This window comes from Sinorhizobium sp. BJ1 (genome assembly GCF_002531555.1).
Classification (GTDB): Bacteria; Pseudomonadota; Alphaproteobacteria; order Rhizobiales; family Rhizobiaceae; genus Sinorhizobium; species Sinorhizobium fredii_B.
In genome coordinates this window covers 230,686-285,911 of the sequence record NZ_NWTH01000006.1, presented here as the reverse complement: position 1 = coordinate 285,911, position 55,226 = coordinate 230,686, and the positions used below count along the sequence as shown (strand labels likewise).

At 63.3% G+C, this 55,226-nt stretch carries 55 protein-coding genes and 1 pseudogene (2 of these 56 only partly in view); 33 read left to right on the top strand and 23 right to left on the bottom strand.

Annotated features, from left to right (window positions below; translation table 11 throughout):
• The 7 genes in view from ehuC to doeB are tightly spaced (at most 33 nt apart) and all read left to right on the top strand, a layout consistent with a single transcriptional unit that may run on beyond the window.
• Nucleotides 1-117 carry the 3' portion of an ectoine/hydroxyectoine ABC transporter permease subunit EhuC gene (gene ehuC, locus CO676_RS11905; RefSeq protein ID WP_097521226.1) on the top strand. 543 nt of this gene lie to the left of the window's left edge, so only the last 117 of its 660 coding nucleotides appear in the window; its start codon lies beyond the left edge, outside the window; its stop codon occupies nucleotides 115-117.
• Nucleotides 118-119: 2 nt separating this feature from the next.
• Entirely contained in the window at nucleotides 120-782 is a 663-nt protein-coding gene (gene ehuD / locus CO676_RS11900) for an ectoine/hydroxyectoine ABC transporter permease subunit EhuD (protein WP_097521225.1), read from the top strand.
• Nucleotides 782-1,567: an ectoine utilization protein EutA gene (gene eutA / locus CO676_RS11895; RefSeq protein ID WP_097521224.1), complete on the top strand. Its 786-nt coding sequence runs from the start codon at nucleotides 782-784 to the stop codon at nucleotides 1,565-1,567. Before ehuD ends, eutA begins: the two co-directional genes overlap by 1 nt.
• A complete protein-coding gene (eutB, locus tag CO676_RS11890) occupies nucleotides 1,564-2,568 on the top strand; it encodes a hydroxyectoine utilization dehydratase EutB (protein ID WP_097521251.1) in 1,005 nt (334 codons plus the stop codon). Before eutA ends, eutB begins: the two co-directional genes overlap by 4 nt.
• Nucleotides 2,565-3,554, top strand: a complete 990-nt coding sequence (eutC, locus tag CO676_RS11885; RefSeq protein WP_097521223.1) for an ectoine utilization protein EutC — start codon at nucleotides 2,565-2,567, stop codon at nucleotides 3,552-3,554. Before eutB ends, eutC begins: the two co-directional genes overlap by 4 nt.
• A 33-nt stretch (nucleotides 3,555-3,587) precedes the next feature.
• Complete coding sequence (doeA, locus tag CO676_RS11880; RefSeq protein ID WP_097521222.1) at nucleotides 3,588-4,769, top strand: ectoine hydrolase DoeA; 1,182 nt, start codon at nucleotides 3,588-3,590, stop codon at nucleotides 4,767-4,769.
• Between the two features lie 3 nt (nucleotides 4,770-4,772).
• On the top strand, nucleotides 4,773-5,777 hold the full coding sequence (doeB, locus tag CO676_RS11875) for a N(2)-acetyl-L-2,4-diaminobutanoate deacetylase DoeB (protein WP_097521221.1): 1,005 nt from the start codon (nucleotides 4,773-4,775) through the stop codon (nucleotides 5,775-5,777).
• A 527-nt stretch (nucleotides 5,778-6,304) separates the two neighbouring features.
• Here the strand turns inward: doeB and lpdA are convergent.
• The 3 genes from lpdA to CO676_RS11855 are packed head-to-tail and all read right to left on the bottom strand — an operon-like array spanning nucleotide 6,305 to nucleotide 11,012.
• Nucleotides 6,305-7,705 (bottom strand): dihydrolipoyl dehydrogenase, encoded by a 1,401-nt coding sequence (lpdA, locus tag CO676_RS11865; protein ID WP_097521220.1) that lies wholly within the window; start codon nucleotides 7,703-7,705, stop codon nucleotides 6,305-6,307.
• Nucleotides 7,702-8,931 (bottom strand): 2-oxo acid dehydrogenase subunit E2, encoded by a 1,230-nt coding sequence (locus CO676_RS11860; protein WP_097521219.1) that lies wholly within the window; start codon nucleotides 8,929-8,931, stop codon nucleotides 7,702-7,704. The genes lpdA and CO676_RS11860 overlap by 4 nt, the downstream gene beginning before the upstream one ends.
• Before the next feature lie 2 nt (nucleotides 8,932-8,933).
• The gene (locus CO676_RS11855; protein WP_097521218.1) at nucleotides 8,934-11,012 is read right to left on the bottom strand and encodes a transketolase C-terminal domain-containing protein; all 2,079 of its coding nucleotides are present in this window, start codon (nucleotides 11,010-11,012) and stop codon (nucleotides 8,934-8,936) included.
• Between the two features lie 122 nt (nucleotides 11,013-11,134).
• On the opposite strand from CO676_RS11855, the gene CO676_RS11850 reads away from it, so the two are divergent.
• Complete coding sequence (locus CO676_RS11850) at nucleotides 11,135-11,602, top strand: Lrp/AsnC family transcriptional regulator (protein WP_179875465.1); 468 nt, start codon at nucleotides 11,135-11,137, stop codon at nucleotides 11,600-11,602.
• Nucleotides 11,603-11,623: 21 nt separating this feature from the next.
• Here CO676_RS11850 and paaX read toward each other — a convergent pair whose 3' ends face one another.
• The 6 genes from paaX to CO676_RS11820 all read right to left on the bottom strand — a co-directional run bounded on the left by paaX (nucleotide 11,624) and on the right by CO676_RS11820 (nucleotide 16,285).
• Nucleotides 11,624-12,511, bottom strand: a complete 888-nt coding sequence (gene paaX, locus CO676_RS11845; protein ID WP_097521216.1) for a phenylacetic acid degradation operon negative regulatory protein PaaX — start codon at nucleotides 12,509-12,511, stop codon at nucleotides 11,624-11,626.
• A 123-nt stretch (nucleotides 12,512-12,634) separates the two neighbouring features.
• Nucleotides 12,635-13,363 (bottom strand): TfuA-like protein, encoded by a 729-nt coding sequence (locus CO676_RS11840; protein WP_097521215.1) that lies wholly within the window; start codon nucleotides 13,361-13,363, stop codon nucleotides 12,635-12,637.
• Nucleotides 13,364-13,462: 99 nt separating this feature from the next.
• Nucleotides 13,463-13,915 (bottom strand): helix-turn-helix transcriptional regulator, encoded by a 453-nt coding sequence (locus CO676_RS11835; protein WP_097521214.1) that lies wholly within the window; start codon nucleotides 13,913-13,915, stop codon nucleotides 13,463-13,465.
• Between the two features lie 151 nt (nucleotides 13,916-14,066).
• Nucleotides 14,067-14,696, bottom strand: a complete 630-nt coding sequence (locus CO676_RS11830) for a LysE family transporter (RefSeq protein WP_179875464.1) — start codon at nucleotides 14,694-14,696, stop codon at nucleotides 14,067-14,069.
• Complete coding sequence (locus CO676_RS11825) at nucleotides 14,696-15,166, bottom strand: Lrp/AsnC family transcriptional regulator (protein ID WP_179875463.1); 471 nt, start codon at nucleotides 15,164-15,166, stop codon at nucleotides 14,696-14,698. The genes CO676_RS11830 and CO676_RS11825 overlap by 1 nt, the downstream gene beginning before the upstream one ends.
• 42 nt (nucleotides 15,167-15,208) lie before the next feature.
• Complete coding sequence (locus tag CO676_RS11820; protein WP_097521209.1) at nucleotides 15,209-16,285, bottom strand: LacI family DNA-binding transcriptional regulator; 1,077 nt, start codon at nucleotides 16,283-16,285, stop codon at nucleotides 15,209-15,211.
• A 240-nt stretch (nucleotides 16,286-16,525) separates the two neighbouring features.
• On the opposite strand from CO676_RS11820, the gene CO676_RS11815 reads away from it, so the two are divergent.
• From CO676_RS11815 to CO676_RS11785, 7 genes are all read left to right on the top strand, one after another.
• Nucleotides 16,526-17,518: an autoinducer 2 ABC transporter substrate-binding protein gene (locus CO676_RS11815; RefSeq protein WP_097521207.1), complete on the top strand. Its 993-nt coding sequence runs from the start codon at nucleotides 16,526-16,528 to the stop codon at nucleotides 17,516-17,518.
• A gap of 225 nt (nucleotides 17,519-17,743) precedes the next feature.
• Nucleotides 17,744-19,258, top strand: a complete 1,515-nt coding sequence (locus CO676_RS11810; RefSeq protein WP_041414262.1) for a sugar ABC transporter ATP-binding protein — start codon at nucleotides 17,744-17,746, stop codon at nucleotides 19,256-19,258.
• Complete coding sequence (locus tag CO676_RS11805) at nucleotides 19,251-20,249, top strand: ABC transporter permease (protein ID WP_097521205.1); 999 nt, start codon at nucleotides 19,251-19,253, stop codon at nucleotides 20,247-20,249. The genes CO676_RS11810 and CO676_RS11805 overlap by 8 nt, the downstream gene beginning before the upstream one ends.
• Nucleotides 20,246-21,244 carry an ABC transporter permease gene (locus CO676_RS11800; protein ID WP_097521203.1) on the top strand — a complete coding sequence of 333 codons (999 nt, stop codon included), beginning with the start codon at nucleotides 20,246-20,248 and terminating at the stop codon, nucleotides 21,242-21,244. The genes CO676_RS11805 and CO676_RS11800 overlap by 4 nt, the downstream gene beginning before the upstream one ends.
• Nucleotides 21,245-21,246: 2 nt before the next feature.
• Nucleotides 21,247-22,095, top strand: coding sequence for a sugar phosphate isomerase/epimerase (locus tag CO676_RS11795; protein WP_041415304.1), 849 nt, complete (start codon nucleotides 21,247-21,249; stop codon nucleotides 22,093-22,095).
• A 77-nt stretch (nucleotides 22,096-22,172) separates the two neighbouring features.
• Entirely contained in the window at nucleotides 22,173-23,645 is a 1,473-nt protein-coding gene (locus tag CO676_RS11790) for an FGGY-family carbohydrate kinase (RefSeq protein ID WP_179875462.1), read from the top strand.
• On the top strand, nucleotides 23,638-24,342 hold the full coding sequence (locus tag CO676_RS11785; RefSeq protein ID WP_097521199.1) for a class II aldolase/adducin family protein: 705 nt from the start codon (nucleotides 23,638-23,640) through the stop codon (nucleotides 24,340-24,342). The genes CO676_RS11790 and CO676_RS11785 overlap by 8 nt, the downstream gene beginning before the upstream one ends.
• Nucleotides 24,343-24,495: 153 nt before the next feature.
• Here the strand turns inward: CO676_RS11785 and CO676_RS11780 are convergent, their stop codons facing one another.
• Complete coding sequence (locus tag CO676_RS11780) at nucleotides 24,496-24,726, bottom strand: hypothetical protein (protein WP_097521197.1); 231 nt, start codon at nucleotides 24,724-24,726, stop codon at nucleotides 24,496-24,498.
• Between the two features lie 555 nt (nucleotides 24,727-25,281).
• Between CO676_RS11780 and CO676_RS11775 the strand changes: the two genes are divergently transcribed.
• The 8 genes from CO676_RS11775 to CO676_RS11740 all read left to right on the top strand — a co-directional run bounded on the left by CO676_RS11775 (nucleotide 25,282) and on the right by CO676_RS11740 (nucleotide 33,169).
• Nucleotides 25,282-26,445 carry an isovaleryl-CoA dehydrogenase gene (locus tag CO676_RS11775; protein ID WP_097521195.1) on the top strand — a complete coding sequence of 388 codons (1,164 nt, stop codon included), beginning with the start codon at nucleotides 25,282-25,284 and terminating at the stop codon, nucleotides 26,443-26,445.
• Nucleotides 26,446-26,495: 50 nt separating this feature from the next.
• The gene (locus CO676_RS11770) at nucleotides 26,496-28,103 is read left to right on the top strand and encodes a carboxyl transferase domain-containing protein (protein WP_097521192.1); all 1,608 of its coding nucleotides are present in this window, start codon (nucleotides 26,496-26,498) and stop codon (nucleotides 28,101-28,103) included.
• 16 nt (nucleotides 28,104-28,119) lie between these two features.
• A complete protein-coding gene (locus tag CO676_RS11765; RefSeq protein ID WP_014763892.1) occupies nucleotides 28,120-28,503 on the top strand; it encodes a RidA family protein in 384 nt (127 codons plus the stop codon).
• A gap of 17 nt (nucleotides 28,504-28,520) precedes the next feature.
• The gene (locus CO676_RS11760; RefSeq protein ID WP_097521190.1) at nucleotides 28,521-30,509 is read left to right on the top strand and encodes an acetyl/propionyl/methylcrotonyl-CoA carboxylase subunit alpha; all 1,989 of its coding nucleotides are present in this window, start codon (nucleotides 28,521-28,523) and stop codon (nucleotides 30,507-30,509) included.
• Nucleotides 30,506-31,375: a hydroxymethylglutaryl-CoA lyase gene (locus tag CO676_RS11755; protein WP_097521187.1), complete on the top strand. Its 870-nt coding sequence runs from the start codon at nucleotides 30,506-30,508 to the stop codon at nucleotides 31,373-31,375. The genes CO676_RS11760 and CO676_RS11755 overlap by 4 nt, the downstream gene beginning before the upstream one ends.
• Nucleotides 31,372-32,157, top strand: coding sequence for a crotonase/enoyl-CoA hydratase family protein (locus tag CO676_RS11750; RefSeq protein ID WP_097521186.1), 786 nt, complete (start codon nucleotides 31,372-31,374; stop codon nucleotides 32,155-32,157). The genes CO676_RS11755 and CO676_RS11750 overlap by 4 nt, the downstream gene beginning before the upstream one ends.
• A 93-nt stretch (nucleotides 32,158-32,250) precedes the next feature.
• On the top strand, nucleotides 32,251-32,622 hold the full coding sequence (locus tag CO676_RS11745; RefSeq protein ID WP_097521184.1) for a DUF2384 domain-containing protein: 372 nt from the start codon (nucleotides 32,251-32,253) through the stop codon (nucleotides 32,620-32,622).
• A gap of 52 nt (nucleotides 32,623-32,674) precedes the next feature.
• Nucleotides 32,675-33,169 (top strand): RES domain-containing protein, encoded by a 495-nt coding sequence (locus CO676_RS11740; RefSeq protein WP_097521249.1) that lies wholly within the window; start codon nucleotides 32,675-32,677, stop codon nucleotides 33,167-33,169.
• A gap of 4 nt (nucleotides 33,170-33,173) precedes the next feature.
• Here the strand turns inward: CO676_RS11740 and CO676_RS36020 are convergent, their stop codons facing one another.
• The 7 genes and pseudogenes from CO676_RS36020 to CO676_RS11710 all read right to left on the bottom strand — a co-directional run bounded on the left by CO676_RS36020 (nucleotide 33,174) and on the right by CO676_RS11710 (nucleotide 39,451).
• Nucleotides 33,174-33,494, bottom strand: a complete 321-nt coding sequence (locus CO676_RS36020; RefSeq protein WP_245424301.1) for an FAD-linked oxidase C-terminal domain-containing protein — start codon at nucleotides 33,492-33,494, stop codon at nucleotides 33,174-33,176.
• 103 nt (nucleotides 33,495-33,597) lie between these two features.
• Nucleotides 33,598-34,032 (bottom strand): annotated as a pseudogene (locus tag CO676_RS36015) (FAD-binding oxidoreductase); the annotation flags it as partial.
• 169 nt (nucleotides 34,033-34,201) lie between these two features.
• On the bottom strand, nucleotides 34,202-35,311 hold the full coding sequence (locus CO676_RS11730) for a sulfate/molybdate ABC transporter ATP-binding protein (RefSeq protein ID WP_097521182.1): 1,110 nt from the start codon (nucleotides 35,309-35,311) through the stop codon (nucleotides 34,202-34,204).
• A gap of 15 nt (nucleotides 35,312-35,326) precedes the next feature.
• Nucleotides 35,327-36,214 carry a sulfate ABC transporter permease subunit CysW gene (cysW, locus tag CO676_RS11725; protein WP_097521180.1) on the bottom strand — a complete coding sequence of 296 codons (888 nt, stop codon included), beginning with the start codon at nucleotides 36,212-36,214 and terminating at the stop codon, nucleotides 35,327-35,329.
• Nucleotides 36,204-37,061, bottom strand: coding sequence for a sulfate ABC transporter permease subunit CysT (gene cysT, locus CO676_RS11720; protein WP_097521178.1), 858 nt, complete (start codon nucleotides 37,059-37,061; stop codon nucleotides 36,204-36,206). The genes cysW and cysT overlap by 11 nt, the downstream gene beginning before the upstream one ends.
• A gap of 5 nt (nucleotides 37,062-37,066) precedes the next feature.
• A complete protein-coding gene (locus CO676_RS11715) occupies nucleotides 37,067-38,092 on the bottom strand; it encodes a sulfate ABC transporter substrate-binding protein (RefSeq protein WP_097521248.1) in 1,026 nt (341 codons plus the stop codon).
• 300 nt (nucleotides 38,093-38,392) lie between these two features.
• Nucleotides 38,393-39,451 (bottom strand): D-TA family PLP-dependent enzyme, encoded by a 1,059-nt coding sequence (locus CO676_RS11710; RefSeq protein ID WP_097521176.1) that lies wholly within the window; start codon nucleotides 39,449-39,451, stop codon nucleotides 38,393-38,395.
• 156 nt (nucleotides 39,452-39,607) lie between these two features.
• On the opposite strand from CO676_RS11710, the gene CO676_RS11705 reads away from it, so the two are divergent.
• From CO676_RS11705 to CO676_RS11680, 6 genes are all read left to right on the top strand, one after another.
• Nucleotides 39,608-40,450, top strand: a complete 843-nt coding sequence (locus CO676_RS11705; protein WP_014763905.1) for a transporter substrate-binding domain-containing protein — start codon at nucleotides 39,608-39,610, stop codon at nucleotides 40,448-40,450.
• A 66-nt stretch (nucleotides 40,451-40,516) separates the two neighbouring features.
• Nucleotides 40,517-41,179 carry an amino acid ABC transporter permease gene (locus CO676_RS11700; protein ID WP_179875460.1) on the top strand — a complete coding sequence of 221 codons (663 nt, stop codon included), beginning with the start codon at nucleotides 40,517-40,519 and terminating at the stop codon, nucleotides 41,177-41,179.
• 4 nt (nucleotides 41,180-41,183) lie between these two features.
• The gene (locus CO676_RS11695) at nucleotides 41,184-41,843 is read left to right on the top strand and encodes an amino acid ABC transporter permease (RefSeq protein WP_097521170.1); all 660 of its coding nucleotides are present in this window, start codon (nucleotides 41,184-41,186) and stop codon (nucleotides 41,841-41,843) included.
• A 15-nt stretch (nucleotides 41,844-41,858) separates the two neighbouring features.
• Entirely contained in the window at nucleotides 41,859-42,626 is a 768-nt protein-coding gene (locus CO676_RS11690; RefSeq protein ID WP_097521168.1) for an amino acid ABC transporter ATP-binding protein, read from the top strand.
• 34 nt (nucleotides 42,627-42,660) lie between these two features.
• On the top strand, nucleotides 42,661-43,044 hold the full coding sequence (locus CO676_RS11685; RefSeq protein WP_097521166.1) for a RidA family protein: 384 nt from the start codon (nucleotides 42,661-42,663) through the stop codon (nucleotides 43,042-43,044).
• 56 nt (nucleotides 43,045-43,100) lie between these two features.
• Nucleotides 43,101-43,913, top strand: coding sequence for an IclR family transcriptional regulator (locus CO676_RS11680; protein WP_097521164.1), 813 nt, complete (start codon nucleotides 43,101-43,103; stop codon nucleotides 43,911-43,913).
• 30 nt (nucleotides 43,914-43,943) lie between these two features.
• Here the strand turns inward: CO676_RS11680 and CO676_RS11675 are convergent, their stop codons facing one another.
• From CO676_RS11675 to CO676_RS11650, 6 genes are all read right to left on the bottom strand, one after another.
• Nucleotides 43,944-45,029, bottom strand: coding sequence for an ABC transporter ATP-binding protein (locus CO676_RS11675; protein WP_097521162.1), 1,086 nt, complete (start codon nucleotides 45,027-45,029; stop codon nucleotides 43,944-43,946).
• The gene (locus tag CO676_RS11670) at nucleotides 45,026-45,961 is read right to left on the bottom strand and encodes a PfkB family carbohydrate kinase (RefSeq protein WP_097521160.1); all 936 of its coding nucleotides are present in this window, start codon (nucleotides 45,959-45,961) and stop codon (nucleotides 45,026-45,028) included. Before CO676_RS11670 ends, CO676_RS11675 begins: the two co-directional genes overlap by 4 nt.
• A gap of 4 nt (nucleotides 45,962-45,965) precedes the next feature.
• The gene (locus tag CO676_RS11665) at nucleotides 45,966-46,991 is read right to left on the bottom strand and encodes an aminotransferase (RefSeq protein ID WP_179875459.1); all 1,026 of its coding nucleotides are present in this window, start codon (nucleotides 46,989-46,991) and stop codon (nucleotides 45,966-45,968) included.
• Nucleotides 46,988-47,833, bottom strand: coding sequence for a carbohydrate ABC transporter permease (locus tag CO676_RS11660; protein WP_097521158.1), 846 nt, complete (start codon nucleotides 47,831-47,833; stop codon nucleotides 46,988-46,990). Before CO676_RS11660 ends, CO676_RS11665 begins: the two co-directional genes overlap by 4 nt.
• Complete coding sequence (locus tag CO676_RS11655) at nucleotides 47,833-48,714, bottom strand: sugar ABC transporter permease (RefSeq protein ID WP_097521156.1); 882 nt, start codon at nucleotides 48,712-48,714, stop codon at nucleotides 47,833-47,835. The genes CO676_RS11660 and CO676_RS11655 overlap by 1 nt, the downstream gene beginning before the upstream one ends.
• A 91-nt stretch (nucleotides 48,715-48,805) precedes the next feature.
• A complete protein-coding gene (locus tag CO676_RS11650; protein ID WP_014763916.1) occupies nucleotides 48,806-50,044 on the bottom strand; it encodes an extracellular solute-binding protein in 1,239 nt (412 codons plus the stop codon).
• Nucleotides 50,045-50,271: 227 nt separating this feature from the next.
• Between CO676_RS11650 and CO676_RS11645 the strand changes: the two genes are divergently transcribed.
• From CO676_RS11645 to cysQ, 4 genes are all read left to right on the top strand, one after another.
• Nucleotides 50,272-51,501 carry an ROK family transcriptional regulator gene (locus CO676_RS11645; RefSeq protein ID WP_179875458.1) on the top strand — a complete coding sequence of 410 codons (1,230 nt, stop codon included), beginning with the start codon at nucleotides 50,272-50,274 and terminating at the stop codon, nucleotides 51,499-51,501.
• Nucleotides 51,502-51,689: 188 nt separating this feature from the next.
• A complete protein-coding gene (gene cysD / locus CO676_RS11640) occupies nucleotides 51,690-52,589 on the top strand; it encodes a sulfate adenylyltransferase subunit CysD (RefSeq protein ID WP_097521154.1) in 900 nt (299 codons plus the stop codon).
• Nucleotides 52,589-54,490 (top strand): sulfate adenylyltransferase subunit CysN, encoded by a 1,902-nt coding sequence (gene cysN, locus CO676_RS11635; protein WP_097521152.1) that lies wholly within the window; start codon nucleotides 52,589-52,591, stop codon nucleotides 54,488-54,490. Before cysD ends, cysN begins: the two co-directional genes overlap by 1 nt.
• Nucleotides 54,487-55,226: the 5' portion of a 3'(2'),5'-bisphosphate nucleotidase CysQ gene (gene cysQ / locus CO676_RS11630; protein ID WP_097521150.1), read on the top strand. The gene runs 67 nt beyond the window's last position; the window shows 740 of its 807 coding nt (coding positions 1-740); its start codon is at nucleotides 54,487-54,489; its stop codon lies off the right edge, out of view. The genes cysN and cysQ overlap by 4 nt, the downstream gene beginning before the upstream one ends.

Genomic DNA, 55,226 nt, shown 5'->3' with positions numbered 1-55,226 from the left:
CTGATCCCCTTCGCGACGATACTGTTGCTCTACTTCGTCATGGCCTGGCTCATCTCGCTCGGCATGCGCTGGCTGGAGCGGCGCGTCAGCCGTGGCCTCGACGGCGTGAGGATTTGACCATGGAATGGGATTGGGAATTCGTCCGCCAGATCATGCCGACCCTCATCGAGGGGCTGAAGATCACCATTCTGGCCACCATCCTCGGCGCTGCTGTCGCTGCCGTCATGGGCCTTGTCTTTGCCATCCTGCGTATGGTGGCGCCGGCGCCGGTCGCGCGCGCCACGAGCTTTGCCGTCGAGTTCATCCGCGGCACGCCCTTGCTGGTGCAGCTCTACTTCATCTTCTACGTGCTGCCGGACATCGGCATCCGTCTGCCGGCTCTCGTCGCCGGCGTCATCGGTCTCGGCATCCATTACGGCACCTATACGGCCGAGGTCTATCGCGCCGGCATCGAGAACGTTCCGCGCGGCCAGTGGGAGGCGGCCAAGGCGACGAATCTCACCGCACGCCAGGCCTGGATCCACGTGATCCTGCCCCAGGCGATCCGGCCGATGATCCCGGCGCTCGCCAACTACCTGATCGCCATGTTCAAGGAGACGCCGCTGCTTTCTGCAATCACGGTGCTCGAACTCATGAACCAGGCAAAAAGCATCGCCAACAGCAACTACCGCTATATCGAGCCGATGACGCTGGTCGGCGTGTTCTTCCTGATCATGAGCCTGATCTCGGTCTTCTTCCTGCGCTGGCTGGAAGAGCGCTACGCACGGGTGGACGAGCGCTGATGGAAGAACCTGTCGCCCTTTCCCTGGCGCGGCGCGCCCCGCGCCTCGACGATCGGCCGCTCGCCAAACGCATCGGTCTCGTCATTCTCGCCACCGACCATACGACGGAAGTGGACTTCCAGCGCCTCGTGGCATCCGACGAGATCGGAGTCTATGTCGCACGCATTCCCTACGCCAATCCGGTGACCCCGGAGAATCTCCGGGCGATGCAGCCTTCGCTGACCGCGGCGGCGGCATTGATCCTGCCCGGCGAGACGCTCGACGTCGTCATGTATTCCTGCACCTCGGCCTCCGTCGTCATCGGCGACGAGGAGGTAACGGCAGCGATCAAGGCAGCGAAGCCGGAGGTGGCCGTGGTGACCCCGACGGCTGCCTCGGTCAAAGGCTTGCGTGCCTTGGGCGCGAAGAGAATTTCGGTTCTTACCCCCTATACGATCGAGACCAGCCGGCCAATGGCGGACTATTTCGCCGAACTCGGCTTCGGGATCGACCGGTTCACCTGCCTGGGGCTGACCGACGACCGGGAGATGGCGCGGATCGCGCCTGCGGAGATCGTCGCCTTTGCAAAGGAGGCAATGGCGCCCGAATCCGACGCGCTGTTCATCTCCTGCACAGCGGTGCGCGCGGCCGGCGTGATCGCCGAGATCGAAGCTGCGATCGGCAAGCCCGTCGTCAGCAGCAATTACGCTACGGCCTGGGCCTGTCTTCGCCTCTGCGGCGACAACTCGGCGCGGCTGGAACTCGGACAGCTGATGGCGCTGCCGCTCGAGGGGGAATGGCCATGAGCGCTTCTCCCCCGGTGACGATCGAGGACATCGAGGCGGCGGCGCGGCGCATCTCCGGCCGGGTGCAGCGCACTCCACTCGTTGCCTCGGCATCGCTCGGCGAGCTCTGCGGCGTCCCCGTTTGCCTGAAACTCGAGCACCACCAGACGACCGGCAGCTTCAAGCTGCGCGGCGCGACCAATGCGGTGCTGTCGCTTTCAAACGAAGAGCGGGCACGCGGCGTCATCGCCGCCTCGACCGGCAATCACGGCCGGGCGCTCGCCCATGCGGCAATGACGGAAGGTGCGGTCGCGACGATCTGCATGTCGCGGCTGGTGCCGGAGAACAAGGTCTCCGAGATCCGCCGCCTTGGCGCCGACGTGCGGATCGTCGGCAAATCCCAGGACGAGGCGCAGGAAGAAGTCGAGCGTCTCGTCATGGAAAAAGGCCTCGTCATGATTCCGCCCTTCGACCATCCGTCGGTCGTGGCAGGGCAGGGTACGTTGGGCCTCGAGATCGTCGAGCAGATGCCCGGGGTCGCCACGGTGTTGGTTCCGGTTTCGGGCGGCGGGCTCGCCGCCGGGGTGGCTGCAGCGATCAAGGCGCGTAAGCCGGCGACGCGGGTGATCGGACTCACGATGGAGCGCGGCGCGGCCATGAAGGCGAGTCTTGCCGCCGGCAGGCCCGTGCTCGTCGAGGAATATCCGAGCCTGGCGGATTCGCTCGGCGGCGGCATCGGGCTCGACAATCACCTGACGTTCCGCATGTGCCGCGAGCTCCTCGACGACATGGTCCTGCTGACGGAGGAGGAAATCGCCGCCGGCATGCGCCACGCCTACACGCAAGAGCGCGAAGTGGTGGAAGGGGCCGGCGCCGTCGGCATCGCGGCGCTTCTTGCCGGCAAGGTCAAAGACATCGACGGCCCGATCGCGGTCATTCTGTCCGGCCGCAATGTCGACATGGGGCTGCATCTGCGGGTGATGAACGGCGAAACGGACCCGTTTCGGGAGGAAGTGGCATGACACGGATGACGATTCTCACGGAAGCGGAACTGCGCCGGATCGTGCCGCTCGATCGCGAGGCGGTTACCTGCGTCGAGGATGCGTTCCATGCGCTCGCCACCAAGGCGGTGGCGATGCCGCCGATCCTGAGGCTCGATATTCCCGCGCATCGCGGCGAAGTCGACGTGAAGACTGCCTATGTGCCGGGTCTCGATGGCTTTGCCATCAAGATCAGCCCAGGCTTCTTCGACAATCCGAAGATCGGCTTGCCGAGCACCAACGGCATGATGGTGCTCCTGTCGAGCAAAACCGGGCTGGTGCAGGCGCTGCTGCTCGACAACGGCTATCTCACCGACGTGCGGACCGCGGCGGCCGGTGCGGTGGCGGCCAAGCATCTGTCGCGGGAAGACGCTTCCGTCGCCGCGATCTTCGGCGCCGGCATGCAAGCGACGCTGCAGCTCGAAGCACTCGCTCTCGTCCGGCCGATCCGCGAGGCGCGCCTGTGGGCCCGCGACGCGGCCAAGGCCGAGACGACGGCGAGCGCGCTTGCAGGAAAGCTCGGCTTCCCGGTGAAGGCGACAACCGACCCGAAGGCGGCAGTCGCGGGCGCCGACATCGTTGTCACCACCACGCCGTCGGAGGCGCCGATCCTCAAGGCCAGTTGGCTGCAGTCGGGGCAGCATGTCACCGCCATGGGCTCCGACGCCGAACATAAGAACGAACTCGACCCGCAGGCGATTGCTCGCGCCACTTATTTTGCCGACAGCCTGAAGCAGACGCGCCGGCTCGGTGAACTGCATCACGCGATTGCCGCGGAGCTCATCACGCCGGACGCCGAATTTGCGGAACTGGGCCAGGTAATTGCCGGGCAGAAGACCGGACGGAGGCGGGCGGACGAGATCACGATCGCCGATCTGACCGGCACCGGCATCCAGGACACCGCTATCGCAACGCTCGCCTATGCCCGGGCCAACGCGATGAATGCCGGAACCACTTTCGAGAGCTGAAGCCGGCACGGCCGGAAGAACGAGGGAAGAGATATGACCCAACCCAACCTCAAATTCTCCCTTGGGGAATACGAAACGCGCCTCAGGAAAACGCGGCAGGCGATGGAAGCCAAGGGCGTCGAGCTCCTGATCGTCAGCGACCCTTCCAACATGGCCTGGCTCACCGGCTATGACGGCTGGTCCTTCTATGTGCACCAGGCGGTGATCGTTCCGCCTTCCGGCGAGCCGATCTGGTTCGGCCGCGGCCAGGACGCCAACGGCGCCAAGCTTACCGCCTATCTCGAGCACGAGAACATCGTCGGCTATCCGGACCATTACGTGCAGTCGACCGAGCGCCACCCGATGGACTATCTCTCGGGAATCCTCACCGGCCGTGGCTGGGGGGCGCTCAGGATCGGCGTCGAGATGGATAATTACTGGTTCTCCGCGGCCGCTTTCGCCTCGCTGCAGAAGCATCTGCCGAACGCGCGCTTCATCGACGCAACGGCACTCGTCAACTGGCAGCGTGCCGTCAAGAGCGAGACGGAAATCAAATATATGCGCAACGCCGCGCGTATCGTCGAGGCCATGCATCAGCGGATCTTCGACAAGATCGAAGTCGGCATGCGCAAATGCGACCTGGTCGCCGAGATCTACGATGCCGGGACACGCGGCGTCGACGGCATCGGTGGCGATTATCCAGCGATCGTGCCGCTTCTTCCGTCCGGCGTCGAGGCATCCGCTCCGCATCTGACCTGGGACGATCGGCCAATGAAGAAGGGGGAGGGCACCTTCTTCGAGATCGCCGGCTGCTTCAACCGCTATCATCTGCCGCTGTCGCGCACGGTATTTCTCGGCAAGCCGACGCAAGCATTTGTCGACGCCGAGAAGGCAACGCTCGAAGGTATGGAGGCGGGCCTCGCGGTGGCCAGGCCTGGAAACACCTGTGAGGACATCGCCAATGCCTTCTTCGCGGTCTTGAAGAAATACGGCATCGTCAAGGACAACCGCACCGGCTATCCGATCGGTCTCTCCTATCCGCCGGATTGGGGCGAACGCACCATGAGCCTGCGTCCTGGCGACAAGACGGAACTGAAGCCCGGCATGACCTTCCATTTCATGACAGGGCTCTGGCTCGAGGACATGGGCTTCGAGACGACCGAGAGCATTCTCATCACCGAGAGCGGCGTCGAATGCCTCGCCTCCGTGCCGCGCAAGCTGATGGTCAAGGACTGAGCCATGACGGACCAGCATTTGCGGCCGTCGCCGATTAGCGCCACGGTCGATTTCGAAGCGGACGGCATTCAGCACGGGTTTCTGCGGCTGCCCTATAGCCGCGACGATTCCGCCTGGGGCTCGGTGATGATCCCGATAACCGTCGCCAAGAACGGCGAGGGCCCGACGGCCCTCCTGACCGGCGGCAATCACGGTGATGAATATGAAGGGCCGATTGCCCTCTTCGATCTGGCGCGCAATCTTCACCCCGCGAAGGTGCAGGGCAGGGTGATCATCGTGCCCGCGATGAACTACCCGGCGTTTCTCGGCGCGGCGCGCACCTCGCCGATCGACAAGGGGAACATGAACCGCAGCTTTCCGGGCAGGCCCGACGGTACGGTGACCGAGAAGATCGCCGATTATTTCCAGCGCGTCCTTCTACCGCTCGCCGACGTCGTGCTCGACTTCCATTCCGGCGGGCGGACCCTCGACTTCCTGCCTTTCTGTGCGGCCCACGTTCTTCCGGACAAACTGCAGGAAGCAAAGGCCTTCGACTTCGTCAAAGCCTTCGGCGCACCCTACTCGATGAAGATGCTCGAGATCGATGCGGTTGGCATGTATGACACGGCCGCCGAGGAGATGGGCAAGATCTTCATCACGACCGAGCTCGGCGGCGGCGGATCCGCGACGGCAAAAAGCGCTGCCATCGCCAAGCGCGGCACGACAAATATCTTGCGCCATGCCGGGATACTCAAGGGCGAGATCGATGTTCAGCCGACACAGTGGCTGGACATGCCGAGCGGTGATTGTTTCGCCTTCGCCGAAGATGGCGGGCTTGTCGAATTCCTGATCGACCTTGGAGAGGCGGTCGAAGCCGGCGCCCTGATCGCGCGGATTTATCCGACTGGCCGCACCGGCGCCGAGCCGATCGAAATTCACGCCAAGATGGCGGGAATGCTGGTTGCCCGTCACTTTCCCGGGCTGATCAAGGCGGGCGACTGTTGCGCCGTGTTGGCGGTGGCCGTTTAGATCATTTCGTTGTTTCATTTAAACAATGAAATGACTGGCCTAACCATTTGAAAATCATGCGATTCTGGACGAAAAACCGTTACACCCTTTTCCTGGAATTGCTCTACACGACGGTTCATTGCCGCGGTCGCCAGGGGCGCGGGGAGGCTGTCCGTGCCGATGGGTGACATTGAGGGCCGCTGCAGCGAGCACCGATACGGACCGGTGATTCCAATGGAACTTTTCACCGGTTCGACCGGTTGTAAGTTGCACAAGTCAGCAAAGCTGACGCCGAAGATCAATGGAAATCATCGCTATGCAAGCCGTCGTGTTCGTTTCGGTTCTGGGATCACCGCTTGCGGCAGGTCTGTTGCTCATCTGGCTCGGACCGTTTTGGGTCGCGGAGCGGAATTCCGGTGACGGCCGCTACTGGACGGTACCCAAGCCCAAAGAGACAAGTTCTTCGCCACTCTCGGGCTGTCGCCGTTGATGCCCTCATCGGCGCTGGGCAGGATTTGTCCTTCGCCCGCAGCGCCCCAGGCGCATCGTTATATGTGAATAGCTTCCCCGCGAATTCCCATCGCCGCTTCCTTGACCGCTTCGCTATGGGTGGGATGGGCATGGCAGCTATAGGCGATGTCTTCCGACGTGGCGCCGAATTCCATGGCCTGGGCGACCTGCGCAATCATTGTCCCCGCCGTCTCCGAAATGATGTGGGCGCCAAGCACGACGTCCGTTTCCCGATCCGCCAGGATCTTGACGAAACCCTCCGGCTCGCGGTTCGCCGTGGCGCGGCTGTTGGCAGACATCGGGAAGACGGCTTTCGTGAAGGAGACGCCGGCCTCCCTCAGTTCCTGTTCCGTCCGACCGACGCTGGCAATTTCCGGGCTCGTATAGACAACGGATGGGATCACCGCATGGCTGATCGGGCGGACGAGTCCTGCCAGATGTTCGGCGACGGCGATCCCTTCATCCTCGGCACGATGCGCCAGCATGGGACCGGGCGTCACATCGCCGATAGCATAGATGCCGCGCACTGCCGTCTCGCATTTGCTGCCGATGGGGATGTGGCCGCGGTTGTCTGTTTGCAAGCCGATCTTTTCGAGCGCCAAACCATCGGTGTTCGGCCGGCGGCCGGTCGCGATCAGGACGGCCGATGCCGAGAGGGTTCGCTTCCCTTCGGCGCCAGCGATTGACAAGGTGACGCCATTCTCGATTTGCGAAATCCGTTCCACCGCCGTGGAGGTGAGGATTGTCATGCCCTGTTGCGTCAGGATCTGCAGGGCCTTGGCGCGGATGTCCTTGTCCATGCCCGGAAGGATGACGTCCAGATATTCGATGACGGTCACCTGAGAACCCAGCCGCCGCCATACGGAACCGAGTTCGAGACCTATGGCACCGCCGCCGATCACGGCGAGATGCTCCGGAACCATGCTGAAGGAGAGTGCGCCCGTCGAGTCGACGATGCGCCCGCCTGGATTGTCGATCGCGTGGCCATTGAAGGGGGCGGACTTCGAACCAGTCGCGATGACGATGGACTTCGCAGTAACCTGCTTTCCATCGATCGAGATGCTGTTTTCTGCTTCAAACCGCGCCTTGCCTTTCAGGCGTGTGACGCCGCTCTTGCGGAAGAGAAAGTCGATGCCTTTCGTCAGCGACGAGACGGTGTCGTCTTTTGCTGCCATCAGCCGGCTGAGATCGAAGGCTACATTGCCGATGTCGATGCCGAGCGCGCCAAGCTTTCCACTTACGGCCAGTTCGTAGTGGTGCGTCGCGTTGAGGAGCGCCTTGGACGGGATGCAGCCGACATTCAGGCAGGTGCCACCCAAAGTGTCTCGCAAGTCGGCACAGGCCGTCCGCAGCTTCAACTGGGCGGCGCGGATCGCACAGGCATAGCCGCCAGGCCCTCCGCCGATGACGAGCACGTCGTAGTCATGGGATTTGCTCATTGGGGCCAGCTCTCGAGGGTCTGGACGAAATGGTTGAGCCACGTATTAGTCTGATGGCCGTCCAGCGCCCGGTGATCGATGGTCAGCGACACATAGGCCATCGGTCGGATCTGGATGGTGTCGACACCATCGACCTCACGGACGACGACCCGCTTCTCGAGCTTTCCGACGCCGAGGATCGCCGATTGGGGCTGGTTGATGATAATTGGCGCCGCGACCAGTGATCCGGATACGCCATGATTGGAAATGGTGAAGGTACCGCCCCTGACGTCCGCGGCGTTAAGCGTGTTCGATCGCGCCCGTGAAGTCAGATCCTGCAGCTTCGCCGCAATGCCGGCGAGCGAAAGATGCTGGGCCTGATGGATCACCGGCACGATCAAGCCTTTGTCGCCAAGGGCGGTTCCGACACCGATATTGATGTCGTCGAACACTTCGAGCGCATCGCCGTGCCAGCGGCTGTTGACCTCGGGAACGGCGCGCATCGCCGTGACGCAGGCGGATACGATATAGGCCGTATAGGAGAGCGTGATGCCCTCCGCCGCCAGCTTCGCCTTATGCGCGTCGCGGTGGCGCATGATCGCCGAAAAATCGGCTTCAAAGACGGCGGTGACGTGCGGCGCTGTCGTCATCGATTGCAGCATGTGGGTGGCGATCGCTGTGCGCATGCCGCTGTGCGGTATCCGGCGGGAACGCAGCGCCGGTCCGGGCTCCGCTGAGACCGTCCTGGGAGCGGGAGTTTGCGGCTCGGGGGCGCTGATTTCGGCCGCAGCCTCGAAATGCTCCGTCTTGGCAGCAAAGGCCCTGTCCATGTCGGCGCGGGTAATACGGCCATCCCGACCGGTGCCGGCTACGGTTGCGGGATCTATGCCGTATTCGTCCGCAGCGCGGCGCACGGCTGGTGAATAATGCGGAGGCTGGGCAGGGGCAGACGACGTCTCCAAGGTGACCGCCGGCACAGGCGAGGCAGGCAGATCGACACCGGCAGCCCGGCTGCCGATCCGGCCGAGAACGGCGCCGGGGGTGGCATTGTCGCCGTTCTCCATCAAAATTTCCTTGAGGACGCCGTCGGCGGGAGCGGGGACCTCCTGCGTCACCTTGTCGGTTTCGAGTTCGACGAGCGGGTCGCCCGATTTGACGCTTTCGCCGATTTTCCTGAGCCAGTTGCGGACGACCGCCTTCGTCCCCTCCCGCTCGACGGGGGCGTTGATGTCGACAAGTTCACCCATGCTCAATACTCCAGAAGCTCGGTGATCTTCCGGCGAATCCGCTCGGTCGAGGGGACCGCCCAGTCGAGCAGGACAGGGTTATGCGGACTCGGTATATCGGGCATGGCCAGCCGCGAAACAGGGGCATCGAGATCGATGAAGGCTTCGTCCGCGACCGCAGCGGCGATTTCCGCCCCGAAGCCCGCGGTGCCGAGATCCTCGTGGACGATGAGGCAGCGACGGGTGCGGCGGACCGAGGAGAGCACGGCATTGCGGTCCCAGGGCATCAATGTCCTGAGATCGATCACGTCGGCGGAAATTCCCTCTGCCGCCTCTTCGCAACGGTGCACCATGGCGCCCCAGGTGACGAGGGTAATGTCGCTGCCCTGGCGCGTGAACTTCGCCTTGCCGAAGGCCAGTGCAAAGTTGTCGCCGGGATAGGGGCGCCGTGCCCAGGCATGGTCCAGCATGGCGCGATGCTCGAAGAAGATCACCGGGTCGTTGCCGCGCAACGAGGTACGCAACAGCCCGACGGCATCCTCGGCGTTGGACGGGACGGCGACCTTCCAGCCGGGCTGATGGACGAAGGCGACTTCGTTCGTCTGGCTGTGCCACGGGTCTCCGCATTTAAAGAAGCCGCCGGGCATACGCAGGACGATCGGCGCGGCGAAGCGGTTGTTGGTCCGCCACCGGACCGTCCCGCAATCATTGATCTGTTCGCTCGCCGGTTCCGCATATTTGCGGAACTGGATTTCAGGCACGGGCACGAGGCCGGCAAGCGCCATTCCGACGGCGCGGCCGACGATGCCCTCCTCCGACAGCGAGGTGTCGAAGACGCGATCTGTGCCGTATTTTTCCTGGAGCCCCAGGGTGACGGCATGGACGCCGCCTTTCGGGCCGATATCCTCGCCGAACAGGACCACCCTGTCGTTGATCGACATTTCGTGGTCGAGCGTTCGCCGGATCGCCGTCACCATGTTGATCCGCTGGCCGTCGCCTGCCATCCGCTCGGTCGTTTCCGGCGCCCGGTATCCGGCACGGTGTTGGCCGCCCATCACCTGCATCTCGCCCTCGAAGAAAACATTGCGGGTGACTGTTTCGGGATCTGCAATCGGCCGGGACTCGGCCTCGACGCGTGCCTGTTCGGCAGCCGCCTTGGCAGCACCTGCGGCCGCTTCCCATTCCTCTTCGCTCAAGATGGCAGGAACCAGGTAGTCCTTGAGCCGCGGCAACGGATCGCGCGCCCACTCGCTTCTGACGAGCTCTTCGCTTTTATAGGTCTGGGTATCCTGGAAGCTGTGTCCCTCGAGGCGCGGCACTTTCAACCGGAGCAGGACGGGCCGGCGTTCGTCGCGCACCAGGTCGACGGCGCCTCTGGTCAGGCGCGCGGCCTCTTGCGGATCGGAGCCGTCACCATCGAGGATGGTGATGTTCTTCCAAGAGGCAAGGTTGGCGGCGATGTTGCCCTCGGGCGTCTGCAAGGTGGAGGGTACTGAAATGCCGAAGCCGTTGTCCTCGATATAGAAGAGCATCGGCAGCCCTTGCGTCGTGGCAACCGTCAGCGCCGACCAGAAGCCGTTGGAGGCAACCGAACCGTCGCCGCCGAGGACGACGGCGATGTCGCGGTCATAGTCGCTGTTCTTGAGCTGCTTGCTGAAATAGGTGATCGCCTGTGCCCATCCGGCAGTCGGCGTGTATTGGGACCCGACGCCGCCGCACATCGGCAGCGCCGAGGCGCCGTTCGGATTGGGGTAATTGAAGACGACTCCGATATCGCGGCCATCGGAATATCCCCCGGCCCGCGCCATGGCGGAGCCGAGCGCATCGGCCGGATCGACACCCAGCGACAATAGCAGCGGGCGCGACCGATAGTAGCCGCAGGCGGCATCATGCCTTCCGGTGAGGTTCAGCCCCAGAAGGATCTGTGCCATGTCATGGCCGCGCGCCGAGAATTGATAGAGCACCTTCTTCTCCGGAACGAGGCGTTTTTCCTCCATCTCGTCGAGTTCCCGGGAGAGGAGCATGAGATGCACGACCCGCTTCCAGTCGATATTCTCGTCCGGCGCGTTCCGCCGGTCTGGCTTGAGTGCCGCCTGTCCCATCTTTCGATATCCTCCCAAATTCCTCATTGGAAGAATAGCTCGTATCAGGCGCAAATCGGTTTCAATCTTACGGATTTTTCGGTATCAGTTGATGAGCTTGTTTCATTCTTGGCAGGATTTTGATGAGTACGTTCAATTTCGACGCGATCGACCGAAAGATCCTGAGGGTTCTTCAGGAACAGGCCGATATCAGCCATGCGGCATTGGCCGAGGCGGTGGGTGCTTCACCGGCCTCCTGCTGGCGGCGTATCAAGGCTCTCGATACGGCCGGCGTGCTCGGAAAGGCCGTGCGGCTCGTCAATCCCGACATGGTCGGGCGCGGGCTGAACGTCTTCTGCCACGTGCGGATGAAATCGCACGATCCGCTCGCGCGCCGCAGCTTCGAACGCTTTGTCGAGAGCCACGAAGAAGTGCTGGAATGCTATTCGATGTCGGGCGAGTGGGATTATCTGTTGCGGGTCGTCGTCGCGGACGTTGCGGATTACGAACGATTGCTGATGCACGGCATCCTGACGCATGACGCGGTCGCGAATTCGTCGTCGCATTTCGCCCTGAAGAGTGTGAAATACTCGACCGCTGTTCCCGTGTGATGAAGCTTTAGGCACACAGGCCTAAGCAGCCTGTGTTTCGAGATCCGCAAGACGCTTCTCCGTGTCCTCCGTCACGGCACTGAGCGGGCCGGACCCACTGATGAAGCTGCTCCCGATGTGGCCGTCGGCGGAAGGAGACAAGTGCCGGTAGAGCGCGGCGAAGAGGCGGCGCGCCTCGAAGCCGGGCCAATCCTGAGGCAAAGCGGCGGCGGGTAAGCGGGGATCGTGCAGCAGGACGGTGCGGAAGCGGTGGATCAGAAGCAGCCGCATCGTCAGCGCCGTGGCCGGTGCAAGGGCGCGCGTCTGTGCCAGACGGGCAACCGGGGCAAACTGATCGAGGAACATGCGATAGGCGGCGGCGTGCGGGGCGAGATTCCAGTACGCCTCGACGAAGGCCGCCAGTGCTTTCGGATCGGGCGAGTCGGCACGAAGGATCAGGGCGTCGGCCGATGCTGGAGCCTGCCTTGCCGGCCCGATTGCCAGGCGCGGGTCCAGCCGCGCATAGCCGGCGCGCTCGAGGGCCTGCATCCTTTCCTCGGCTTCAGCGCCGGTCAAATGCACGAGCTGCCAGCTTTCCTCTGGAACGCCGCCGAAAATGATGCGCGCCGCGGAGGCGAACTCGCTGCCGGCTGCTCTTGAAAGCCGGTAGTAGCTGCGACGTCCCTCCCTCTCGCCTAAAAGCTGGCCGGCGGCAACGAGTCGCGACACGGCCGTCCGCACCAGCGTTTCGCTGATCCCGACGGCGGCGCAGGTCTCGATCAGATTGCCGATCCACACGACGCCGCCGCGGGGCTCCACGACGTCTCCATAGATCGTCACGATGAACCCGGCTGCCTTAAGGGGTGTCTGAACGAGAATGTCTTCGACGCGTTCCGTGACGCGATCGTCTGCCCCATTGCCTGCTGCCATCACTCGACTCGCCTTCTCTCCGCCTGCGGCCCCTCATCACATTTCACGGGCGGCGGCAGAAGACAATCGGGATTGGCACCCGCAATCGCGGAGTAGTGGCGGTGGGCCACAGTGCCCAGGCGCTCAGACATCCGCCTTTGCATCGGAGAGCGGCAGCTGGCTCAGCATCGTCGTCCAGAGACTGGTCGCGTTGAATTTCCACTCCTGCGGTGGAGCATGCCTTTCCGCCGGCATGCGTCGTAGCGCTTCGAGAAGTTCAAGAGCATCGATGCGCTTCTGGTCGATATAGGCGGCGCGCAGCATCGCCGCATCAATTCCCGGCGAAAGCCTCGAACGGGCAATGATCGCGGACCAGGTCCGTTCCTTGTAGAACAGGTCTGCCGCCGCATCCTCTATGATGGCCGCATCCGAGGCGGACAGGATGTCCTGTTCGGTGAGGTGACGAAGTGTGGCGCGTAGATTGACGAGCGGCACGGTGAGCGCTGCATAGCCGAGTTCCTCCGGCGCATGCAGCAGCGCTACATCCGAATCGTCCGTCGTTTCGCCGACAATGTATTGACGAAAAACCTCACCGATCCCGACCATGCCGAAAGGGGCGCATTCAGCCGCCCGCAGGGCGCCCATGCTGGCGGCACCGAGGACCGAAACGCCCTCGGAGAGGGCGAAGAGTATTTCCTTGTGCCAGACCGGGGCGACATATTCGAAATTGCCGTCGATCAGGCCGATCGCTGTCGCCCCGTCATATACGGCGCGAACGATATCGCCCTGGGTGGCGGGCGGCCGGCTCGCCAGTGCGTCGCCGACCATCTTCGCCGCATCGGCGATAGTCGGGCCGACGAACACGATTTTCATGCGGCCTCCGCAAAAGGAAACGTTAAAGACCGCGCCGCGTGCCTTGTGCGAAGGCGACCGATTGTCCTCTTGCTCTTGAAGCCGACGACCGGAGGTTGATCAGCCGTGCAAGGGTTCCGTATGGTGGGCCGCCGACGATACGGCCGTCTGTTCCGTCTCGCCCGACTGCGCCATGGCGGCGACGAGAGCGATGATCTTCTTCCGCAACACCGGATCGGCGATCTTCAGGAAGGCGCGGTTGAGGGCGATACCCTCTTTCGAAGCGACGAAGGAAGAAATTTCGTGCGACTCATGCACGTCGGCCGCAGTCTCGCGCGACTGGGGCCTTTCGTCCTGCTGAAAGAAAAAGCTCGGATGAACGCCGAGAATATCGGCGATCGCCTGCAAGCGGCTCGCGCCGATGCGGTTCGTGCCCTTCTCGTATTTCTGCACTTGCTGGAATGTGATGCCGAGACCGTCGGCGAGTTTTTCCTGGCTCATTCCAACCATCAACCTGCGCATTCGGACCCGCGAACCGACGAAGGTATCGATAGGATTTGGATTCTTCTTCATCTGCGATTCTCCTCGCGATCTTTCATCCCAGTTATATATAAGTCTGCTCGAATACGCGAGCGGATGCAATCACTGCGCGCTAAATTCTACGGTTGAAATGGCGCTTTTGCGGCACGGGTGCGTGGCGCCCGTCGGTAAACGTCAGACGCGGTCAGAACTCGGCCAAGTTGAGCGCAGCCGAAGCAAGAGCGGCTAGACCGAAAGCGATGAGGACGAGCCCCGAGATGCGCGAGGTCCAGGCGGCAAAACCGTCAGGCAGCCTAGTCTTGGCGAGGGCGACACCACCGCTAAGAAGAAACCACCAGCCGAGCGATCCGAGGAAGACACCGGCGACAACGATCGCCGCGCTCATTCCATCGCCAACGGCGGCGAAGCCGAAGCCCGCAAAGATCGCGGCGAAGGTCAGGATGGTGGTCGGGTTCGCCATCGTCAGTAGGAACGTCGCAGTCGTCATGTGCAACAGATCACGGACGCCGATTACGGCCGCCGCCGCAACCGGCCGGGGCTTCAATCCGCGCCAGCCGAGCCACAGCATGAAGGCACCGCCGACGAGCCCGAGAGGAACCGAAAGCGTCGAGAGAAAGGTCGCGAAAACCGCGAAGCCCGCAGCCGCAATTAGCGCGTAGGTTGCATCGGCAAGCGCCGTCCCGAGACCGCCTGCGACGCCGGCCCAGAAACCGCGTTCGAGCGTGCGGCTGATGCAAAGCGTGCCGATCGGTCCAAGCGGCGCGGCGATGGCAAGCCCGAGAAGCAGTCCCTTTGCAAAGAGCAATGCGGTCATCATCTCTCTCGTTTCGCTTCGTCCGCCGCAGGCAAGGTGACGGGTCGTTCCGCGGCGGTGGAGAGCGCGATGACGGTCTCGCTCCGGGCGAGATAGCGGCGCGCTTTCAGTTCCGCCAGAAACGGTTCGATGTCGCCGAGCGCCGGCATGCGCACCTTGGCACAATAGGACCATGCGCCAGTCACGTGGTGGCACTCCGCAACCGCCGGATGCGAGGCGATGAAGCTGCGGAACTCGCTCTCGTCGGCGTCGGTCGCCAGGGCGATCCAGACGAAGGCAAGCACGTCGAAGCCGAGGATCCGGTGGTCGACATCGAGCGTGAAGCGGCGGATGACGCCATTTGTCACCAGACGGCGGATGCGTTCGTTGACCGCCGAGGGAGAGAGGTCCACCGCCGCGCCTATGTCAGTCAAAGAGGTGCGGGCGTCTTCGGCAAGGATTCCAACGATTTTTCTGTCTGTAGCGTCCATTGCAGAAAAATATATGGAAATGACGAAGATGTACAGAGGATGCTAAGTCTTACCCAGCGACAGGTCGATGTCCTTCAGGGCGTCGAGTGGACCCGTAAGTGCCGTCCTCGGCGGCACGAGCTCCGGCTCGACGAGATGTATTCGCGGCGCCGCCCGAGGTTGGTCGATGACCTCGAAGGCCTTGGCGATCATCCCCTCGACATTTTGCCGGATCATGATGACGGGGAAGGGCAGGAACGAGGCGAAGGGATCGTAGTCGTAACAGCCGACGACGAGGTCCTTGAAATTGTCGTGCGGATGCTCGGCCATGAAGCGCAGCAAGCCTTCGAAGTTGATCGACGAGTTGACGAAGAGGCCGCGGGGCAACTTGCCATGCCCCGCGTAGAAGGCCTCGAAAGCCTTTCGCGCGTTGTTCGCGGCGTAGCCGGTCGGCTGGATGCATTCGTCTGGATCATCCCCGAGCAGTTCCTGTTTGACGGCACGGAAGCCGCGGATGCGCTCGTGGCTCGCATGGTCGTTGCGGCCGCCAAACAGATAAAGGTCGTTCGGCTCGAGCGGGCGGTCGGCGGAAAAGTGGCGGATGATCGCTTGGGTCAGGAGCCGGCCGCCTTCGAAATTGTCGCTGATGACGGACGGGACCTTCGTGCCGGGGAGGTCGATATTGATGTGCTTCAGCCCGGCCGCCTCGCAGACCTCGTGGACCCCGTCCGGATCCGTCGCGCCGCAGATGAACAATTCGTCGATGGAATAGGAGATCAGCGTTTCGGCCGTCCTGCGCTCCTCATCGGGATCGCGGCTGGCGCTGACCACGATCGGGCACTGGCCCTTGCTGCGCACATGCGCCTCGAAGGTCTGGGCGAGAGAGGAGAAGTAGCGGTTGTCGTGCACGGGTAACAGCAGCCCGACGAGTCCGGAGCGCGAACTGCGCAAGCCGCGTGCCTGGCGGTTCGCCGTATATTGGTGTGTCTCGGCGAGGCTGCGGATGAGTTCGGCGGTGCTTTCCTTGATGCGCCGCTTGCGCCAGGTGCCGTTCAGCACTGCGCTCACCGTCGAGGGCGAACTGCCCGAGAGCACCGACAGATCGTAGATCGTCGCCTTTTTCTTGCCGCTGTTCGCCATCTGAGCCTCCTCGAATCTCTTAGAGCCGATTTCCGCTTGACGAAGGATTAAGTCTGCAGGATAGTCTTTGCACCATCGATTGTGCAAATGAGAAATATCAATTGTGCAGTGCTTTGGGTCGTCTGAGGAGGCGGCGGTCAGCGGCGGGAAATTTGCTTCTCGTCAATGGAGGATTGAACTGGAGGCCGGCGCGTCAGCGCCCGGGAGAGTTCCCGCTGCGGGAACCTGTGGAGGAGAGACATGATCAAGACATTTCTTGCTGCCGCTCTGGCGGCTTCGCTTTCGCTCGCCGGTGCCTTTTCTGTCGCGGCGCAGGATGCGCCGAAGGTCGGCGTGGTGGTCAAGATCGGCGGCATTCCGTGGTTCAACGCCATGGAAGCGGGTATCAAGGAGCGCGGCCAGAAGCTCGGCCTCGACGCCTTTATGGTGGGCCCCACCAGCGCCGACCCGGCGCTGCAGGTCCGTGCCATCGAGGATCTGATCGCCCAGGGTGTGAAAGTCATCGGCGTGGTGCCGAATGACGCCAAGGTGCTCGAGCCGGTCCTCACCAAGGCCAAGGAAAAGGGCATCATCGTCATCACGCATGAGTCCCCAAGCCAGAAGGGCGCCGACTGGGATTTCGAGCTTGCTTCATCTCAGGGTTTCGGTGAGGCGCATGGCAAGCTGCTCGCAGAGAAAATGGGCGGTAAGGGCGAATATGCGGTGTTCGTCGGCTCGCTGACCGTACCGCTGCACAACGCCTGGGCAGATGCGGCGATTGCCTATATCAAGAAGAACTATCCTGAGATGACGCTGGTCGGCGAACGCTACGGCGTCGCCGAGGACGTCGACAAGAGCCGTTCGACGGCCCTCGACCTGATCTCCGCTCACCCGAACCTGAAGGGCTTCCTCGCCTTCGGCAGCCAGGGCCCGATCGGCGCCGGTCGCGCCATCGAAGAACGCCGTAAGGTGGGTGAGATCTTTGTTCTCGGTCCCTTCTCGCCCGGACAGGGCCAGAAGCTGGTGAAGTCCGACGCGATCTCCGGCGGCTTCATGTGGAATCCGAAGCAGGCCGGCGAAGTCTTTGTAACGATGGCCGATAAGCTCCTCAAGGGCGAGGAGATCAAGGACGGCGACGAGATCGAGGGACTCGGCGTGGTCCATCCGGATTTCCAGAACCGCAACATCATCGTCGACCAGCTCGTGCCGATCAACAAGGACACGGTCGCCGATCTCGCTGCGATGGGTCTCTAGACCGCAACGGCTTCGGGCGGGATGCCGCGCCGTGCATCCCGCCTACAGCGCCGCGCGTCTTATCAGATGCGCAAAGATCGCTGTAGCACTTTGAATTGCTGCATGTCTTTGTCCTTAAATCGAGGTCGATTCAAGGAGACATGCAGTAGGGTTCTCCCGGCTGCTGGGCCGGCTCCGGCCGGCCTGGCACGTCTCTTGAAACGAAGTTCGACAGGCGCAGGGTCCATGCATCAGGCAACGAGCGCGACGGTCGGCGAGAAGCCGCTTCTGTCCCTCCGCAACATCAACATGACCTTCGGTGGCGTCAAGGCGCTGAAGAATGTGAGCTTCGAGGTGCGCCCCGGCGAAGTGCATTGTCTCGCCGGCGAGAACGGCTGCGGCAAGAGCACGCTGATCAAGGTGATCACAGGCGTCTATCGCCCTGCGGATGGCGCAGTCATCGAATATGACGGCGAGACTTACGCGCATATGTCGCCGGTCACCGCTCAGGACCGCGGCATCCAGGTGATCTGGCAGGATCTGGCGCTTTTCCCGGAAATGAGCGTCGCCGAGAATATCGCCTTCCACGAGGTCCTCGGACGCCGCCCGCGTCTCGTCGACTACGGTCGCATGCGGCGGATTGCCATCGACGCGCTCGGCCGCCTTGGCGTCAGTCTCGACGTCGACCTGCCGCTCAAGGAATATGCGATTGCCCAGCGCCAGATCGTGGCGATCGCCCGCGCACTCATTGGCGAGGCAAAGCTCGTCTTCATGGACGAACCGACCGCATCGCTCACGCAGTCCGAGACCGACCACCTCCTCGATATCGTCCGCAACCTTTCCGCCTCCGGCGTCGCCGTCGTTTTCGTCAGCCATCGACTGGCCGAGGTTCTGGAGATTTCAAGTCGCATCACGGTGCTGCGCGACGGCGCGCTGGTTGGCGTCTATCCCGCCGCCGGCATGACACAGTCGCGGATCACCGAACTGATGACCGGCAAGACATTCGACCAGCACGTCCGCGCACGCCCGAAGGACGATCAGCCTGTCGTGCTCGAGGTTCGTGGGCTGACCCGACCGGGCCAATTCGAAGACATTTCGCTGACCGTCCGCCGCGGTGAGACGGTCGGCATCACGGGCCTGCTGGGGGCAGGGCGGACCGAGCTGGCGCTCGCCCTGTTCGGCATGCTGAAGCCCGCCTCGGGCTCGATCAGCATCGAGGGCAAGGAAGTGCGCTTCGGCTCGAACCGTGAGGCGATCAAGGCTGGAGTCGCCTATCTGTCGGAGGACCGGCTGTCGCTCGGGCTCATCCAGCCGCAGCCGATTGCCGACAATCTGGTGATCGCCTCATTGCGCAAGATCCTTTCCGGAGGGCTGCTTTCGGAAGATCGCAAACGCAGCCTCGTGTCGCGCTGGATCGCCGATCTCGGCGTCAGGATCGGCCGCCAGGCCGATGCCATATCGACGCTGTCCGGCGGCAACCAGCAGCGGGTGGCGATCGCCAAATGGCTCGCTACTGACCCGAAGCTCCTGATTCTCGACTGTCCGACGGTCGGCGTCGATGTCGGTGCTCGCGCCGGCATCTTCGACATTGTTGCCAAGCTCGCCGAGAGCGGCCTTGCGATCCTCCTCATCTCGGACGAGGTGCCGGAGGTCTATTTCAACGCCGACCGGGTGCTGCACATGGCGCAGGGCCGCATCGTCGGCACCTATGATCCGCGCCAGACGCGGCTGGAAGACATCGAGGCGGCCGTCTATGCGTAGCCTGATCCGCACTCACGCGACCGAGTTCTCGTTGCTGGCGGTGATCGTCGTCATCAGCACCGTGCTTTCCTTCGCCACGGCGAACTTCTTCTCGCTCGGCAACGCCTTCGACCTCCTGAACATCAGCGCCGTCAACATTATCTTCGCGGTCGGTCTTCTGGTGGTGCTCATCGCCGGCGGCATCGACATCTCCTTTGCCGTCGCCGCTTCCGTCGTCCAGTATTGTACGGTGATCGTGCTCGGCTGGATCGGCGAAGGCGGCTGGGTATCCGGACTCCTGATCGCCGGTTCGCTCGGCGTGCTGCTCGGCTGCCTCAATGCTTTCCTGATCCACCGCTTCCGGATCATCTCGATCGTTGCGACGATCTCCACCTTCAACATCTATTTCGGGCTGCTGATGTTCTTCACCCGGGGCGTGTCGATCTATGATCTGCCCGACTGGCTGACCGACCGCGTCATCCTCTTCGAGCATGAAATGCCGGACGGGACCTGGATCGAGATCACGCTGCCCGTTCTCGTCATGGCCATCTGCGTCGTCGCGACCTGGATGCTGATCACGCGCACCACGGTCGGCCGCCAGCTTTACGCCTTCGGCGACAATCCGGAAGGGGCGCGTCGCTTCGGCATCAATATAGGCGCCATGCAGTTCATTGCTTTCGGCTGGCTCGGCCTGATGGCCGGCATCGGCGGCCTCATTCAGGCGCATTATGCCCAGGAGGTGGTGCCGAACGCGCTTTACGGCCGCGAGCTCGACGTGCTTGCCGCGGTAGTCCTGGGCGGCGCCCGCCTCGGCGGCGGCAAGGGCTCGGTGCTCGGCTGCGTGCTTGGCGTGCTCTTGATCTCGATCACCCAGAACGGCCTCAACTTGATGGGCGTCTCGCCCTTCGCCTTCAAGATGATCGTCGGCGCCATCATCCTGGTCGCCATCACCCTTTCGAACACCCGGATAGAGCGCTTGCTGCCGCTCGTCGGTCGGGGGACGGGACGATGACCACGATCCTCGAACGCGTCAAAACCGCTCTGGGGCCCGAAATGGCCGGTCCCGGCCTCGCCTTCGTTGCCGTCCTCCTCGTCTTCGGCATTGCCTCGCCGCAATTCCTGAGTGCGGCGACCTTCGGCTCGGTCGCCTTCCAGCTTCCGGAGCTGGGCTTGCTGACACTCGCCATGCTGCTGCCGATCCTCACCGGCGGCCTCAATCTGGCAATCACCTTCACGGCGAATATCTCTGGGCTGACGCTCGCCTGGGTCCTCAGGGAAAACGGCGGCGTCGATGCCGGTGTCGGTATCTTCATCGTCGGCTGCCTGCTGGCGCTCATGGTCGGGGCCGCAAGTGGCGTCGTGATGGGCCTGGTGATCGCCTTTACTCGCGCCCACCCGATCCTCGTGTCGCTGTCGATGATGATCTTCCTGCGCGGCCTCGGCGAATTCCTGACGCGCGGCGGCGATATCTCCGGTTTCCCCGCCTTCGTTGGGCCGATCGGCCACGGCTCGATCACCGGCATTCCCGTGCCGCTGATCGTCTTCATCGTCTGCGTGCTCGGCTGGCACGTGCTGCTCGGCCGCACCAAACTCGGCTTCAACACCTATATGATCGGCTCCAATCTCGAGGCGACCCGCTATTCCGGCATCAATACCCGCAAGGCGATCGTGCTCGTCTACACACTCTCCGGCGTGATGTGCGCCATTGCCGGCATCATCATGCTGGCGCGGTTCAATTCGGTGCGCATCGGCCACGGCGAATCCTATCTGCTGATTACCGTGCTTGCCTGCTTCCTCGGTGGCGTCAATCCGTTCGGCGGTTTCGGCCGGGTGATCCCCGTCTTCGTGGCACTGGTGGTGCTGCAGCTCCTTTCGTCCGGGCTCAATCTCATTGGAGCCAACCAGCATCTCGCGACCGCCGTATGGGGCATCCTGCTCGTCGGCGTGATGATCCTTCGCTGGGTCGCTTCGAGGATCAAGATTTCAATCGTCAGAAGAGGATCATGACCATGCAGGGTTTTGGCGTCCATACGAGCATGTGGACTATGAATTGGGATCGGCCCGGCGCCGAGCGGGCAGTCGCGGCGGCCGTCAAATATCAGGTCGATTTCATCGAAATACCGATGCTCAATCCTCCCGCTGTCGATACGGAGCACACCCGCGCATTGCTGGAGAAACACCGGCTGCGCGCGCTCTGCTCGCTCGGCCTGCCGGAGCGCGCCTGGGCCTCGGTGCGCCCCGATGCAGCGATCGACCATTTGAAGGTCGCGATCGACAAGACTGCCGATCTCGGCGGCGAGGCGCTCTCCGGCGTCATCTACGGCGGGATCGGCGAGCGGACCGGCGTGCCGCCGACCTTGGAGGAGTACGACAACATTGCCCGCGTGCTCGAGGCCGCTGCCAAGCACGCCAAGACGCGCGGCATCGAGCTCGGAGTCGAAGCGGTCAACCGTTATGAGAACCACCTGATCAACACCGGTTGGCAGGCGGTGAAGATGATCGAGCGGGTCGGCGCCGACAACATCTTCGTGCATCTCGACACCTATCACATGAACATTGAGGAGAAGGGTGTCGGCAAAGGCATCCTCGATGCGCGCGAGCATCTCAAATACATCCATCTGTCCGAGAGCGACCGCGGCACGCCCGGATACGGCACCTGCGGCTGGGATGAGATTTTTTCGACACTCGCGGCGATCGGCTTCACGGGCGGGCTCGCCATGGAGAGTTTCATCAACATGCCGCCGGAAGTGGCCTACGGCCTCGCCGTCTGGCGCCCGGTCGCGAAGGACGAGGAAGAAGTGATGGGCAACGGCCTGCCATTCCTGCGCAACAAGGCACGGCAGTACGGGCTGATCTGAAGAGACCTGCAGCGACGGCGGACCGGCTCAGCTGGACCGCCGCGCCGCCGATCGAGGGACAGGAAGTGGAGGCAGCGGTGAGCGACCGAGGAAATGCAGCGACGATGGTCGCCGTCCTCGACGTCGGCAAGACCAATGTCAAGCTCAGCGCCGCCGATGCGGACGGCACGATCATTGAGACACTCAGCGTTCCCAATCCCGTTCTTCCTGGCCCGCCCTGGCGCCATCACGACCTCGACGCCTTGGGTGAATGGGTCTTCGAGACGCTGGCGAGCCTCTCGCGCCGCCATGTCTTCAGCGCCTTCGTCGCCTCCGGACACGGCTCTGGCGGCGTCCTGACCGGCGCCGACCCGAATGCCGGCGATGGTGCCGTGCTGCCGATGATCGACTACGAGCAACCCCTGCCGGCCGACATCCGCGACGGCTATGCGCCGCTGGCCGGTTCCTTTCTCGATCGCGGCAGTGCCACGATGCACGGCGCCACGCATCAGGCCCGCCAGCTCTATTGGATGGAGGAGCGGGAGCCGGATGCGTTCGGGAAAGCCCGCTGGTACCTCGGCCTGCCGCAATATTGGGCCTGGCGGCTCTCCGGCGTCGCTGCCTCGGAAACCAGCTTTCTCGGCGCGCAATCACATCTCTGGAATGTCGCGGCAGATCGCTGGGCGCCGATCGTTGGCGCCCGCGGCTGGCAGCGGCTGATGCCGCCCTTCGCCAAGGCTTGGCAGACTCTGGGGCCGATCCGGCCTGAGCTCGCCCGCCGCTTCGGCCTTCCTGGCGCGTTAGCCGTGCTGACAGGCGGCCACGACAGCAGCCTCAATCACTATCGGTACCACGCTGCGGGGCTGCGGGACTTCACGGTGATCTCGACGGGGACCTGGATCGTCGGCTTTTCAGGCTCGACGCCAATCGAGCGGCTCGACGAGCACCGCGGCATGACCTTGAACAGCGATGTTTTCGGCAACCGGCTCGGCGGCATCCTGACCATGGGCGGGCGGGAATTTTCCCATATCGCCGGCAACGACCCTCCAGCCGACGACGTACCGGCGGAGGTTTTGGCGAGGCTCATCGGAGAGCGGATGTTCGCCCTGCCGTCCTTCGGTGACGACGACGGCCTGTTCCCTGGAAGTGCGGCTGCCGGTCGGTTTGTCGGACCGCCGGCCGAGAGCGCGATGGAACGCAAGGCGCTCGCGCTTCTCTATTGCGCGCTGCTGACCGCCGAATGCCTCGACGCGCTCGGTGACGACCGCCTCGTCGTGCTGGACGGCAGCTTCCTGCGCAATCCTCTCTATGCGCAGTCCGTGGCCGCCCTGCTGCCCGAGCGCGAGGTGCGGTTCAATCTCGATTCCTATGGTGTTGCGGCCGGCGCGGCGCTGCTTGCCGGTCACGAAACGCGCCGGCACCCCGCGCCGCTTCCGCTTGGCGAGCCGGCCGATCTCACGGAATTGAAGCCGGACCTTTGCCGCTATGGCGCCGAGTGGCGCAACCTTGCCCGCGCGGCGCCGAGTAAGCGAGACGAATTCGAACAGACGAAAGGAAGCTTCCATGGCTGAAACCCCGACGACCGACAAGCTGGCGCTGAGGCGCGAGATGGTGGACATCTGCCGGCGGATGAATTCGAGCGGCATCAACCAGGGCACGGCCGGCAATCTTTCGGTCCGCGCCGGCGACGGATTCCTGATCACGCCCTCTTCCATGCCCTATGACACGATGCAGCCGGAAGATCTGGTCGAGATGGATTTCAACGGAACCTATGTCGGCCATCGGCCGTCGTCCGAATGGCGTTTCCATCGGGATATCCTGCGCGCGCGCACCGATATCGACGTGGTGCTGCATTGCCACTCGATCTATGCGACGACGCTCGCCTGCCACCACAAGATCATTCCGAGCTTCCACTATATGACTGGGATTGCCGGCGGCACGACGATCCGCTGTGCCGGCTACGCCACCTTCGGCACGCAGGCGCTCTCCGACAACGCGCTCGTCGCGCTCAAGGATCGCACGGCCTGTCTGCTTGGCCAGCACGGCCAGATCTCGCTCGGCAAGACGCTCGAATCGGCGCTCTGGCTTGCGATCGAAGTGGAAACGCTGTCGCGGATCTATGTCCAGGCTCTCACCCTCGGCGAACCGCCGATCTTGCCCGACGACGAGATGGAGCGCGTCATCGAGCAGATGCGGCGCATGAGCTACGGCCAGGCGCCGGATGCGGAGGGTGTGAACGATTTTGCCCGCCCGCGCGGCACCGAGTGAGGGGACTCGCAATGCCATCTTGATTCCGACGGGATGGCGTTGGGTGAAGGAGTGTTTGGACTACGATCGGCATGGTACAGGAGCCCCCGACTGCGGCCAGCGTGACGTTGGGCTCGTCGGTCCTTAAGGGGACTTCGCCGCGCTGCCGTGGTGTCAAATTATCAATTGCACGATTTGAGAGAAGGGCGTCATCGCCCATTTGCCGCTGTCGTCCTTCGTCGTTCGATAGATGATGAAGTCCCGGCCGACGGTGAACTTTCCGTGCATGGTGATCTCATTGCCGGTTGAGAGAATCGCTCGGAGTTCGTTTGCATGACGCTGCTCGATTTGGTCGCTGATCAAATCAGCCAGAATCTGATCTAGAATTTCCGGTTTCGCAGTCATTGGAAGCCATCCAACTGTTGCCACAGGCAGGTTGTTGATGGGGCCATATTCCGAGGCCGTAGGCAAGGGCCACGGCCGGTCTAGTTGTCCGGAACAATCGTCGGCATGGCAGGCGGAGCCTCCTGCACTCCGGGATCGAGTGCGAGGATACTGACCACAAGAGCGATGAGGATGCAGATAAGCACGAGGAAGGCCATGCCTGCTTTGTCGGTACGCTTCGGCATGCCCCATATGGAGCGCTGAATGTGAGAAATTCGAGGCAATTCCCTTAGAGATCGGCGGGGCTCCGCATCTGTATCCGAAGCCAAGCAATGGCCCTCGCCAAAGACCGCCTACAACTCGTCCCAGCGTCTACGCCTTCCGCCGATCAAAGCATCGTTGCGCCGATTGCGTCCCTCCTTCTTTTGCAATTCGTGCTTGGCCGCCAAGCTCTTTGGAAGGAAATTAGCCGGCAGCGATGTTATCGTTCGCGAGAGGCCCGCGTAGCGGTAACATGAGCCGGCGCGTCCGCCCGACGAGGAGGAGATCGTCGGCGGGCGTCGGGAGGAGAATGGAATGTTTGAAGGTGGATTGAATTTCGCCCTTGGCGAGGAGATCGATGCATTGCGGGACAGCGTGCGCCGCTTTTCGTCCGAGCGGATCGCGCCGCTGGCGGACGAAACGGATCGCAGCAACGTCTTCCCGGCGCCGCTCTGGCGGGAGATGGGCGAACTCGGCCTGCTCGGCATCACCGCCGACGAGGCCCATGGCGGCGCTGGACTCGGCTATCTCGCCCATTGCGTCGCCATGGAGGAGATCAGCCGCGCCTCGGCGTCGGTGGGCCTGAGCTACGGGGCCCATTCCAACCTCTGCGTCAACCAGATCAACCGCAACGGCAATGCCGCGCAGAAGGCGAAATACCTGCCGAAGCTGATTTCGGGGGAGCATGTCGGGGCGCTCGCCATGTCGGAGCCTGGCGCCGGCTCAGACGTCGTCTCGATGAAGCTCAAGGCCGACAAGCGCGGCGACCAGTACGTCTTGAACGGCAACAAGATGTGGATCACCAACGGCCCGGATGCCGACGTGCTGGTCGTCTATGCCAAGACCGATCCGGCGGCCGGGCCGCGCGGCATCACCGCCTTTCTCGTCGAAAAGACCTTCCCTGGCTTTTCGACCGGCCAGAAGCTCGACAAGCTCGGCATGCGCGGCTCGAACACGTGCGAACTCATCTTCAAGGACTGCGAGGTGCCGGAAGAGAATGTGCTCGGCACGGTCGGCGAAGGCGTCAAGGTGCTGATGTCAGGTCTCGACTATGAGCGGGTCGTGCTTTCCGCCGGGCCGCTCGGCATCATGGCGGCTTGCCTCGATGTCGTCGTCCCCTATCTCCATGAACGCAAGCAGTTCGGCCAGCCGATCGGCGAATTCCAGTTGATGCAGGGAAAACTTGCCGACATGTATGTGACGATGAATACGGCACGCGCCTATGTCTATGCGGTTGCGGCGGCCTGTGATCGCGGCGCGACGGCGCGCAAGGATGCTGCCGGCTGCATTCTCTATGCGGCCGAGAAGGCAACCGCCATGGCGCTCGAGGCGATCCAGGCGCTCGGCGGCAACGGCTACACCAATGACTATCCGGCCGGCCGCCTGCTGCGTGACGCCAAGCTCTACGAGATCGGCGCCGGCACGAGCGAGATCCGCCGCATGCTGATCGGGCGCGAACTTTTTGCCGAAACGAAATAGCCGGGGACGCGGCGCACCGCTGGAATGAGGAAGGGCAGGGCTGGGGGACAATGACAATATTGCGATCGCACATCTCGCCATCCTCGGATGTGTTCAAGGCAAACCGTGCCGCTATGGCAGAGGCGATCTCGACGATAGAGGAAGCGGTGCGGCTGGCGGCGGGCGGCGGTGGAGAGACCGCACGCGAGCGCCATGTCAGCCGCGGCAAGCTCCTGCCGCGGGACCGGGTGGCGGCCCTCGTCGATCCGGGCACGCCCTTTCTCGAGATTGCAGCGACGGCCGCGCATGGGATGTATAATGGCGACGCACCGGCCGCCGGGCTGATTGCCGGCATAGGGCGGATTTCCGGCCGCGAATGCATGGTCGTCTGCAACGACCCCACCGTCAAAGGCGGCACCTATTATCCGGTGACGGTGAAGAAGCATCTGAGGGCGCAGGAGATCGCCGCCGAGAATAGGCTTCCCTGCGTCTATCTGGTCGATTCCGGCGGCGCGAACCTGCCGAACCAGGACGAGGTCTTTCCGGATCGCGACCACTTCGGCCGCATCTTCTATAATCAGGCCAACATGTCGGCGGCCGGGATCCCGCAGATCGCCGTGGTCATGGGCTCCTGCACGGCAGGCGGCGCCTATGTGCCGGCGATGTCCGACGAGACGATCATCGTCGAAGGTCAGGGAACGATCTTTCTCGCCGGCCCGCCGCTGGTGCGGGCGGCGACCGGAGAGGTGGTTTCAGCCGAGGACCTCGGCGGCGCCGACGTACATACGCGGCTCTCCGGCGTTGCCGATCACCTGGCGCGCGACGACCCGCACGCGCTGGCGCTCGCCCGACGCGCTGTCGCCGCGCTCAACCGCGAGAAGCCGCAATCCGTGGAGCTTCGCAAGCCGGAACCGCCGCTCTACGATCCGGACGAGATCGCCGGCATCGTCCCCGGCGACCTGAAGACGCCCTATGAAATTCGCGAAGTGATCGCCCGGATCGTCGACGGCTCACGGTTCGACGAGTTCAAGGCACGCTTCGGCACGACGCTCGTCTGCGGCTTCGCCCATATCCACGGCATCCCGGTCGGCATCGTCGCCAATAATGGCGTGCTGTTTTCGGAATCGGCGCTGAAGGGCGCCCATTTCGTCGAGCTCTGCGCCCAGCGCAGGATCCCGCTCGTCTTCCTGCAGAACATCACCGGCTTCATGGTCGGGCGCAAATACGAGACCGAAGGCATCGCCAAGCACGGCGCCAAGCTGGTGACGGCTGTTGCAACCGTGCAGGTTCCGAAGATCACCATGCTGGTCGGCGGCTCGTTCGGAGCCGGTAACTACGGCATGTGCGGACGAGCATTCTCGCCGCGCTTCCTGTGGACCTGGCCGAACAGCCGCATCTCGGTGATGGGCGGCGAACAGGCGGCGGGCGTGCTTTCGACCGTGCGCGGCGAGGCGCTCAGGCGCGCCGGGACTCCCTGGAACGAAGAGGAGGAGGCTCGCTTTCGCCAGCCGGTTCTCGATCTCTTCGAGCGTCAGAGCCATCCGCTCTACGCGTCGGCGCGTCTGTGGGACGATGGCGTCGTCGATCCGCGCAAGAGCCGGGAGGTGCTGGCGCTGTCGCTGTCGGCTGCGCTGAACGCGCCGGTCGAGGACACCCGTTTCGGCCTGTTCAGGATGTAGCGGGGAGGGCTGGGGAATGAAACGCGACAATATCAACGCCATGAGCGCGCCGCAGCCGCGCGGCGGCTATTCGCAGGCAGTCAGCATCGAGAATTTCCGGCGTCTGCTTTTCGTCAGCGGTCAGGTGCCGATGAACTCGAACGATGTCGTGCCGGAAGGTTTCGAGGCGCAGGCCCGCCAGATTTGGCTGAACGTTGATGCACAGCTGAAGGCCGCCGCCATGTCCAAGGCCGACATTGTCAAGGTCACGACCTATCTTGCCGACAGGCATCATCTCGTCGCGAACCGCGAGATCCGCAACGACTATCTGGGGGCGCTGGCGCCGGCGATGACGGTGGTGATTGCCGGCATCTTCGATTCTGCCTGGCTCCTCGAAGTCGAAGTGGTGGCGGCGCAGTAAAGCGGGAAGTGAGGCGCATGTTTTCGAAGCTCCTGATTGCCAATCGTGGTGAGATCGCCTGCCGCGTCATTCGCACAGCCCGTCGGCTCGGCATCCGCACTGTGGCCGTCTATTCCGATGCCGACGACGACGCGCTCCATGTGGCACTTGCCGATGAAGCGGTGAGGATCGGGCCCGCGCCGGCCGCCGAGAGCTATCTGTCGATCGAGCGCATCATCGCGGCGGCGAGAAGCGTCGGCGCGGACGCCATTCATCCGGGCTACGGTTTTCTTTCGGAGAATGCCGACTTTGCCGCCGCAGTTGAGGCCGCGGGCATGGTGTTCGTCGGGCCTTCGCCGGACGCGATCCGCGCCATGGGATTGAAGGACGCGGCCAAGGCGCTGATGGAGCGCGCCGGCGTTCCGGTCGTGCCCGGCTATCACGGCGAAGAGCAGGATGCTGCGTTCCTGACGGCGCAGGCTGCCGAGATCGGCTACCCGGTGCTGATCAAGGCCCGCGCCGGCGGCGGCGGCAAGGGCATGCGGCGCGTAGACCGGCCGGAGGATTTCGGCTCGGCGCTCGAGGCTGCCCGGCGGGAGGCCGAGGCAGCCTTCGGCGACGGCTCGGTGCTGATCGAAAAATATCTGTCCAGGCCGCGCCACATCGAGGTTCAGGTGTTCGGCGACCGGCAAGGCAATATCGTCCATCTCTTCGAACGCGATTGCTCGCTGCAGCGCCGGCACCAGAAGGTGATCGAGGAGGCGCCGGCACCGGGCATGACCGCCGAGGTGCGCCGCGCCATGGGCGATGCGGCGGTGAGGGCAGCGCGGGCGATCGGCTATGTCGGCGCCGGGACCGTCGAGTTCATCGCCGACGTGACGGATGGGCTCTGGCCGGATCAGTTCTTTTTCATGGAGATGAACACGAGATTGCAGGTGGAGCACCCGGTGACGGAAGCGATCACCGGCTTCGACCTCGTCGAGTGGCAGTTGCGCGTTGCCGCCGGGGAGCCTCTGCCGAAAAAGCAGTCCGACATCCACATAGACGGCTGGTCGTTCGAGGCGCGGATCTACGCGGAGGATCCCGCCAAGGGATTCTTGCCCGCAATCGGCCGGTTGAAGCACTTGCACTTTCCCGACGGCAATGTGCGGATCGACTCCGGGGTGCGGCAGCGCGACATGGTCACACCCTATTACGATCCGTTGATCGCCAAGCTCATCGTCCATGGCCCCAACCGGTCGGCGGCCCTTGGCCAATTGCAGGCGGCGCTTAAGGAATGCCGGATCGGCGGTACGGTCACCAATCTCGACTTCCTCATCCGCCTGACGGAAGAGCACGATTTCCGTTCGGGCAGGCCGGATACAGGGCTGATCGACCGCGAAATCGAGCGGCTGACGGCGCCGGTTGCGCCGAACGACGAGGCGCTGGCGCTGGCGGCAATCGTTGCGACGGGCGTGCTCGATCCCGTCGTCACAAGCGATCCATGGTCGTCGCTCGGCTATTGGCAGATCTGGGGCGACGCGCAGCGGACGGTCACGATCGAGCAGGGGGGAAGCCGCTGGGCCGCAACCCTTAGGGCGCGCGGACGCGACCAGTTCGCAGTGCATGCCGGGTCGAGTACTCTGCCGGTTCTGGTGCTCGAGCGGTTCGAGGACGGCGCCCGGCTGGAGGTCTCCGGGCAGAAGCGCTTGTTTCGCTTCCTCCGCGACGGCGAGACATTGACCTTGTTCCTCGGCGGCCGCAACTGGGTCTTCCACCTGCCGGATTCGCTTTCGGGCGGGCACAGCAGCGAGGTCGCCGATGACGAACTCATCGCGCCCATGCCAGGCCTCATCAAGCTGGTGCGCGTCGGCGCCGGCGAGGCGGTCTCCAAGGGCCAGCCGCTCGTCGTCATGGAGGCGATGAAAATGGAGCTGACGCTGTCCGCGACGCGGGAAGGCAAGGTTGCAAGCGTGCATGTCGCAGAGGGCGCGCAGGTCAGCGAAGGCACCGTGCTCGTCAAGCTCGACGAGGAGGCTGCCGAATGACGTCGCAGCAAGGCGAACATGTGACGATCGTGGAGATGGCGCCCCGGGACGGCCTGCAGAACGAGGCGAGGCTCGTCGATACCGGCGACAAGATCAGACTTGTCGACCTGCTTTCCGACTGCGGCTACGAGCGGATCGAGGTGACGAGTTTCGTCAGTCCGCGCTGGGTGCCGCAGATGGCCGATGCTCCGGCAGTAATGGCCGGAATTGCGAGACGCCAGGGCACGCGCTATGCGGCGCTGACGCCGAACATGCGCGGCTTCGAGGCCGCCCTTGCCTCCGGCGCCGACGAGGTAGCGATCTTCGCTTCCGCCTCCGAAAGCTTCTCCCAAAAGAACATCAACTGTTCGATCGCCGAAAGCATCGAGCGGTTCCGCCCGGTGGCGGAGGCGAGCCGCCATCACCGCCTTCCGCTGCGCGGCTATGTGAGCTGCGTCGTCGAGTGCCCCTATGAGGGTGCAATCGCGCCGGCGGCGACGGTCCACGTGGCGCGGCTGCTTGCCGACCTCGGCTGCTACGAGATCAGCCTGGGCGACACGATTGGGCGTGGTACCCCGGAAGCCATCGACGCTATGCTGGAAGCGGTGCTCGGCGAGATTGCCGCAACGAAGCTCGCAGGCCATTTCCACGATACGTCGGGTCGCGCACTCGAAAATATCGCGGTCGGACTCGAACGTGGGCTAAGGGTGTTCGACGCATCTGGCGGGGGTCTCGGCGGATGCCCCTATGCGCCGGGCGCAGCCGGCAATGTCGATACGGTCGCGGTGAACACTTTCCTGCAGAAGAGAGGTTTTTCGACAGGTCTCGATGCCGAAAAGCTCGATCGCGCCGCCGCCTTCGCGCGATCATTGAGGAGTGCGGCATGACTTATCAGACGATCCGTTACGCGAGCGATGAGCGTGGCATTGTACGGCTGACGCTCGCCCGCCCGGAAAAGCACAACGCGCTCTCTGCCCTGATGATCAGCGAACTCACGGACGTGGCGGGCCGGCTTGGAGCCGATGCGACGGTGCGGGCGGTCGCCCTCGTGGCAGATGGCAAAAGCTTCTGCGCAGGTGGCGACCTGGATTGGATGCGGCAACAGTTTACCGTCGACAGGCAGACGCGGATCGCCGAGGCGACGCGGCTGGCGATGATGTTCAAGGCGTTGAACGAGATGCCGAAACCCTTGATCGCGCGCGTCCATGGCAACGCCTTCGGCGGCGGCGTCGGGCTGATCAGCGTGTGCGATGCCGTCATCGCAGAGAACGGGGCAAAATTCGGGCTGACAGAAACCCGCCTCGGGCTCATCCCGGCGACGATCAGCCCCTATGTCATCGCCCGGATCGGCGAGGCACGGGCGCGGCCTCTGTTTATGTCCGCGCGGATTTTCGGAGCCGAGGAGGCGAAAGCCGCCGGACTGGTGTCGATGGTTGTCAACGTCGCCACGCTGGATGCGGCCGTCGAAGCGGAAGTTGCGTCCTATCTGGCGGCGGCGCCGGGGGCGGCCGGCCGCGCCAAGCGGCTCGCTCGGTCACTCGGGAGCCCAATTACCGACGCCGTCATCGCCGCCACGATCGAACAACTCGCTGACACATGGGAAACGGACGAAGCCCGGGAAGGGGTTTCCGCCTTCTTCGGACGCCGCGAACCTTCCTGGCGGACCTGAGCCTTCCGGCCAAGGTTTCGAATTGTGCTTGAATTGAGCGGCAACTGATCCTATTTTCATGATGAACTGATCAAAACAGGATCGAGCTCTGTCATGGTGGCGGTCGATTTCCAAATACCGGCGGCGCGTTTCGGGGATGATCACTCCCCGTTCCTGTCGGCGCGCCTTGTCGCCGATCGGCTCGGCGTCACGCTTGCCGAACTCGCCAAGCTGATTGGCGTCGCGCGCAATACGCTGACGGCAAAGTCCGGCGCGCGCAAGGTCGACAGCGCCTTGAGCAAGGTCGTTCGCATTCTTGCCATGGCATCCGAGATGGCGGGAGACGAAGCGCGCGCCGTCATCTGGTTCAAGCACCAGCCGATCCCCGGCTGGGCCGGCAAGACCGCATTCGACCTGGTCGGCGAAGGCAAGGCCGACAAGGTCCTCGCCTATCTCGAAGCCATCCGCGCCGGCGTCTACGCTTGAGAGCGGGACGAGGAAACGCGTGAGCGGTTCTCCGCCTGCGTCGGCCGGGCCGATGACGCTCTGGCGCGCCTTCGTGCCGCGCTGGGCCCATATGCCGCTTTCCGGCGACGGCGCCGCCCGCTTCGGCGGCCGATGGAATCCGATCGGCACCCCGGCGATCTATGCCGCACGCGAACTTTCCACCGCCTGGGCGGAATACAATCAAGGCTTCGTGCAGCATCCGGCGCTGATCGTGCAGCTCGAGCTTCGCGATGCGAAGCTGGTGGATCTCACGGATGGCGATGTCCTTGCCGAACTCGGACTCGAGGAAACCATTCACCGCTGCGAGTGGCGCGACGAGCTCGATAGGTGCTTGTTGCCGCCGACGCACAAGACCCACTCCGACCTTTTGAAGCGCGGCTACGACGGTGTCATTTATCCGTCCTACATGTCACCCGGCGGCACTTGTGTGGCCCTCTGGCGCTGGAACGGGCGCGGCGGCCCTCAACTCGAGGTCATCGACCCGGAAGGCCGGCTGCCGAAATCGCCAGCGTCGTGGCTTGAGTAAGTCATCATCGGCCAAGTACCTTGCCGGGATTCAAAATACCGTTGGGGTCGAGCGCAGTCTTGATGCGCCGCATCACCTCGAGCTCCGCAGGGCTGCGGGAGCGGTCGAGAAAGTCGCGTTTCAGGATGCCGATGCCGTGTTCCGCAGAGATCGCGCCGTGGTAGCGGTCGACAAGGCATAGACGATCCCGTCGACCTCGTGTAGCGTCTCGGCGTCCGCGTCCGGCACCGAGAAGGGCGATGTGCAGGTTGCTGTCGGCGACGTGGCCGAAGAACGAGATATGGGCCGAAGGAAACGCCTCGCGGAGGGCGGCGCCGCACGCCAAAGCACGGTGCCATCGGCCAGTACGGGCTCGAGGCCAAGCACGTTGTTTCGAGGCCAAGCACGTTGTCGCGCGTCACACCGTGGCGGATGATCCGGATGCCGCCGGCATTGGTGGCGAGATTGCCGCCGATCTGGCAGGAGCCGCGGGCGCCGAGATCGATTGGCAGCAGGAATCCCGCTTCCTCGGCGGCGCGCGGCGCCACTTCGAGCGGCGTTCCGGCAAGCACCGTCATCGTTGCGGCGGCGCTGTCGATCTCCTCGATGCCGCTCATCCGCTCCAGCGAGATGACGATATCGTCTGCGTCCGGATTGGCGCCGCCGGCAAGACCGGCCATGCCGCCCTGCGGCACCACGCTCTGGCGGTGCTCGTTGCAGATGCTGAGGGCGGTGGCGACGTCGGCCACGCTCGCCGGACGAATGACGACCTTCGGCAGGCTGCGTCCGCTCAGGCTGGCATCGCTGCGATAGCGGTCGCCGATGCGGTCGCCGGTCAGTAGGACGTCGCCGAGGGTTCGGACAAGCTCTTCGATGACGGTCATGAGGTGGCTCCAAAGGCGATGGGCAGCCGGTTGCGGAATCCCGAGCCGACGCTATCGCTCTGATAGAACAAACGTCATCCCGGCACTACAGCGCCGTGTTCTTTTCAGAAGCACAAAGGTCGCTGTAGCACTTCGAATCGCCGCATGGCGGCACGTCTGCGACGCCCGTTCAGGTGCCGGTGCGTGCCAATTCGCTCGCGGGTACTTCCACCCGTTGCGGGATGGCTGCTAAGCCGCCTTGCTTGCGGAAAAGCGTCCATTTGGTCGGCCGGAAGGCGATGCGGGTGTGGTCCGTCGAGGAGGCCCGTTCCGGCGGCAGTTCGATCTCGACCGAGGGATGGGTCTTGCCGAGATCGAGCTCCAGGTGCCGGGTGCCCGCGACGCGTCGGCTCGCCGCGACGAGGCCGGCGAGACAGCCGCCGCAACCGTCGATGAGCTCGATGTCGTGCGGGCGGAAGTAGAGGGTCGCCGCCCCGTCCGGTTCGCTTGCGGCACGCAGGCCGATCGGCCGGTCCTCGAACCAGATCTCTCCGCTCGAAAGCGTGACGTCGATGCAGTTCGACTGACCGATGAAGCCGTAGACGAAAGGCGACACCGGGCGGTCGTAGATCTCGTCGGGCGTGCCGACCTGCTCGATCGCACCCTTGCTCATTACCACGACGCGGTCGGCAAGCTCGAGCGCCTCCTCCTGGTCGTGGGTGACGAAGACCGTCGTATGGCCGGTGCGGTCGTGGATCTCGCGCAGCCAGCGGCGGAGCTCCTTGCGAACCTGCGCGTCGAGCGCACCAAAGGGTTCGTCGAGCAGCAGGACGTTCGGTTCCACGGCCATGGCGCGGGCGAGCGCCACGCGCTGGCGCTGGCCGCCGGAGAGCTGGGCCGGATAGCGCTTTTCCAGGCCGGAAAGCTGCACCAGTTCGAGGAGATCGAGGGCCCGGCGGCGGATCTCGGCGGCCGGCGGACGCCGGCTGGAGGGCCTGACCTTCAGCCCGAAGGAGACGTTGTCGAGCACGGTCATGTGCCGGAACAGCGCATAGTGCTGGAAGACGAAACCGATGTTTCGCTGCTGCACACTCTTCCGCGACGCGTCCTCGGCGCCGAAGAAGATCGTCCCGTCGGTTGGGCTTTCGAGCCCGGCGATCAGCCGCAGCAGCGTCGTCTTGCCGGAGCCGGACGGGCCGAGCAGCGCGATCAGTTCGCCGGACCGGATGTCGAGCGATACGTCGTCGAGCGCCGGAAAGCGGCCGAATTCCTTGCGTATGTTCTGGACGCGGACTTCCATGGATGTCTGGACCTTTCAATGCCTGCGGCTGGCAGCGATCTCGTCGCTGTAACGAAGTTCAAGTGCCGTCTTCAGAACGAGCGTCACCAGCGCCAGAAGCGCAAGGACTGTCGCCACCGCGAATGCGGCGACGAAGTTATACTCATTATAGAGGATTTCGACCTGCAAGGGCATGGTGTTCGTTTGGCCGCGAATATGACCGGAAACCACGGAGACGGCGCCGAACTCGCCCATCGCCCGGGCATTGCAGAGCAGCACGCCGTAGAGCAGGCCCCATTTGATGTTCGGCAGCGTCACATGCCAGAAGGTCTGCCAGCCCGTCGCCCCGAGCGACAGCGCCGCTTCCTCGTCGCTCGTCCCCTGCTCCTGCATCAGCGGGATGAGTTCGCGGGCAACGAACGGAAAGGTGACGAAAACCGTGGCAAGCACAAGGCCCGGCACGGCGAAGAGAATCTGAATGCCGTGCTCCTGCAGGAAGGGGCCAAGAGCGCTGTTGGCGCCGAACAACAAGACGAAGACGAGGCCCGAGATCACCGGCGAGACGGAGAAGGGCAGGTCGATCAGGGTCGTTAGGAACGCCTTGCCCTTGAACTCGAACTTGGCGATCGCCCAGGCGGCCGCCACTCCGAAAATAAGGTTCAGCGGGACGGAGATCGCGGCGACGGTCAGCGTCAGGCGGATCGCCGAAAGGGTCTCGGGATCGCGAAGCGCCGTCGCGAACTCGACCGGTCCCTTGCGAAACGCCTCGATAAAGACGGTCGCCAAGGGTAAGAGCAGGAAGAGGGCAACGAAACCGAGCGCAACGATGATCAGCGTGAGACGCGCAAATCGCGTTTCGGAGGTTGCCGTTTTCACGATTTTGGATGGCGCCGCCGTCGGCGCTGAGCTGGTATCAAGCGCCATTACTGTATCTCCGTCTGCTCCAGGACTGGATCGTGTTGATGATGAGCAGCATGATGAAGGAGAGGACCAGCATCACCGTCGCGATAGCGGTCGCAGCGGGATAGTTGAATTCCTCCAGACGGATAATGATCAGCAGCGGTGCGATCTCCGAGACATAGGGCAGATTGCCGGCGATGAAGATCACCGAACCGTACTCGCCGACGCCGCGGGCAAAGGCAAGCGCAAAGCCGGTCAGTCCGGCCGGAAGCAGACCCGGCAGCAGCACCCGGCTGATCGTTTGATACCGTTTGGCGCCGAGCGTCGCGGCCGCCTCTTCGACCTCCTTGTCGATTTCCTCCATGACGGGTTGAACCGTGCGCACCACGAAGGGCAGACCGACGAAGACGAGCGCCACGACGATGCCGGCCGGCGTGAAGGCGATCTTGATGCCGAGCGGTTCGAGGAGCGAGCCGATCCAGCCGTTCGGCGCATAGAGCGCCGTCAAGGCGATGCCGGCGACCGCCGTCGGCAGCGCGAAGGGCAGATCGACCATGGCGTCTATCACCCGCTTGCCGGGAAACCGATAACGCACCAGCACCCAGGCGAGAATGACGCCGAAGATGAGGTTGACGACCGCGGCGATGAAGGCCGTGCCGAAGCTGATCGTCAACGCGTTGACGGTGCGCTCGTCAAGGACCAGTGCCATGAAATTGGACCAGCCGAGGCCACTTGAGCGCCAGATCAGGCCGGAAAGGGGGATGAGAACGATGAGGGTAAGCCATGTCAGTGTGACGCCGAGCGCCAATCCGAAACCCGGAAGGACGCTCGGCTGCCGAAACCGCCATCGCGTGCTGCTGCGAACGGCCATTGGGTTTATTGTCCCGGCTTGTAGATCTGATCGAAAACGCCGCCATCGGCGAAGAATTTCGGTTGAGCTTCCTTCCAACCGCCGAATTCGTCAATAGTGACCAGTTTGAGATCGGCGAAGCGGGCCGTGTCCTTGGGGTCCGCCAGTTCCGGCTTGAACGGCCGGTAGTAGTGCTTGGCGGCGATCTTCTGCCCGGCATCGCTGTAGAGATAGTTGAGGTAAGCTTCGGCCACCTTGCGGGTGCCCTTGCTGTCGACATTGCCGTCGATGAGGGCCACCGGCGGCTCGGCCTTGATCGAAATCGAAGGCGTGACGATCTCGAAATTGTCGGGGCCGAGTTCTTCGAGAGAAAGATAGGCTTCGTTCTCCCAGGCGAGCAGCACGTCGCCGAGTCCCCGCTGCACGAAGGTGGTGGTTGCGCCACGCGCACCGGTATCGAGGACCGGAACGTGCTTGAAGAGCTGCGTCACATATTCCTGCGCCTTGGCATCGTCGCCGCCGTTGGCGGCACGCGCCCAGGCCCAGGCGGCCAGGAAGTTCCAGCGGGCGCCGCCCGAGGTCTTCGGGTTCGGGGTGATCACCTGAATGTCTTCCTTGGTCAGGTCGCCCCAGTCCTTGATGCCCTTTGGATTGCCCTTGCGGACCAGAAAGACGATTGTCGACGTATAAGGAGCACTGTTGTTGTCCAGGCGGCCTTTCCAGTCGGCCGGGATCTTGCCGGTCGCCTTGGCGATCGCGTCGATGTCGGCCTCGAGCGCCAACGTCACCACATCGGCTTCGAGGCCGTCGATCACAGATCGAGCCTGCTTGCCCGAGCCGCCATGCGAGGTCTGGATTGTTACGGTTTCGCCCGTATCGGCCTGCCACTTTTCAGCGAAGGCGGCATTGAAATCCTTATAGAGTTCCCGCGTCGGATCATAGGACACGTTCAGGATTGTCGTATCAGCGGCGGCAAGGCCGATCGAGCCGAGCTGCAGGCTTCCGACCAAAAGTGCTAGTTTCACTATTCCGGCAAGTCTTTTCGAACTCATGTCGACCTCCATCCTTTGCCAGATAAAACTATCAATTTAATCGACTATCTCAACGCAAACATATGACACCAGTGGGCGGATTCGGGAAATCTCCTATCCTTGTTTAGGCGTTTCCGGGAATTTCTTGCCCCTGCCGACCAGCCTCCCGATGATTTGTCGCAGGAATGCCCATCTTGGCCGCGCTAACATAACTGCATTTGCGGCATCTGACGATTGCGGGCTACGAAATATGACTCGGCCACTTCGCCTAAGCGACTTATGGCGCTGCTCCTATCTCTCGAAGATGCGGTTGAAAGACGATTAGAGAACGCGGCCGCGGGCGACGACGGTCCACTTAGCGATCGGCTCGCCGCCTTCGACCACATTGACGATATCGACCATATTGGTCACCACGCAGGCGTGGTTCGGTACGATGCGAAGCTGCTCGCCGACCTGGAGGCCGATCAGGCCATCGGAAACGAGCCGGCCATGTTCCTCCGAAAGCTGGTCGATGCGGATGTCGTCGCGCCCGAGCACATGGCCGTAGCCCGTGAGACCGAGAAGGTCGGAGGTCAACACCTTGCTGCCGGCGTCGATGATCGCCCTGTTCGGCGCCGGCACGGAGACGACAGTGGCAAGCACGGTGAGCGCACAGTCCTGCCAAGTCGCGACACCGCGGGAGACGAGCGAGCGATCGTTGTAGATATAGGTGCCTGGCCGATACTCGGTTGCGACTGGCGCTTCGGCCGCTTGCATCATGCTCGGCGTGCCACCCGACGTAATGCTCGGAACCTCCAGCCCATCCGCCTCGATCAGCCGTTTCGCCTCGCTCATGAAGGATTGCACCCGCGCCGCACTACCGACCGGCGGATAGGTCATCAAGCCGCCGAACCGCAATCCCGCTGCATCTGTTATGTGCCGGGCAAGGTCAGCCGCCGCTTCGGGGGTCGCGACGCCGCAGCGATCGCCGCCCGTGTTGCATTCGACCAGCACCGTGAGCGGATTCTCCGCACCGGCAAAATGGGCTGACAGCCCGTCGATGACCGTCGGATTGTCCGCCACCACACTGAGGATCACCCGCGCGTTCAATCTGGCCAGGCGCGCAAGCTTTGCTTCGCCGAGGATGTTGTATGTGATCAGCACATCCTTGATCCGCGCGCTGCCGTCGATCATCGCCTCCGCTTCGGAAACCTTCTGGCAGGTTATTCCGATGGCCCCTGCCTCGAGCTGCAGGTCGGCCATCTGCGGCAGCTTGTGCGTCTTGATGTGCGGACGCACGCGGATGCCGTGCCGATCGGCATAGGCCTGGAAGGCGTGGACGTTTCGGCGGGCGATGTCGAGATCGACGAGCACCGCAGGCGTTTCGATCGGCAGGGTCATAGGCTCGGTCCTCCCACGAGAAATCACGGACGGCGAATCTCGCCGATGCCGCTTGACAAGTTATGAACTGAGGCATTTCATAGGTCAATCCGGTATTAAGGACGAATGTCCAATATACCGGACAACAACCCGGGAACGAAAAAGGGGAGATCTCCGATGATCAAGACATTCACCATCGCCGCGAGCCTCGCAGTCGCCGCGCTCGCCGCCATGCCCACTCAGGCACAGCAACCGTCCAGCAAGCTCGATGAAGTTCTGGCGCGCGGCCACCTGATCCTCGGTACCGGCAGCACAAATGCGCCGTGGCACTTCAAGAGCGCCGAGGACAAGCTGCAGGGCTTCGACGTCGATATGGGTCGCATCATTGCCAAGGCGCTGTTCGGGGACCCGGACAAAATCGAGTACGTCAACCAGTCGTCGGATGCGCGTATCCCGAACATCACCACCGACAAGGTCGATCTCACCTGCCAGTTCATGACCGTCACCGGCGAACGCGCCCAGCAGATCGCCTTCACCATTCCTTATTATCGGGAAGGTGTCGGCCTGATGCTGAAGGGCGATGGGAAGTATGCCGATTACGAGGCGCTGAAGGGCGCCGGTTCGTCGGTCACCATCTCGGTGCTGCAGAACGTCTATGCGGAAGACATGGTCCATGCCGCACTTCCAGAGGCGACGGTCGACCAGTATGAATCCGTCGACCTGATCTATCAGGCGCTCGAATCCGGCCGCGCCGATGCGGCAGCCACCGACCAGTCGTCGCTCGCCTGGTACATGACCCAGAACCCGGGTCGCTACAAGGATGCAGGTCACGGCTGGAACCCGCAGACCTATGCCTGCGGCGTCAAGCGCGGCGATCAGGACTGGCTGAACTTCGTCAACACCGCGCTGCATGAAGCGATGACCGGCGTCGAGTTCGACTTCTACGCCAAGTCGTTCAAGACCTGGTTCGGAAAGGACTTGACCCCGCCGCAGATCGGTTTCCCGGTCGAGTACAAGTAAGCCTTTGTCATCGGCGGCTCCGCCTAGGCGGGGCTGCCGATCGCTTTGCTTCGAATGGCTTCGCCCATGACCTATACATTGAACTTCGCGGCTGTCTGGCGCTCGTTCGACCTGCTTCTCCAGGGGCTGGCGCTCAGCCTTGGTCTCGCGGTCGTGGCGATCCTCGCCGGTTGCGTGATCGGACTGATCACCGCCTTCGGCCTCGTTTCCAAGAGCGTCCTCTTGCGAAAACCGGCCGGACTCTACGTGACGATCATCCGCAACACGCCGATCCTCGTGCTTGTCCTTTTCAGCTATTTCGCCCTTCCCGAGCTCGGCGTCCGGCTTGGAAAAATCGAAAGCTTCGTAATGACGCTGGCGATCTATTCCGGCGCCTATCTGGCCGAAGTGTTCCGCGGCGGCCTGATCGCCGTGCCGCCGGGTCAGCGGGAGGCGGGGCTCGCGATCGGCCTCACGGAGATACAGATCCGCACCTCGATCATCATTCCGCTGATGCTGCGCAACGTCCTGCCGTCACTCGGCAGCACATTGATCTCGCTGTTCAAGGACACCTCGCTTGCCGCAGCAATCGCCGTGCCGGAGCTTACGTTCGAGGCACGCAAGATCAATGTCGAGACCTTCCGCGTCATCGAAACCTGGATCGTCGCGAGCTGTCTCTATGTCGCAACCTGCTCGCTGCTGGCCGCTCTGATGCGCGCCGTCGAGCGACGTCTTGCCGTTCCGAGGTGATGCCATGGATTTCAGCTTTGTCGATCAAATCTGGGTCGCACGTGTCCCGCTCCTCAAGGGGCTCGGCGTGTCGATCTCCATCTCGCTCCTGTCGATCGTCGTCGGCACGGTGCTTGGCGTCTTTGTCGGCCTTGCGCTCACCTATGGCTACAGGCCAGTCCAATGGCTTGTGCGCGGCTATACGGACTTCATCCGCGGCACGCCGGTGCTGGTGCTCGTACTCGCGAGCTACTATGTCCTGAGCACCATCGGCATCGATCTCGGTCCGTTCCAGGCGGGCGTCCTTGCGCTGGCGGTCTTCTGCAGTTCGCATGTCGGTGAACTGGTGCGTGGCGCGCTCCAGTCTATCCCCAAGGGCCAGACCGAGGCCGCCAAGGCGATAGGGCTGACCTTCCCGCAGACCTTCGCCTATGTGCTGGGGCCGCAGGCGCTGCGTCAGGCGCTGCCTGCCTGGGTCAACACGGCGGCCGAGATGGTCAAGGCATCGACGCTGCTTTCGATCATCGGCGTCGGCGAACTGCTCTTGCGCACCCAGGAAGTGATCTCCCGCACCTTCATGAGCCTCGAGTTCTATTTCCTCGCGGGCTTCCTCTATTTCGTCATCAACTACGGCATCGAGCGCTTCGGCCGCTACGTCGAGCGCAGAACCGCCGTTCCATCGTGAGGCCTCGGAAATCCGATGACCAATCTTCTTGAAATCCGCGATCTCCATAAGCGCTACGGCACGGTCGAGGTGCTGAAGGGCGTCGACTGCTCGATGCGGCAGGGCGAGGTGATCAGCATCATCGGCTCCAGCGGCTCCGGCAAGACGACGATGCTCCGCTGCATCAACATGCTCGAGGAGTTCCAAGGCGGCACGATCTCGATCGACGGCCAGGAAATCGGCTACGAGACGGCCGGCGGCGTGCGCCGTCGCAAGCCGGAGCGGGAGATCGCCCGACAGCGGGCGCTGACCGGCATGGCCTTCCAGCAGTTCAACCTGTTTCCGCACATGACCGCCGCCGGCAACGTCATGCTTGGGCTCATCAAGGTGAAGAAGATGAGCCGGGACGAGGCGCGGGCGGTGGCGGAGAAATGGCTCGACCGCGTTGGCCTGCTCTCGCGCATCGACCATTATCCTGGCCAGCTTTCCGGCGGGCAGCAGCAGCGCGTGGCAATCGCCCGCGCCATTGCCATGAACCCGAAGCTGATGCTCTTCGACGAAGTGACCTCGGCGCTCGACCCGGAGCTCGTCAACGAGGTGTTGCAGGTGATCAAGGGGCTCGCCGACGACGGCATGAGCATGCTGATTGTCACCCACGAGATGCGCTTTGCCTATGAGGTGTCGTCGCGGGTGATCTTCATGAACCAGGGACGCATCGGCGAGGAGGGCAATCCACGCGAAATGTTCCTGAAACCCAGGACCGAACGACTGGCGGAATTTCTGAAAACGTCGGCGTTCAACTGACCAGTAAGAGTAAAATCAAGAAGTGGAGTGGAGTGTGACGATCAAGCGTTATGGAACGGGAGAATCCGGTGCGGGCAAGCAGCCGCTGCCTTTTGCGCGCGCCGTCGAGGCGAACGGTTGGCTTTATGTCTCCGGGCAGGTCGCCATGGAAAACGGCGAGATCATCGGCGGCGGCATCGTCGCCGAGAGCCGCAGGGCGATCGAGAACATGATCGCCATCCTGCATGAGGCGGGCTATGGCGTCGAAGACGTGGTGCGCGTAGGCGTCTGGCTCGACGATCCGCGCGATTTCTGGACGTTCAACGGCGTCTACGCGGAATATTTCGGCAGGAACCCGCCGGCGCGTGCCTGCGTGCAATCGCGCATGATGGTCGACTGCAAGGTGGAAGTTGACTGCGTCGCCTACAAGGCTAAATGAGATGCATCCCCCGGGGCCGCTTTGAGCAGGCCCCGGCTCACACAATCGAGGACGTGATGGCGGAGGCGGAAGACACGATCAATCGCAGGGCACGGGGTCTCGACCGGGCGTTCGAGATCCTTGATTATCTGCGCCTGCAGCGACAGCCCCTGCGCCCGAACGAGATCGCGCAGGGGATCGGTGCGCCGCGCTCATCCGTCTATGAACTGGTCAATCTGCTTCTCCGCCAGGGCGTCATCGAATACCGGGGCGACGACGGCCGCGTCTTCCTCGGCCGCAAGCTCTATTTCCTCGGCGCGGTATACGCGGAGCAGTTCGACCTGATGCGCGAATGCGAGCATCTGCTCGCAAGGATTGCCGAGCAGACTCGCGAGACCGCGCAGATGTGTCAGCTCGAAGGGAACAAGTACGCCGTCGTGCTGATGAACGAGGGCAGTCGTCCCTTCCGCATCTCCACCAATATCGGCGAATCGGTCGCGATCCCCTGGACCGCTTCCGGTCGTCTGCTCGTCGACCACATGAGCGACGAGGAGATCTTGGCCTTCATCCCGGAGGAAGATTTCGTGCTGCCGAGCGGCCAGCGCCTCGATCCGGCCGAGTTCATCCGCCAGGTCCGCCAAGCCAAGCAGGACGGCTATTTCACCTTCAACAGCATCGTCGACAGCTTTACCCATTGCTTCGCGGTACCGGTCTACGACGCGGAAGAAATTTGCATCGCCACGCTCTGCCTCGTCGCTCCGAAGGAAGACGGGTTGCGCAACCGCGATGCCTATCTTCGCGTTCTGGTCGATGCGGCAGGCGAGCTGTCCGAGAAGCTTGGCTACCGGCAAGACCGCGGGCCTTCGCCGCGGACCGCTGCAGGTCGCTGAGGGTCTCAGAGGCAGCGCAGTGTCTCGGCGCTACCGCGCCAGAAGCGACCGGCCGTTTTCGGCGTCGAAGAGATGCAGCGCATCTTCATCGAAGCAGAAGATTTGTTCCGATCCGGGGCCAAGCGATGTCCGCGGCGGTAGGCAGGCGGTGATGCGCTGTTCTCCGATCCTGGCGGTGGTCACCAGTTCCGGCCCTGTCAGCTCCATAACTTCAATGCTTGCCGGCAGGCGGATACCTCTCGCGTCCGGGGTGGCAAGCCGGAGCGCCTCGGGCCGGACGCCCACTTTGACGCGACGGGTTGCAGACACGGCGCTGCTGAAAGCTTCCGGTAGTGGAAACGCCTCGTCGGAGCCCGCAATCCTCAAGTCCCTTGCGGTCACTTCCGCATCCAGGATGTTCATGGGCGGCGAGCCGACGAAGCCGGCGACGTAAAGCGTCGCGGGCCTGTCATAGATCTCCCCCGGGGAGCCGAGCTGCTCGATGCGGCCGTCGCGCATCACGGCGATGCGGGTGGCGAGCGTCATCGCTTCGATCTGATCATGCGTGACATAGACGACCGTGGTCTTCAGCATCTGGTGCAGGCGCTTCAGTTCCGTGCGCATCTCCATGCGCAGCTTGGCATCGAGGTTCGACAGCGGCTCGTCGAAGAGGAAAACCCGTGGATTGCGGACCAGCGCCCGGCCGATGGCGACCCGCTGACGCTGCCCGCCGGAAAGCTGGCTCGGCTTGCGGTCGAGCAGGTTCTCGATCTGGAGCAGCTTTGCGGTGTCGCGCACCGCCTTCTCCCGCTCGGCCACCGGTACCTTGCGCATCTCGAGGCCGAAGCCGATGTTGCGGGCGACGCTCATGTTCGGATAGAGCGCATAGGACTGGAACACCATGGCGATGTCGCGGTCCTTGGGATGGGCGCCGAGGATCGAGCGTTCGCCGACCAGGATGTCACCGCCGCTCGGTTCAGCGAGCCCCGCAATGATGTTCAAGAGGGTCGACTTGCCGCAGCCCGAGGATCCGAGCAGCACCAGGAACTCGCCGCTTTCCAGCGCGATATCGATGCCTTTAAGCGTTTCCATATCGCCGTAGCGTTTCTGGATATTGCGGATTTCGAGTGCGCTCATTGACGGGCTTCCTCGACGAGGGCCGAAAGGGGTTTGCCGTAGCTGCGCGGCAGGGTGGAGATCGCTTCCGAGGCGACCGTGACGCCGATCCTCAGGCAGGCCTCCAGCGGCATGTCGGCGGCGAGCGCTGCCAGGAAGCCGGCGTTGAACACGTCGCCGGCGCCGATGGTATCGATCACGGCAACGTGCGGCGCCCCAACGGAAAATTCCTTGCCGTCGCGATCGAGGGCGAGTGCCCCGTGCGGGCCGCGCTTGACGACCACGATCGCGTCGGCAGGCATCCCCGCTTTCAGGCCGCGCGCCGCCTCGGCCGGGTCGGAACGTCCGGTCAGAGTGGTTGTTTCCACTTCGTTGAAGAGGGCGCAATGGCAGCGTTTCAGCCAGCCGAGCGTTCTCAGTCGATTGGCCTCCGTCCAGCCCTCGAGCGGCCAGCCGGTGTCGAGCGCCACGGCGATGTCGTGCGCATCCGCCCAATCGAAGAACGCGTCATAGGCAAGCGTCAGCGCATCGGTCAGGAATGCTCCGGAGAGCAGGGCGAGCCCGCCGCGAAGGCGGCTCCAGTCGAACATCGCGCGCACCTCTTCGAAGTTGAAGAGCGGCAGGTGGCCGCGGGTGGTGAAGAAGGTGCGCTCGCCGTCCGGATGAGTGATGCCGACGGAGAGCGTCGAACCCACGGCTTCGACAGGCCAATAGCGCGACCGCGCGCCGAAGGCCTCCTTCAGCCAGGTACCGAACTGGTCGTTGCCGACATTGGCGGCGATCTCGTAGTCGACGCCGAGCGACTCCCAGGCGAGCGCGCTGTTTCCCGCGCAGCCGCCGACCCGCAGTTCGTCGTGGTCGACGATGATTTCCGTGCCGGCCTTCGGCCAGGGCTCGGCAGGGCCGAGGATGAGGTCGACATTGACATTGCCGATGACTGCCAGCGGACGCATCTCTCTACTCGCTCCGGGTGATCTTGGTGGATCGCACCGGCGTGCCGGCGTTTTCGACGCGGGCGCCGGCAAAGGTGATCATGAAGGCTTGTGCGACCGGCAGCATGGCGAAAATCGCCGCCAGGCCCGCCGCTGGCCGGAAGGGAACTGTCGTCACGCCTTCGATCGGCAGTTCGCCCGATGCATCGAAGACGACGACCGGTGAACCGGCCTCGGCCGCGGAACTTGCCATTGCCGCAACAAGCCCGGCGGCCGGATCGGCGGCACGGAAAAGCACGACGCCGACGGAGGCGCCGAGCATTTCCATCGGCCCGTGCCGCAACTGTCCGCCTTCGAGCGAGAAGCAGGGCAGCTGCGACAGTTCGGTGAGGCCGAGTGCGATCGCCTCGGCGAGGCCCTGCAACCGTCGGCCGGAGGTGACGACGGCGCGGACGTCGGCGAGCGCGGTAAGCGCACCTTCGATGTCGGGAGCTTCCGGTCCCTTAAGGGCGCGAAGCGCCTCGCTCGGATCGTCCCCGAGGGCGGAAAGGATCGCAAGATGCAGTGCGAAGCTGATCGTCAGGCTGCGGGTTGCCGCGAAGGCCTGCTCGCTGCCGCCGGCGCCAACCAGTGACGGCACGGCCTTCGCGAGAAAGGACTTCGCCTCAAGCGTCAGGCCAAATGTTTCGGTCGTGCCGCCATTCGCTTCCTTGAACCAGCGCAGCACCTCGGCACTTTCACCGGATTGCGAGGTGATGAGAATGGTCCTGCCTTCGACAGCCAAGGGCTGGCCGAGTTGCTCGGAAAGTGGCAGGGCGACGGCCTCGATGCCAAGGGCGCGGTAGAGCGGCTCAACGGCGCGGCCGACCGCATGCGAGCCGCCCATGCCGAGAAGCAGAAGCCGGCCAGTGGACTTCAGCGATGCAGCAATCCGTGGCGCAAGAGCCGAGGCTGCCTCATAGGAAGCCAAGGCATCGGCGTGCTGGCGCGCCATCTCCCGATCGATCGCGACGAGACCGGCCGGGCGCTCTCTTGATGTTCGCATGATCATCCCTTTACGCCACCACTTGTCAGCCCGGAAATCAGGGCGCGTTGCATGACAAGGCCGATCAGCACCGGGGGCAGGGCGGCGAGCACCCCGGCGGTTGCGATCAGCCCGTAATCGGAAACACGGCCGCCGGCGAGATCGGCAATGGCGACGGTCAAGGTCTTGGCGCGCAGATCGGAGGTGAAGAGCAGCGCGTAGAAGAACTCATCCCAGGCAAGCAGGAAGGCGAAGAGCGCCGAGGTTGCCATGACGGGGGCGGCGAGCGGCAGCGTCAGCAGCCGCAGGATCTGATCGAGCCGCGCGCCGTCGATCATTGCGGCGCTCTCGATCTCCCTCGGTATGGCATCGAAGCCGGATTTCAGGAGCCAGGTGGTGAAGGGTGCGAGAATCGTCAGGTAGACGAGCGCCAGCCCGAAGACCGAATTGAGCAGACCGAAATAGGCAAGGCCCATATAGAGCGGCACGGCAAGCGCCACCGGCGGCAGCATATAGGTGGCGATCACCGCGTAGAGCGACCAGGAGACGGCAGGCGTCCGCGACACCGCCCAGGCAGCCGGGATGGCGACCACGATCGCGGCGAGCGTTGCCATGGCGGCGACCTGCAGGCTGTTCATCAGCGAGGCGATGAAGGCGCCGCCGGCGCTGTTCTCGACCGCCGACAGCAGGATGCGATAGCGGGAGAGGTCGATTTCGCTCGGCCACCAGGCGAGCGGCTTGGCGCTGAGGTCGGCGGCCGGCGAAATGCTCATGACGAAGAGCCAGACGACCGGCGCCAGGATCACGGCAGCGAGTAGCAGGGCGCTCGCATAGACGAAGGCGGTGAAGAACGGGCTCTGGCGTTCCATCACGACGCTCCTGCGGCCCTGCGTAGCAGCGCGGCATAGGCGGCTGCAAGAACGGTCACGAGCAGGGTGACGATCAGCGCCAGCGACGCTCCGGAACCTGCCCGCTGGAAGGAGAAGGCTTCCTGGTAGACGAGGATCGACAGCGTGCGCGTGCTATTAGCCGGTCCGCCACGCGTCATCACCCAGATGATGTCGAACACCTTGAAAGCCTCGATGGTGCGTAGCACCAACGCCACCAGCAGGGGGCCAGCCAGGTACGGCATGATGACGAAGCGGAAACGATTGAAGGGACCGGCGCCGTCGACGAGCGCCGCGGCCGTGATTTCGCGGGGAACGGCCTGGAGTGCGGCCAGTGCGATGAGCGCGACCAACGGAAAATTCTTCCAGCAGTCCGCGATGATGAGGGCGGTGAGCGCCGAACCCGGTTCGCCAAGCCAGGAGCGATAGCTGTCGATCAGGCCGAACTGGGTGAGCGCCGCGTTGAGCGCGCCATATTCCGGATTGTAGATCAGCCGCCACAGGGTCGCATTGACCACCGTCGGCAACGCCCAGGGCAGGATCATCAGAGCCCGGAGCGCCGTTCGGCCGCGGAACCGCTGATTGAGGAGGAGGGCGGCAAGAACGCCGAGCACCATCTCGGCGGCGACCGACACGACGGCGAACCAGGTCGTCGTGCCGAGTGCCCGCTGGAAGTTCGAGCCGGTCAGCATGCGTTCATAGTTGTCGATGCCGACGAACCTTCCCGCGGTGCCGACGAGCTTCGCGTCAGTGAAGGAAAGCCGGACCGTGTCGACGAGCGGCCAGCCGATCACGCCGATCATCACCACGAGCAGAGGCAGCATCAGCAGCCACGCGCGCGTCGAAATCCAGGTGCCGGACATGGTTGAACCTTACCGCTCTCGGGTCGGATTGTTGAGACTCGAGATCATATGGCCCCGGAAGCAGTGCGTTCGGGGCCTAGATCCGTTTGTTTCAGAGGCCGCTGTTTTCGGCGGCGGTCTTCAGCGCATCTTCCGGCGAAGCCTGGCCGAGCAGCGCTTCCTGGATCGCCTGCTGCAGCGCAGTCGAGAGCTCTTGATATTTCGGCGTGGTCGGCCGCGGATACATGGCGGCAAGCCCGCGCTTGGCCGCGGCGATCAGCTCTTCCTGTCCCTTGGTCACGCTGGGGTCCTCATAAGACGAGGCCCAGATCGGCAGGCTGAGCTTTGCATAGGCGTTCTGCGTTTCCTGCGAGGTCATGTGGACGATATATTTCCACGCCTCTTCCGGATGCTTGCTGGTTGTGGTGATGCCGAGCCCCATGGATCCGTTGACGGCAGAAACCTCGCTCTTGCCGGTGACGCCCGGAGCGGGCACGACGCCGACCTTGCCGGCCACCTTGCTCTCCTTGGGATCATTGGCGAGATTGTACATGTAGGTCCAGTTGAGCGCGAAAGCCGCTTCGCCGTTCTGGAACACCTTGCGCACATCCTCCTCTAGGAATTCCTTCGAATTCGGATTGGTGAGACCGGAGGTGTAGCTCGTCACCATGTAGTTCAGAGCGTCGAGGCCGCCACCGGTCGTGAAGGCGGGCTTGCCTCCGTCGAGGAACTTGCCGCCATAGGCGCTGACCAGTGTCGTGTAGTCGCAGATCGCCGCTTCCGCCTGCGACCAACTCCAGGCGATCGGCGTCTGGAGGAGCCCCTTGTCCTTGATCGCCTTCGCCTGTTCGGCAAGCTCTTCCCAGGTCTTCGGCGGCGCCTTGATGCCTGCCTTTTCGAGGATTTCCTTGTTGTAGAAGAGGTATTTGGTGTCGAGGATCCATGGCATGCCGTAGCGCTTGCCGTCGTACTCGACCGTCGTCCAGGCGCCCGGCAGGATGCCCTTGTTCATCTCGTCCGTGACGCGCTCGGTGACATCGACGAGCACCTTGTTGCTGGCATATTCCGCTGGCCAGATCACGTCGAACAGGACGACGTCGTAGCCGCCGCCCGAGCCCTGCGCCAGGACCGTCTTGTCATGCAGGCCCTCGTAGGGCACGAATTCGAGATTGATCTTCACGTCCGGATTGGCCTTGGTGAAAGCCTCCGTCATGGCACGCACATCGGCTTCGCTGTAGGCCGCCTGCGCCATGAACAGGGCATTGAGGGTCGTTTCCGCGTGGGCCTGGCCCGCTAACGTGACGCCGAGAAGTGTCGCACCGAGCAAAACATTGCGTGTGGATTTCAACATTGCTGCCTCCCAAGCTGATCGTTCCAGTCTGCGCGGCGCGCCCAACGGCGTGCCGGATGCGAGAATCCGTCGCGCGTCGCGACGGTCGTCGAGAACTCGATCGAAGCGTTTGCGGCGCTGACTGGCCGCTATCGTCGTTCCCGAGGTTCTAGCGACCTCTCATTAAGTCAATTGTCTTGACTTATTTCTTGTTCAATATTCTAGATGTGTCAAGCGGGATTTGTGGGATGAACGAGATGCGCCCGATCCGGGCCAAGAGCGGCACCAATCAGGAGGGCGCGAGTGCCCACAATCGGCGCGTCATGATCGACGCTCTCCGAGTAAACGGGCAATTGTCGCGGGCCGATCTTGCGCGCGCGACCGCACTCACCAAGCAGGCTGTGTCCAACATCATCGAGGACCTCGAGCGCGACGGGCTGGTCGTCTCGCTCGCCGCCGTGCGCAAGGGACGCGGACAGCCTTCCACCCCCTATCGGCTGGTGCCGGAAGGCGCCTTTGCGATCGGCCTGCAGATCGATCGACATGTGACGCGGACGATCGCGGTCGATCTCGTCGGCGCCGTGCTTGCGCGAGGCGAAGCGAACCTGCCCGCCGGTGGACCGGAGAGGGGGACCGAGACCATCCTCTCGCTGATCGAAAAGACCCGGCGAGAGCTGGCCGGGGTAGCGCCGCAGTCGCGCGACCGTCTCGTCGGGCTCGGCGTGGCGATGCCCGGCCCCTTCGGCATCGATACCGATCCGGAGGACCCCTGGATGATGGCACTCTGGCAACGCTTCCCGCTGTCGGAAGCCTTGGCGAACGGAACGGGTCTAGACGTGCGCTTGCAAAACGATGCGGCCGCGGCGGCGACGGCCGAAAAGATGGTCGGGGCGGCCCATGGCCTGGATCAGGCGATCTGCATCTATGTCGGCTACGGGATTGGCGCCGGGCTGATCCTCGACGGAGAACTGTACCGCGGTGCCAACGGCAATGCCGGCGAAATCGGCATGATCCTCAGCAGGCCGCGACATGGAACCGAAGCTCAGCGGGCGCCGCTCGAGCATCGGGCGTCGATCGCCTCGCTCTGCAAGATTCTGGATCTCGACCCGGCCGATCCCGACCTTTACCGGCATCTCGACGATATCGCAGCGGCATCGGACGCCAGAATTGCCGATTGGATCGCCGAAGCCGCCTTTGAGCTAAGGGGCGCCGTCCAGATCCTCGAGACGATCTTCGATCCGCAGACGATCGTGCTCTGCGGCGGCATGCCGCCAAGGCTCGCCCGCCAGCTCATCGACGCCATTCATCCGTTGCTGCCGTCGATTGCCGAACGGCGGATGCGAAGCGCGCCGCGTCTTCAGCTTGGCTTCACCGATCCCTGGGCGGTGGCGATCGGCGCAGCGGCGGAGCCGATCGGCCGGACCTTCGACCCTAGTTTCTCCGCCATTCTGAAGACCAGATCGGTCGGTCCCATCTGACCGGGACGGCTGCGATCGTCTTGTTACTTGAAATGTTAGTGATATAGCGCTTAAATGCCGCCTTTCAGTGGGGCAAATTTCGACCGCCCTGCGATTGCTGAGAAACACCCGATCGTTTTTTACGGGTTGCGCATTCGACAAATGCATAGAGAAAAGTTTCTTTTTTCAAAAGTCAGAGGGGTTGCGGCATGTCTCTTGCCAACCTTCGGCGACTTGAAGCTGAAGCCATTCATGTCCTTCGAGAAGTAGTCGCGACATTTTCGAACCCGGTCGTCCTTTATTCGATCGGAAAGGATTCGTCCGTGCTCTTGCATCTGGCCATGAAGGCGTTCTTCCCGGCAAAGCCGCCATTTCCTTTCCTGCATGTGGACACGAGGTGGAAATTCCGGGAGATGATCGAGTTTCGCGATCGGATGGCGCGGGAACTCGGATTCAACCTTCTCGTCCATACCAACCAGGATGGCGTCGACCAGGGCATAGGTCCCTTCACGCATGGGTCCAACCTGCACACCCATGTCATGAAGACGATCGCGCTCAGGCAGGCGCTCGAGAAATACGGCTTCGACGCGGCGCTCGCCGGAGCGCGGCGGGACGAAGAAAAGTCGCGGGCCAAGGAGCGCATGTTCTCGATCCGTAACGCACAGCATGGATGGGACCCGAAGCGCCAGCGTCCCGAGATGTGGAAGACCTATAACACGCGCGTCGGCGCCGGCGAGACGATGCGGGTGTTTCCGCTGTCCAACTGGACCGAATTCGACATCTGGCAATACATCCTTCAGGAAAGCATCCCGATCGTGCCGCTTTATTTCGCTTCGCCCCGACCGGTCGTGCAGCGCGACGGCATGCTCATCATGGTCGACGACGAGCGTATGCCGCTCGATCCGGGCGAAGAGGTGGCGGACCGGATGGTTCGCTTCCGGACGCTCGGCTGTTATCCGCTGACCGGCGCAATCGACTCCGAGGCTGCCACGGTTCAGGACATATTGCGGGAGATGTTGACGGTGCGCACCTCCGAGCGGCTGAGTCGGCTGATCGACACGGACGAGGCCGGTGCGATGGAGAAGAAGAAGCGCGAGGGGTACTTCTGATGTCGTATCTTCAATCGGTGCCGCCACATGACCTGGAAGCGCACCTGGCCGATCACGACAGCAAGTCGGTCCTCCGATTCATCACCTGCGGCTCCGTCGACGATGGCAAATCGACGCTTATCGGGCGCTTGCTCGTCGACGCCAAGCTGATCTTCGAGGACCAATTGACGAATCTCGGGCGCGTCGGTTCTCAGGCCGCCGCCAACGGCGAGGAAATCGACCTCGCCTTGCTGCTCGACGGGCTCGAGGCGGAGCGCGAGCAAGGCATCACCATCGACGTCGCCTACCGCTATTTCGCCACATCGAAGCGCAAATTCATCGTCGCCGACACGCCTGGCCACGAGGAATATACGCGCAATATGGTGACCGGCGCTTCGACGGCCGACTTGGCCATAATCCTCATCGACAGTCGCCAGGGCATTCTCCAGCAGACTCGACGCCATTCCTACATCGCCTCGCTGCTCGGCATCCGACACGTCGTGCTGGCGGTCAACAAGTTCGACCTCGTCGAGTTCCGTCAATCGGTGTTCGACGAGATCGCCCGCGACTACCGAGCTTTCGCGAAAAAGCTGGGCTTTGTCAGCATCCAGCCGATCCCTATCTCCGCGCGGTTCGGCGACAACGTCATTTCGGCATCGCAGAACACGCCCTGGTACAAGGGGCCGGCGCTTCTCGAATATCTCGAGACGGTGCAGCTCGATGCGCCCGAGACGGGGAGGTCTTTCCGCTTTCCGGTTCAACTGGTCATCCGCCCCAATGCGGATTTCCGCGGCTATGCCGGGCAGATCGCTTCCGGCAGAATTTCGGTCGGCGATCCGGTCGTCGTCGCGAAATCCGGGCAACGATCGACGGTCAAGGCGATCGTGACGTTCGACGGCAATCTGGCCACTGCGGCGGAGGGCGAGGCCGTGACGCTCGTCCTGGCCGATGAGGTCGACGCCTCGCGCGGCAACATGCTCGTGGCACCCGCCTCGAGGCCCTTCGTCGCGGACCAGTTCCAGGCGCATGTCATCTGGTTCGACGCCAATCCCATGCTTCCCGGGCGCAGCTATATCCTCAGGACGGAGACGGACAGCGTCAGCGCGACGGTGACGGCGCTCAAGCATCAGGTGAATATCAACAGCTTTACCCGTGAGGCGGCCAAATCCTTGCAGATGAACGAGGTTGGCGTCTGCAACATCTCGACCCAGGCTCCGATCGCCTTCGACGCCTACAAGGACAACAGGGCCACCGGCAATTTCATATTCGTCGATCGGGTGACCAACGCGACGGTCGGCGCCGGCATGATCGACTTTCCGCTCAGGCGCGCGGACAACGTGCATTGGCAGGCAACCGACGTGAACAAGGACGCGCGGGCGGCGATGAAGAGCCAGCGCCCCGCCGTCCTCTGGTTCACCGGGCTTTCCGGCTCGGGCAAGTCGACGATTGCCAATGCGCTCGACAGGATCCTGCATGCCCGCGGCAAGCACACCTACATGCTCGACGGCGACAATGTGCGCCACGGGCTCAACCGGGACCTTGGCTTCACCGAAGCCGATCGCGTCGAAAATATTCGGCGCATCGCAGAGGTCGCCAAGCTGATGGCCGATGCCGGGCTGATCGTGCTTGTGTCCTTCATCTCGCCGTTCCGCGGCGAACGCCGCATGGCGCGCGAACTGATGGAGGAGGGCGAGTTCATCGAAATCTTCGTCGACACGCCGCTCGAAGAATGCGCGCGGCGTGATCCGAAAGGGCTTTACGAGAAGGCACTCGCCGGCAAGATCGCGAACTTTACCGGCGTCTCCTCGCCGTACGAAGTGCCGGAGAACCCGGAACTGCATCTGAATACGGTCGAAGAGGACCCGATTGCGCTGGCGTTGAAAATCGAGGCATTCCTCGACAGACAGATGGAGGACAAATGACGCCCCTTTGCGAACTGTTCGAGCGCATCGCGCTCGAGGCCGGCGCGTCAATCCTCGCCGTCTACGAGGCGGGCCCGACTGTCTGCTACAAGGATGATTGTTCGCCCGTGACCGAGGCGGATGAGCGGGCCGAAGCGATCATTCTCGACAGGCTGGCGGCAGCTTTCCCGCATATTCCGGTCGTCGCCGAGGAGGCCGTCGCCTCCGGCCGCGTCCCCGATATCAGCTGTGGCACGTTCTTCCTGGTTGATCCGCTCGACGGAACGAAGGAATTCATCAACCGGCGCGATGACTTCACCGTCAATATCGCCTTGATCGAGGGTAATGTCCCTGTTGCCGGCATCGTCTACGCGCCGGCGCAACGCTGCGCCTACGTCGCCGACAGGGACAGGGCGGAGAAGCTTGTCTTCGGCACCGGCGCTGCGGTCGGGCATCGGCAGGCGATACGGGTTCGGGCGCGCGGTCCGGTGATGACCGCCGTCGCCAGCCGTTCGCACAACAGCTTGGAGACCGAGGCGTTTCTCGCCGGTCACGGCGTGACGGATTACACCTCCGTCGGCTCGTCGCTTAAATTCTGCCTGCTCGCCGAAGGCAGGGCTGATGTTTATCCCCGCTTCGGCCGCACGATGGAATGGGATACGGCGGCGGGCAATGCGGTGCTCAACGCCGCCGGCGGATCGGTTGTCCGGCTGGACGGTTCTCGCCTCCTTTACGGCAAGATGAAGCAACTGGACGA

What these genes read in the sequence shown, in the direction of transcription:
- CO676_RS11800 (WP_097521203.1), top strand. Translation starts at nt 20,246, where the DNA reads ATGACCACGATCCTCGAACGCGTCAAAACCGCTCTGGGGCCCGAAATG.
- CO676_RS11745 (WP_097521184.1), top strand. Translation starts at nt 32,251, where the DNA reads ATGGTGGCGGTCGATTTCCAAATACCGGCGGCGCGTTTCGGGGATGAT.
- doeB (WP_097521221.1), top strand. Translation starts at nt 4,773, where the DNA reads ATGACGGACCAGCATTTGCGGCCGTCGCCGATTAGCGCCACGGTCGAT.
- CO676_RS11730 (WP_097521182.1), bottom strand. Translation starts at nt 35,311, where the DNA reads ATGGAAGTCCGCGTCCAGAACATACGCAAGGAATTCGGCCGCTTTCCG.
- CO676_RS11850 (WP_179875465.1), top strand. Translation starts at nt 11,135, where the DNA reads ATGAGTACGTTCAATTTCGACGCGATCGACCGAAAGATCCTGAGGGTT.
- CO676_RS11815 (WP_097521207.1), top strand. Translation starts at nt 16,526, where the DNA reads ATGATCAAGACATTTCTTGCTGCCGCTCTGGCGGCTTCGCTTTCGCTC.
- lpdA (WP_097521220.1), bottom strand. Translation starts at nt 7,705, where the DNA reads ATGAGCAAATCCCATGACTACGACGTGCTCGTCATCGGCGGAGGGCCT.
- CO676_RS11740 (WP_097521249.1), top strand. Translation starts at nt 32,675, where the DNA reads ATGACGCTCTGGCGCGCCTTCGTGCCGCGCTGGGCCCATATGCCGCTT.
- CO676_RS11650 (WP_014763916.1), bottom strand. Translation starts at nt 50,044, where the DNA reads ATGTTGAAATCCACACGCAATGTTTTGCTCGGTGCGACACTTCTCGGC.
- CO676_RS11695 (WP_097521170.1), top strand. Translation starts at nt 41,184, where the DNA reads ATGGATTTCAGCTTTGTCGATCAAATCTGGGTCGCACGTGTCCCGCTC.
- CO676_RS11750 (WP_097521186.1), top strand. Translation starts at nt 31,372, where the DNA reads ATGACTTATCAGACGATCCGTTACGCGAGCGATGAGCGTGGCATTGTA.
- eutA (WP_097521224.1), top strand. Translation starts at nt 782, where the DNA reads ATGGAAGAACCTGTCGCCCTTTCCCTGGCGCGGCGCGCCCCGCGCCTC.
- CO676_RS11785 (WP_097521199.1), top strand. Translation starts at nt 23,638, where the DNA reads ATGGCTGAAACCCCGACGACCGACAAGCTGGCGCTGAGGCGCGAGATG.
- CO676_RS11820 (WP_097521209.1), bottom strand. Translation starts at nt 16,285, where the DNA reads ATGGCGAACAGCGGCAAGAAAAAGGCGACGATCTACGATCTGTCGGTG.
- eutC (WP_097521223.1), top strand. Translation starts at nt 2,565, where the DNA reads ATGACACGGATGACGATTCTCACGGAAGCGGAACTGCGCCGGATCGTG.
- eutB (WP_097521251.1), top strand. Translation starts at nt 1,564, where the DNA reads ATGAGCGCTTCTCCCCCGGTGACGATCGAGGACATCGAGGCGGCGGCG.
- CO676_RS11805 (WP_097521205.1), top strand. Translation starts at nt 19,251, where the DNA reads ATGCGTAGCCTGATCCGCACTCACGCGACCGAGTTCTCGTTGCTGGCG.
- CO676_RS11810 (WP_041414262.1), top strand. Translation starts at nt 17,744, where the DNA reads ATGCATCAGGCAACGAGCGCGACGGTCGGCGAGAAGCCGCTTCTGTCC.
- CO676_RS11830 (WP_179875464.1), bottom strand. Translation starts at nt 14,696, where the DNA reads ATGACCGCATTGCTCTTTGCAAAGGGACTGCTTCTCGGGCTTGCCATC.
- CO676_RS11700 (WP_179875460.1), top strand. Translation starts at nt 40,517, where the DNA reads ATGACCTATACATTGAACTTCGCGGCTGTCTGGCGCTCGTTCGACCTG.
- cysT (WP_097521178.1), bottom strand. Translation starts at nt 37,061, where the DNA reads ATGGCCGTTCGCAGCAGCACGCGATGGCGGTTTCGGCAGCCGAGCGTC.
- CO676_RS11665 (WP_179875459.1), bottom strand. Translation starts at nt 46,991, where the DNA reads ATGATCATGCGAACATCAAGAGAGCGCCCGGCCGGTCTCGTCGCGATC.
- CO676_RS11715 (WP_097521248.1), bottom strand. Translation starts at nt 38,092, where the DNA reads ATGAGTTCGAAAAGACTTGCCGGAATAGTGAAACTAGCACTTTTGGTC.
- CO676_RS11760 (WP_097521190.1), top strand. Translation starts at nt 28,521, where the DNA reads ATGTTTTCGAAGCTCCTGATTGCCAATCGTGGTGAGATCGCCTGCCGC.
- paaX (WP_097521216.1), bottom strand. Translation starts at nt 12,511, where the DNA reads ATGGCAGCAGGCAATGGGGCAGACGATCGCGTCACGGAACGCGTCGAA.
- CO676_RS11755 (WP_097521187.1), top strand. Translation starts at nt 30,506, where the DNA reads ATGACGTCGCAGCAAGGCGAACATGTGACGATCGTGGAGATGGCGCCC.
- CO676_RS11860 (WP_097521219.1), bottom strand. Translation starts at nt 8,931, where the DNA reads ATGGGTGAACTTGTCGACATCAACGCCCCCGTCGAGCGGGAGGGGACG.
- CO676_RS11825 (WP_179875463.1), bottom strand. Translation starts at nt 15,166, where the DNA reads ATGGACGCTACAGACAGAAAAATCGTTGGAATCCTTGCCGAAGACGCC.
- CO676_RS11840 (WP_097521215.1), bottom strand. Translation starts at nt 13,363, where the DNA reads ATGAAAATCGTGTTCGTCGGCCCGACTATCGCCGATGCGGCGAAGATG.
- CO676_RS11705 (WP_014763905.1), top strand. Translation starts at nt 39,608, where the DNA reads ATGATCAAGACATTCACCATCGCCGCGAGCCTCGCAGTCGCCGCGCTC.
- CO676_RS11660 (WP_097521158.1), bottom strand. Translation starts at nt 47,833, where the DNA reads ATGGAACGCCAGAGCCCGTTCTTCACCGCCTTCGTCTATGCGAGCGCC.
- CO676_RS11670 (WP_097521160.1), bottom strand. Translation starts at nt 45,961, where the DNA reads ATGCGTCCGCTGGCAGTCATCGGCAATGTCAATGTCGACCTCATCCTC.
- doeA (WP_097521222.1), top strand. Translation starts at nt 3,588, where the DNA reads ATGACCCAACCCAACCTCAAATTCTCCCTTGGGGAATACGAAACGCGC.
- CO676_RS11690 (WP_097521168.1), top strand. Translation starts at nt 41,859, where the DNA reads ATGACCAATCTTCTTGAAATCCGCGATCTCCATAAGCGCTACGGCACG.
- CO676_RS11710 (WP_097521176.1), bottom strand. Translation starts at nt 39,451, where the DNA reads ATGACCCTGCCGATCGAAACGCCTGCGGTGCTCGTCGATCTCGACATC.
- CO676_RS11645 (WP_179875458.1), top strand. Translation starts at nt 50,272, where the DNA reads ATGAACGAGATGCGCCCGATCCGGGCCAAGAGCGGCACCAATCAGGAG.
- CO676_RS11680 (WP_097521164.1), top strand. Translation starts at nt 43,101, where the DNA reads ATGGCGGAGGCGGAAGACACGATCAATCGCAGGGCACGGGGTCTCGAC.
- CO676_RS11835 (WP_097521214.1), bottom strand. Translation starts at nt 13,915, where the DNA reads ATGAAGAAGAATCCAAATCCTATCGATACCTTCGTCGGTTCGCGGGTC.
- CO676_RS11855 (WP_097521218.1), bottom strand. Translation starts at nt 11,012, where the DNA reads ATGGGACAGGCGGCACTCAAGCCAGACCGGCGGAACGCGCCGGACGAG.
- CO676_RS11795 (WP_041415304.1), top strand. Translation starts at nt 21,247, where the DNA reads ATGCAGGGTTTTGGCGTCCATACGAGCATGTGGACTATGAATTGGGAT.
- cysW (WP_097521180.1), bottom strand. Translation starts at nt 36,214, where the DNA reads ATGGCGCTTGATACCAGCTCAGCGCCGACGGCGGCGCCATCCAAAATC.
- cysD (WP_097521154.1), top strand. Translation starts at nt 51,690, where the DNA reads ATGTCTCTTGCCAACCTTCGGCGACTTGAAGCTGAAGCCATTCATGTC.
- CO676_RS11770 (WP_097521192.1), top strand. Translation starts at nt 26,496, where the DNA reads ATGACAATATTGCGATCGCACATCTCGCCATCCTCGGATGTGTTCAAG.
- CO676_RS11675 (WP_097521162.1), bottom strand. Translation starts at nt 45,029, where the DNA reads ATGAGCGCACTCGAAATCCGCAATATCCAGAAACGCTACGGCGATATG.
- cysN (WP_097521152.1), top strand. Translation starts at nt 52,589, where the DNA reads ATGTCGTATCTTCAATCGGTGCCGCCACATGACCTGGAAGCGCACCTG.
- CO676_RS11655 (WP_097521156.1), bottom strand. Translation starts at nt 48,714, where the DNA reads ATGTCCGGCACCTGGATTTCGACGCGCGCGTGGCTGCTGATGCTGCCT.
- CO676_RS11775 (WP_097521195.1), top strand. Translation starts at nt 25,282, where the DNA reads ATGTTTGAAGGTGGATTGAATTTCGCCCTTGGCGAGGAGATCGATGCA.
- CO676_RS11765 (WP_014763892.1), top strand. Translation starts at nt 28,120, where the DNA reads ATGAAACGCGACAATATCAACGCCATGAGCGCGCCGCAGCCGCGCGGC.
- CO676_RS11780 (WP_097521197.1), bottom strand. Translation starts at nt 24,726, where the DNA reads ATGACTGCGAAACCGGAAATTCTAGATCAGATTCTGGCTGATTTGATC.
- ehuD (WP_097521225.1), top strand. Translation starts at nt 120, where the DNA reads ATGGAATGGGATTGGGAATTCGTCCGCCAGATCATGCCGACCCTCATC.